The 49,346-nt window shown below is 66.9% G+C and carries 41 protein-coding genes; 18 read left to right on the top strand and 23 right to left on the bottom strand.

Features of this window, described 5'->3' with window-relative positions; genetic code table 11:
* Positions 1–99 precede the first annotated feature (99 nt).
* A complete protein-coding gene (locus IAE58_RS07395; protein WP_199934238.1) occupies positions 100–3,093 on the bottom strand; it encodes a TonB-dependent receptor in 2,994 nt (997 codons plus the stop codon).
* 389 nt (positions 3,094–3,482) lie between these two features.
* Between IAE58_RS07395 and IAE58_RS07390 the strand changes: the two genes are divergently transcribed.
* Both IAE58_RS07390 and IAE58_RS07385 read left to right on the top strand, forming a co-directional pair.
* The gene (locus tag IAE58_RS07390; protein WP_199934237.1) at positions 3,483–4,109 is read left to right on the top strand and encodes a response regulator transcription factor; all 627 of its coding nucleotides are present in this window, start codon (positions 3,483–3,485) and stop codon (positions 4,107–4,109) included.
* On the top strand, positions 4,106–6,445 hold the full coding sequence (locus tag IAE58_RS07385; protein WP_199934236.1) for an ATP-binding protein: 2,340 nt from the start codon (positions 4,106–4,108) through the stop codon (positions 6,443–6,445). The genes IAE58_RS07390 and IAE58_RS07385 overlap by 4 nt, the downstream gene beginning before the upstream one ends.
* 1 nt (position 6,446) lies before the next feature.
* Here the strand turns inward: IAE58_RS07385 and IAE58_RS07380 are convergent, their stop codons facing one another.
* From IAE58_RS07380 to IAE58_RS07335, 10 genes are all read right to left on the bottom strand, one after another.
* On the bottom strand, positions 6,447–7,202 hold the full coding sequence (locus IAE58_RS07380) for a SapC family protein (protein WP_108753082.1): 756 nt from the start codon (positions 7,200–7,202) through the stop codon (positions 6,447–6,449).
* 110 nt (positions 7,203–7,312) lie between these two features.
* Entirely contained in the window at positions 7,313–7,585 is a 273-nt protein-coding gene (locus IAE58_RS07375; protein WP_079221882.1) for a hypothetical protein, read from the bottom strand.
* A 200-nt stretch (positions 7,586–7,785) separates the two neighbouring features.
* Positions 7,786–9,822 (bottom strand): elongation factor G, encoded by a 2,037-nt coding sequence (gene fusA, locus IAE58_RS07370; RefSeq protein ID WP_199934235.1) that lies wholly within the window; start codon positions 9,820–9,822, stop codon positions 7,786–7,788.
* 473 nt (positions 9,823–10,295) lie between these two features.
* The gene (locus IAE58_RS07365) at positions 10,296–11,042 is read right to left on the bottom strand and encodes a hypothetical protein (protein ID WP_199934234.1); all 747 of its coding nucleotides are present in this window, start codon (positions 11,040–11,042) and stop codon (positions 10,296–10,298) included.
* Positions 11,043–11,166: 124 nt separating this feature from the next.
* Entirely contained in the window at positions 11,167–11,667 is a 501-nt protein-coding gene (locus tag IAE58_RS07360) for an energy transducer TonB (RefSeq protein WP_199934233.1), read from the bottom strand.
* Positions 11,668–11,768: 101 nt separating this feature from the next.
* Positions 11,769–12,530: a heme ABC transporter ATP-binding protein gene (locus IAE58_RS07355; protein ID WP_199934232.1), complete on the bottom strand. Its 762-nt coding sequence runs from the start codon at positions 12,528–12,530 to the stop codon at positions 11,769–11,771.
* Positions 12,527–13,570, bottom strand: coding sequence for an iron ABC transporter permease (locus IAE58_RS07350; protein ID WP_108756165.1), 1,044 nt, complete (start codon positions 13,568–13,570; stop codon positions 12,527–12,529). Before IAE58_RS07350 ends, IAE58_RS07355 begins: the two co-directional genes overlap by 4 nt.
* Complete coding sequence (locus tag IAE58_RS07345; RefSeq protein WP_199934231.1) at positions 13,567–14,622, bottom strand: ABC transporter substrate-binding protein; 1,056 nt, start codon at positions 14,620–14,622, stop codon at positions 13,567–13,569. The genes IAE58_RS07350 and IAE58_RS07345 overlap by 4 nt, the downstream gene beginning before the upstream one ends.
* A 53-nt stretch (positions 14,623–14,675) precedes the next feature.
* Positions 14,676–16,055: a YncE family protein gene (locus tag IAE58_RS07340; protein ID WP_199934230.1), complete on the bottom strand. Its 1,380-nt coding sequence runs from the start codon at positions 16,053–16,055 to the stop codon at positions 14,676–14,678.
* Between the two features lie 122 nt (positions 16,056–16,177).
* Positions 16,178–17,188 carry an alpha/beta hydrolase-fold protein gene (locus IAE58_RS07335; protein WP_199934229.1) on the bottom strand — a complete coding sequence of 337 codons (1,011 nt, stop codon included), beginning with the start codon at positions 17,186–17,188 and terminating at the stop codon, positions 16,178–16,180.
* Between the two features lie 251 nt (positions 17,189–17,439).
* Between IAE58_RS07335 and IAE58_RS07330 the strand changes: the two genes are divergently transcribed.
* On the top strand, positions 17,440–17,898 hold the full coding sequence (locus IAE58_RS07330; RefSeq protein WP_199934228.1) for a hypothetical protein: 459 nt from the start codon (positions 17,440–17,442) through the stop codon (positions 17,896–17,898).
* 50 nt (positions 17,899–17,948) lie between these two features.
* Here the strand turns inward: IAE58_RS07330 and IAE58_RS07325 are convergent, their stop codons facing one another.
* The 4 genes from IAE58_RS07325 to IAE58_RS07310 form a co-directional block, all read right to left on the bottom strand.
* On the bottom strand, positions 17,949–19,226 hold the full coding sequence (locus IAE58_RS07325) for a replication-associated recombination protein A (RefSeq protein ID WP_233614756.1): 1,278 nt from the start codon (positions 19,224–19,226) through the stop codon (positions 17,949–17,951).
* 146 nt (positions 19,227–19,372) lie between these two features.
* Complete coding sequence (gene lolA / locus IAE58_RS07320; RefSeq protein ID WP_199933050.1) at positions 19,373–20,011, bottom strand: outer membrane lipoprotein chaperone LolA; 639 nt, start codon at positions 20,009–20,011, stop codon at positions 19,373–19,375.
* A gap of 111 nt (positions 20,012–20,122) precedes the next feature.
* Entirely contained in the window at positions 20,123–22,054 is a 1,932-nt protein-coding gene (locus tag IAE58_RS07315) for a DUF3857 domain-containing protein (RefSeq protein WP_199933049.1), read from the bottom strand.
* Between the two features lie 36 nt (positions 22,055–22,090).
* Complete coding sequence (locus IAE58_RS07310) at positions 22,091–24,451, bottom strand: DNA translocase FtsK (RefSeq protein WP_108749608.1); 2,361 nt, start codon at positions 24,449–24,451, stop codon at positions 22,091–22,093.
* 232 nt (positions 24,452–24,683) lie between these two features.
* On the opposite strand from IAE58_RS07310, the gene trxB reads away from it, so the two are divergent.
* Entirely contained in the window at positions 24,684–25,655 is a 972-nt protein-coding gene (trxB, locus tag IAE58_RS07305) for a thioredoxin-disulfide reductase (protein WP_079221869.1), read from the top strand.
* 94 nt (positions 25,656–25,749) lie between these two features.
* On the opposite strand, the gene IAE58_RS07300 is transcribed toward trxB, so the two are convergent.
* Positions 25,750–27,282: an N-acetylmuramoyl-L-alanine amidase gene (locus tag IAE58_RS07300; RefSeq protein WP_199933048.1), complete on the bottom strand. Its 1,533-nt coding sequence runs from the start codon at positions 27,280–27,282 to the stop codon at positions 25,750–25,752.
* Positions 27,283–27,473: 191 nt separating this feature from the next.
* Here IAE58_RS07300 and IAE58_RS07295 point away from each other — a divergent pair, with 191 nt between their 5' ends.
* From IAE58_RS07295 to IAE58_RS07280, 4 genes are all read left to right on the top strand, one after another.
* Entirely contained in the window at positions 27,474–28,598 is a 1,125-nt protein-coding gene (locus IAE58_RS07295) for a GNAT family N-acetyltransferase (RefSeq protein WP_199933047.1), read from the top strand.
* Positions 28,599–28,701: 103 nt separating this feature from the next.
* Positions 28,702–29,442: a leucyl/phenylalanyl-tRNA--protein transferase gene (gene aat / locus IAE58_RS07290; protein ID WP_199933046.1), complete on the top strand. Its 741-nt coding sequence runs from the start codon at positions 28,702–28,704 to the stop codon at positions 29,440–29,442.
* 86 nt (positions 29,443–29,528) lie between these two features.
* On the top strand, positions 29,529–29,747 hold the full coding sequence (gene infA, locus IAE58_RS07285; protein ID WP_005409596.1) for a translation initiation factor IF-1: 219 nt from the start codon (positions 29,529–29,531) through the stop codon (positions 29,745–29,747).
* 202 nt (positions 29,748–29,949) lie between these two features.
* Positions 29,950–30,339 (top strand): hypothetical protein, encoded by a 390-nt coding sequence (locus IAE58_RS07280; protein WP_199933045.1) that lies wholly within the window; start codon positions 29,950–29,952, stop codon positions 30,337–30,339.
* A gap of 75 nt (positions 30,340–30,414) precedes the next feature.
* Here IAE58_RS07280 and clpA read toward each other — a convergent pair whose 3' ends face one another.
* A complete protein-coding gene (gene clpA / locus IAE58_RS07275) occupies positions 30,415–32,697 on the bottom strand; it encodes an ATP-dependent Clp protease ATP-binding subunit ClpA (RefSeq protein WP_199933044.1) in 2,283 nt (760 codons plus the stop codon).
* 412 nt (positions 32,698–33,109) lie between these two features.
* Entirely contained in the window at positions 33,110–33,436 is a 327-nt protein-coding gene (clpS, locus tag IAE58_RS07270; protein ID WP_108749599.1) for an ATP-dependent Clp protease adapter ClpS, read from the bottom strand.
* 111 nt (positions 33,437–33,547) lie between these two features.
* Here clpS and IAE58_RS07265 point away from each other — a divergent pair, with 111 nt between their 5' ends.
* From IAE58_RS07265 to IAE58_RS07235, 7 genes are all read left to right on the top strand, one after another.
* On the top strand, positions 33,548–34,042 hold the full coding sequence (locus IAE58_RS07265) for a hypothetical protein (protein WP_108753064.1): 495 nt from the start codon (positions 33,548–33,550) through the stop codon (positions 34,040–34,042).
* A 19-nt stretch (positions 34,043–34,061) separates the two neighbouring features.
* On the top strand, positions 34,062–34,505 hold the full coding sequence (locus IAE58_RS07260; RefSeq protein ID WP_199933051.1) for an NUDIX hydrolase: 444 nt from the start codon (positions 34,062–34,064) through the stop codon (positions 34,503–34,505).
* Entirely contained in the window at positions 34,502–35,644 is a 1,143-nt protein-coding gene (mnmA, locus tag IAE58_RS07255; protein WP_108761970.1) for a tRNA 2-thiouridine(34) synthase MnmA, read from the top strand. Before IAE58_RS07260 ends, mnmA begins: the two co-directional genes overlap by 4 nt.
* A complete protein-coding gene (gene hflD, locus IAE58_RS07250; protein WP_199933043.1) occupies positions 35,641–36,255 on the top strand; it encodes a high frequency lysogenization protein HflD in 615 nt (204 codons plus the stop codon). Before mnmA ends, hflD begins: the two co-directional genes overlap by 4 nt.
* A gap of 181 nt (positions 36,256–36,436) precedes the next feature.
* The gene (locus IAE58_RS07245; RefSeq protein WP_199933042.1) at positions 36,437–37,627 is read left to right on the top strand and encodes a methyl-accepting chemotaxis protein; all 1,191 of its coding nucleotides are present in this window, start codon (positions 36,437–36,439) and stop codon (positions 37,625–37,627) included.
* 5 nt (positions 37,628–37,632) lie between these two features.
* A complete protein-coding gene (locus IAE58_RS07240) occupies positions 37,633–37,938 on the top strand; it encodes a hypothetical protein (RefSeq protein WP_233614753.1) in 306 nt (101 codons plus the stop codon).
* 67 nt (positions 37,939–38,005) lie between these two features.
* Positions 38,006–38,533, top strand: coding sequence for a hypothetical protein (locus tag IAE58_RS07235; protein ID WP_199933041.1), 528 nt, complete (start codon positions 38,006–38,008; stop codon positions 38,531–38,533).
* Positions 38,534–38,592: 59 nt separating this feature from the next.
* Here IAE58_RS07235 and IAE58_RS07230 read toward each other — a convergent pair whose 3' ends face one another.
* Positions 38,593–41,331: an EAL domain-containing protein gene (locus IAE58_RS07230; RefSeq protein WP_199933040.1), complete on the bottom strand. Its 2,739-nt coding sequence runs from the start codon at positions 41,329–41,331 to the stop codon at positions 38,593–38,595.
* Between the two features lie 133 nt (positions 41,332–41,464).
* Between IAE58_RS07230 and IAE58_RS07225 the strand changes: the two genes are divergently transcribed.
* On the top strand, positions 41,465–43,567 hold the full coding sequence (locus IAE58_RS07225; RefSeq protein WP_199933039.1) for a PAS domain S-box protein: 2,103 nt from the start codon (positions 41,465–41,467) through the stop codon (positions 43,565–43,567).
* 3 nt (positions 43,568–43,570) lie between these two features.
* Positions 43,571–45,346 (top strand): EAL domain-containing protein, encoded by a 1,776-nt coding sequence (locus IAE58_RS07220; protein WP_108753056.1) that lies wholly within the window; start codon positions 43,571–43,573, stop codon positions 45,344–45,346.
* A 75-nt stretch (positions 45,347–45,421) separates the two neighbouring features.
* Here IAE58_RS07220 and IAE58_RS07215 read toward each other — a convergent pair whose 3' ends face one another.
* The 4 genes from IAE58_RS07215 to flgA all read right to left on the bottom strand — a co-directional run bounded on the left by IAE58_RS07215 (position 45,422) and on the right by flgA (position 48,104).
* The gene (locus IAE58_RS07215; RefSeq protein ID WP_108749586.1) at positions 45,422–46,639 is read right to left on the bottom strand and encodes an ATP-binding protein; all 1,218 of its coding nucleotides are present in this window, start codon (positions 46,637–46,639) and stop codon (positions 45,422–45,424) included.
* A 92-nt stretch (positions 46,640–46,731) separates the two neighbouring features.
* Positions 46,732–47,070, bottom strand: a complete 339-nt coding sequence (locus IAE58_RS07210; RefSeq protein WP_108749585.1) for a flagellar protein FlgN — start codon at positions 47,068–47,070, stop codon at positions 46,732–46,734.
* Positions 47,067–47,372 (bottom strand): flagellar biosynthesis anti-sigma factor FlgM, encoded by a 306-nt coding sequence (flgM, locus tag IAE58_RS07205; RefSeq protein ID WP_199933038.1) that lies wholly within the window; start codon positions 47,370–47,372, stop codon positions 47,067–47,069. The genes IAE58_RS07210 and flgM overlap by 4 nt, the downstream gene beginning before the upstream one ends.
* A gap of 75 nt (positions 47,373–47,447) precedes the next feature.
* On the bottom strand, positions 47,448–48,104 hold the full coding sequence (gene flgA / locus IAE58_RS07200; protein ID WP_199933037.1) for a flagellar basal body P-ring formation chaperone FlgA: 657 nt from the start codon (positions 48,102–48,104) through the stop codon (positions 47,448–47,450).
* Positions 48,105–48,320: 216 nt separating this feature from the next.
* Between flgA and IAE58_RS07195 the strand changes: the two genes are divergently transcribed.
* Positions 48,321–49,265: a chemotaxis protein gene (locus tag IAE58_RS07195; RefSeq protein ID WP_025879111.1), complete on the top strand. Its 945-nt coding sequence runs from the start codon at positions 48,321–48,323 to the stop codon at positions 49,263–49,265.
* Positions 49,266–49,346: the final 81 nt, after the last annotated feature.

Genomic DNA, 49,346 nt, shown 5'->3' with positions numbered 1-49,346 from the left:
CGGCGTGGGGGGGCGCCCCCCCGCCCGCCCCCCCCCCCCCCCCCCCCCCCCCCGGCCACCCGGGCAGGGGCTCCCTCCCCGGCCCACCCTGCCCCCGGGTCAGTAGTCGTAGCTCACGCTGACCCGCAGCGATCGCGGCGCCTGTCGTACCGTCGCCGCGCCATACAGCGGGTCCGGCTGTCCGGGGTCCAGCTCCGAATACGGCGATTTCCACAGCGCCGTCTGGCTGTTGAACACGTTGAAAACGTCCAGATTGAAGCCCAGCCGGCCATCTGCAGCCGCAGGACGGTAGGAAACGCCCAGATCCAGCTGCTTCAGCCACGGCAGGCGGCCCTGGCTGCCGGGAGGTGCCGGCTGGCCGTTGTAGAAGTGGTAGGCAATGCCGTAGCCAGACGGATCTTCGAAATTCGGCCCGTAGGAACCCAGCGCACTGAACGGCGTGCCCGAAAGCGCCTTGATGTTGGCCGACACCAGCCATTCCGGCGTGATCTGGTAGTAGCCGTGCAGCTTGATCTGGTGGGTGTGGTCGTTGCTCTGCGGGCCGTTGGTGTGCTCCATCAATTGCGCGTAATCCCAGGCCTGCGTGGTGGACACCGCGGTCTGGCCGATGCCCGACAGCAACTGGCCTTCGGTGGTGCCATAGCTGCGCGACCAGGTGTAATCGGCGCGGGCGTACCAGCGGCCATCAAACGGGTGCTCCAGCGACAGGTTCACCGCGTAGTAGTTGCGCTTGAAACGCGGGAAGCCCATTTCCGCATTGCTGAGCGGCACATATACGTAATTGCCGCTGGTATCGACCAGGTTGAACGTGTTCGCCCGGCCCGGATTGATCAGCCAGCAGCTGACCGGGTTGCTGTCCTTGGTCACGTTGTAACCCAGGCTGCTGGCCTTGCCCAGCACGGCGTCGATATCGCAGTAATCATCCACCCCGCTGCGCAGCACGCGGTACGTGGCCTTGGCGCCGTACACCCAGTTCTGGCCCAGTGCCTTGCTGAAGCCAAGGATGAACTCGTCCTGGTAGGACGGCTCGATACCCGAGGTGGCCACCGTCTTTGCATCCGGCAGCAGGCCGTAGTTGTTGTTGGACGACACCGCGCCAGAGAACGCGGTCAGATCGGTCGGGTAGCCGTTGCTGTCGATGCCTCCGTATGTGTAATAGGTGGACGTTGCCAGGGTGGCGCCGGCGGCATTGAAGGCTGGGTTCAGTGGTAGCGCCAGGTAGTAGCGGCCCACGTTGCCGAACACCTTGAAGCGCCCGTCCCCACCCACGTCCCAGCTGAAGCCCAGGCGTGGCGCCCACTGCCCGCTGGTCTGCTTGATGTACGCGTCGCCATCGCGGTTGAAGTTGGTGAACTGGTCCAGGCGCAGGCCCAGGTTCAACAGCAGGCGATCGGTCACCTGCCAGTTGTCTTCGATGTACTGCGCCCGCTGCGAGGCGCGCACCGAGGCCAGCGCGCTGTAGATGTACTGGCGCACGTAGTAGCCATCTTCGCCATTGCGGATGCCGCCGGTGGCCGGCACGCCCAGGCCCGTGTTGATCGGCACGTTCGGGTTGGACTGGCCGTAGATCCAGTAGTAGCCGTCGGCCGATGCCACTGAGCCACGATTCAGTGCGCGCGCGTTCTGGTTGTCGATACCGACGGTGATGCTGTGGTTGCCCCAGACATAGTTCGCATCCAGCCGCAGGTTGTTGCTGCGGTTGCCACGGTCCGGGTTCACCAGCAGCGACGTGGTCTGCGCATTGGTGATGGGCGTGCCGCCGGTGATGGCCGGGTTCTGCAGCGATGCGCTGCTGATGTAGGTCAGGCTGCCGTCGTAGGCGGGATTGCCGATGTAGTCATCGGTGTTCATTTCGCCGTACTGCGCGCTCACCGTCAACCGGTCGGTCAGGTAGCCGGTGTACTTGGCTGTCCACAGGTCGCCGCCGGTCTTGGTGGTGTCTTCCTTGCCGCGCTGCTCGCCCCGGCTCAGCGTGTCGTAGTCGTAGGCGAAGATGTCGCCGCGGAACACGTTGCGGCTGGACGCACCGGTCAGTTCCAGCAGGTGGTTGTCGGTGATGTTCCAGTCCAGCTTGGCGTACCAGCGCGGCCGGCTGTATTCGTACTTTGAATAGGAATTGGTGGCCTCGACGTTCTTCACGTCGGTGCCCTCGCGGCGCTCCAGTTCGTAGGAGCCGAAGAAAAACAGCCGGTCTTCGATCAGCGGGCCGCCGGCATACACGCTCTGCGTGGTCACCCACTCGCGGTCCTTGCTCTCGGGCGCGTACAGCGCGCCGTCGCCCGGGTAGCGCACATCGCCCTTGTCCGATCGCGCAGAGGCCGGCTCCCACGTCACCTGGCCACCGAAGTGCCAATCATTGGTGCCGCGCTTGCCGACGGCGTTGATCACGCCGCCATCGGAGCGGCCGTACTTGGCGCTGTAGCCGCCGGTGTAGATTTCCTGCTGGTCGATGCTGCCGTACGGCAGGGTCAGGCCGCCCAAGCCGCGCAAGGGATCGGTCGTGTTGAAGCCGTTGATGTAGTACGCGTTTTCTGCGGCCGACGAGCCGCCAAAGCTCACCAGCTGTGCGCCGGTCGGGCCGGCATAGCTGCCGTTGCCGCTGTTGCCGATTACCCCGGGCGCCAGCTGGGCGATGGCCTCGGCCGAACGCCCCAGCGGCAGCCGCTGCAGCTGCTCGGCGGTGATGACGGTGCGCGAATCCACGCTGCTGACATCGATCGACGCGGCGGCACGATCGGCGCTGACCTGCACGCCGTCCAGGCGGGTGACGCCGGCAAAGGACACTTCCGTGCTGGCGCCCACGGTCAGCGCCACGTCCTGGCGGGATTCCAGTACCTTGCCCTCGGCATCGCGCGCTTCCACCGAATAACGGCCCAGCGGCAGCTGGCCGACACTGAAGCGCCCGCGTGCATCGACCGCCACTTCGCGGCTGAGGCCGGTGTCACTGCGAACGAAGATGCGCTGCGTGGAAGGCGGCGCCTGGCCGGCAATCGCGCCGGTGGTGGACTGCGCATGCAGCGCGGGAGACGCGGTGGCAAGCGCCACCGCCAACGCCAGCAGACGCGGGCGCAGTGAAGAACGAGCTGTCGTCATCGTGTTTCGGTACGGGTAGTGGGGGAAGCGCTGCCTACGCGCCGCAAGCGACGCGCCAGACATTGCACATTCATTAACCCCGCTCGCGCCTCAATGCAGAAATGCCCAGTGGTTATCTGCTATTGGCCGATGGCGATAGGCAGGTCTCTGCCCTACCCTCGCATGCGCCCGCTCGTTCCGTCGTGACGCGTCACGATAATGTGCCGGGCGCGCAGCACCTTCATGGCCGAAACCCCAACGCAACGTATACGCCTCCGCAGCGCTTAGGTTAAAAGCGACGCGCTGCAACAAATAGGAATAATCGTAAAATTCGAACGAATTCGAGGCTGGCGTGACGTGCAGCGCCAGAATGGGCGCCACGCCCCAGCGGCGCCGATCACCTCCCGCGCATGAACGGATTCCCTGCACCGCGCCGCCTGCGTCTGGCACTGCTGGACGACCACGATGTCGTCCGTCGCGGCACCGCGCTCTACCTGGGTACCAATTTCCGCTTCCAGATCGTGGCCAGCCACTCCGCAAGCGCCTGCTTTGCACAGACGCTGCAGCAGGAGCGGGTCGACGTGGGCATCATCGACCTCAGTCTGGCGCCCGGCGATCTGAGCGGAACGGCACTGGTGGAACATCTGCGCGAGCACGCACCACGCACCCCGTTGCTCGCCTTCGCCGGACAGGCCTCTGCCGCGGCGATCAGTCACCTGCTGGCGGCTGGCATCAATGGTTATGTCGGCAAATCGGAACCCCTGAGCGAACTGGCCGACGCGGTGGTGCGTGTGTCGCAGGGGCTCTATCGCATCCCCGCCGCATGCCGGCGACTGCCGGGGCAGGATGAGCTGAGTCGCAACGAGCGCGAAGTGATGCGCCTGCTGCTGGCGGGCTACACCGTTTCGCAGATCGCGCAGTACCGGCACCGCAGCGTCAAGACCATCAGCACCCAGAAAGTCGCAGCGCTGCGCAAGCTGGGGCTGCGCAACGACGCGGAGATCTTTGCCATGCGCCGCGAACTGGAGGCCTTATGAGCTGTACGCCCACACCCTGGCGCAGTGTTGCGATGGCGGCCGCACTGTCCCTGCTGCCCTGCGCTTCCGCCGGCGATACGCAGTTGTGGCAATGGGGCGATGACCGCCAGGTGCGCGTGGCCACCTACCCCACCCTACGCCCCTTCCCTGACGCCCCGGGCAGTCGTCCGGTGCTGCCTACCATCGCCCACGGCTACGCCGAGCTGGTGGCGCGCCACTCGGGGCTGACCTTCGTCGACACGCCCTACGACAGCCTGCGCGAGGCCCTGCTGGCCCTTTGCAGCCGCGAGGCCGACCTGATCCTGGTGCAGGGCAGCGCGCTTGATCACGCCACCTCCTGCGCATTGCAGACCGGTCGGCGCAGCTTCCCCGGCGCAATGACGGCCCTGGCCGGGCGCAACGGAACGCGCCTGCCGCGCGATGCCGACGGGCTGGATGCGGTGGTGCTGGCCGCCGTGCAGGGTGGCGCCTACCCCGGCTGGCTGGCACAGCACGCCTGCGATGTCCGCGTGCTGGCGGTCCCGAATGTCTACGCCGCGCTGGCCGCGGTGGAGGCCGGTGCGGCTGACGCGGCCATCGGCATGGAAGCCTCGCTGCGCCCGATCCTGCGCCGGCATTTCAACGAGGGCCTGAAACTGCAGCCGATCCGCTCGGGATTTCCGCAACAGCTGCATCTGCTGGCCCACGCTGACGAACGGGCGCTGCTGGATCGGGTGGAACAAGGCCTGGACAGGATCACCCTGGAAGAACACGCCGCGCTTGGCCATCGCTGGGCCATGCAGACGCTGCCCCGGTCGATTGCGGACGCACTGGCACAGGCGGGCGTGCGCGGTTCGGCGGTACTGCTGCCCGCGGTCGCACTGGTCGTGGGCGGGCTGTGGCTGCGTCGCCGGCTGGCCGGGCGTTGGCGCCAGCGCTCGCAGTCGCAGGCGCGTGCGGTGGGCATGCTCAGTCACGAAGTGCGCAATTCGGCGCACCTGGTAATGTCGGCACTGGATCTGCTGCGGCAGTTGCAGCTGCCCGCCAGTGCGCGCGACCTGGTGAGCGCGGCCAATCGCGCGACACTGGAACTTCGCGGGCGACTGAATCGCGCACTGGACTTCTCGCGCCTGGCAGCCGGCACGTTCCAGCCCAGCCCGCGGCCCTGCGACGCGGCCACTATCGCCAGCCAGGCACTGCAGGCCATTGCCCCTGAAGCCCAGCGCAAGGGATTGACCCTGCATCTGGATGTATCGCCACAGCCGCTGCCGTGGCTGGAACTGGACGCAGACTGCCTGCGGCAGTTGCTGGACAACCTGCTGGGCAATGCCATCAAGTTCACCGATGCCGGCGGCATCGAGCTGCGCGCGCAGTTGCTGGCTGACGCAGACGCCGCGCAGTTGCTGGTGGATGTGATCGACAGCGGCATCGGCATTGCGCCGGCGCAGATGGCGCTGCTGTTCCAGCCCTTCCAGCCCGGCGACGAGGGACAGGCGCGCGGTGGCAGTGGCTTGGGGCTGTCGATCTGCCGCGAGCTGGCAGCATCGATGGGCGGTACGCTGGACGCGCACAGTGTGCAGGGCCGCGGCAGTCGATTCAGCCTGCGCCTCCCGGTCACGGTCATCCCGTTGCCGGATGCCCAGGCACCGGCCGCGCCAACGGCCGCGGCCACGCCGCTGCTGGCAGGCCTGGATATGCTGCTGGTGGAAGACCACACGCTGTCGCGCCGGGTACTGGCCGCGCAGCTTCGCAAGCACGGCGCGACCGTGCATGAAGTGTCCAGCGCTGGCGCGGCCCTGTTGCGCCAGGCGACCGCGCAGCACGCGGTCATCCTGCTGGACATCGAGCTGGGGCACAGCAACGGCTACGCGCTGGCGCCGCAGCTACGCCAGGCCAGTACGGCCAAAAACGGCACGCCGCGAATCCTGGCGCTGTCGGCCCACACCGGGCCCACGCACCGGCAGCGCTGCCTGCAGGCTGGCTTCGATGGCGTACTCAGCAAGCCGCTGCAGCTGGATGCGTTGCTGCAGGCGCTGGGCCGTGGCGATGCAACGGCCGAACCGGCGGCGCATGACAGGAGCGCGCTGACGGCAGAGATTGCCGAGGATCTGCGGCGCGAACATGTGGCAGCAGAAAGTGCGGTGCGTGCTGGCGATGGCGTGGCACTGGCGCACCATGCGCACCGGTTGCATGGTGCGTTACAGATGCAGGGCCTGCACGAACTGGCGGCGAAGGCCGCAACACTGGCCCAGCACGGGCGCGAACGAACGCCCAATTGGGGTGCTGCATTGCAGCTGGTCGATCAACTACGCGGCGTACACGACCCCAGCGTTACCGGGGCCGTGCCGCCGCTCTGAATCAGGCGGCGCTGCGCGCAATCTGGCGACGGGTCAGATCGTTGAAGCGGCCCAGCGACATCAGGTGCTGGTGAATCAGTGCCAGCCAGCCGTTGCGGTGCCATTCGACCACGGTCGCGTCGGGCAGTGCGATGAACTTCTCGACATCCACCACGAAGAAGCCATTGAGGTTGAATTCGCGGCCATCGGGCAGGCGCACGTTGGCATTGCGCTCCACCAGCAGGTTGTTGTCCACCAGCGCCTTGGAGAAGGCCTGGGTCTGGTCGTGTTCGCGGGTGAATTGACCGCAGAATTCCAGCGCCTGCTGCACCAGCTCGGTGGCTTTGCCATCGGCAAACAGCGGCTGGCCTTCCTCGCCACCGCGGGCGATGCGGGCGCTGTCTTCGTCGATGCCCAGCAGGAAGTCGTTGCCTTCGCCGGTGTCGATGAAGATGAAGGGGTGGCGGCGCAGGTAGGCCGGAATGTAGGTCTCATCGGCCCACAGCCCATCAGTGATGAACAGGTTGTCGGTGGTGATGCCCACCGCTGCCATCGGCACCGCGCTGGGGCCGGCGAACAGGATCGGGAAGTGGTGCAGCGCCAGCGAGAATTCGCCCAGCACCAGCGGGATGGAGTTGCTGCTGGCAGCAAATTCGAGCTTGCCCGGCAGGATGCGCACGTCGGCATGCTTGTCGGCCTGCAGCGGCACCGGACGGGTGTAGAACAGGGGCGCGCTGCTCGGTGCAGCTTCGGTGGTGGTGTCGCTGGTAGTGGTCATCGTAAAACCATGTCGATCATGCGCGCCTGCCATCCCGGGCGCGCCAGCGGGAACAACCTGAACCCCGCATTATCAACAAGCTGGGTGGCCACGGCCACCCCGACCACGAATTATTTCAACTGCAGCGGGTAGCGCTGCCACAGCACGTGGACCAGGAAGCCAGCCAGTTCGGTGTCGCGGGCACTGACGGCCGCGCGGATCTTGTCCAGCAGCACCATGTCGCTGCACGAGCGCACATCGGCGTGGTTGGCCTGCCCTGCCCTGCGTGCGCGGTAGCGCGCCGCCCGCTGTGCATCGCTCATGGCATACCCGAACTTGGGCGGCCGACCGCGCTTGCGCGGCAGGGTCAACTCCAGGGTTCCGGGGTCATTGTCATCACGCATGGTGGGTGCGATCGGCGGTAATTCAACAGGGGGTGCGCAATTTATCGTGAGGCATCACTTTAATCCAGCTTTTTCTGCACCTTTGTTGCGTTGCAGCAGGTAGGACACCGCATCCACGCATGGCGTGGATGAGACGCCCATCGCCCCTTCCGCCCCCAACAAAAAGGGGAGCCCGCGAACGGACTCCCCTGCCTTGCCGGCTATGCGGCGCGCACCGGCTCATACCCGTGCAGGTGCGCTTCGCTGCTGGCCCGCCCCTGGCTGAGCGAGCGCAGCGCGGTGGTGTACCCCACCAGGTTGGCCAGCGGTGCAAACCCACTCACCTCGGCACGACCGTCCTGGTCGTCGATGCGGGCGATGCGGCCGTGGCGGCGATTCAGATCGCCCACCACGTCGCCCACCGATGCCGACGGCGAATGCACCGTCACTTCCATCACCGGCTCCAGCACCTGGGTGCCGCTGCCAGCCAGTGCCGCCCGCACCGCTTCCAGCCCGGCGCGATGGAAGGCCAGTTCCGAGGAGTCCTTGGCATGGGTTTCGCCATCGACCAGGGTCACCTCGATACCCACCACAGGGTAACCCTGCGGGCCATCGGACAGCGCCGCACGTACACCCTTTTCCACCGCGGCGATGAAGCCGCGCGGCACCACGCCACCGACGATGCGGTCGTTGAAGACCACCTCGCCATCCTCGCGCGGCGTAACGTCCAGCACCACGTGGGCGAACTGACCCTGCCCGCCGGTCTGCTTGGACACCCGGCCCACCACACCGGAAACGGCCTTGATTGGCGTTTCCTGGTAGGCCACGCGCGGCGATCCCACGCCCACGTCCACCTTCCATTCGCTGCGCAGGCGCTCGACCATCACTTCCAGGTGCAGCTCGCCCATGCCCCAGACCAGGGTTTCACCACTGTCGCGATCCGTTTCCACACGGAACGACGGGTCTTCCTGGGCCAGGCTGGCCAGGCCCTGCGCGATGCGGATCAGGTCCGCCGCCCGCGCCGGGCTCAACCGCCACGCCAGTACCGGTGCCTGCGCCTGGATGTTTTCCAGTTGCAGCGGGCGTGCCCGGCTGCTCAGCGTTTCACCGCTGACCGCATCCTTCCAGCCCAGCACCGCCACGATGTCGCCGGCCACGGCCTGTTCGATGTCGTGGGTCTGGTCGGCCTGTACCCGCACCAGGCGGCTGACACGCCGCCCCTGCGGGTGCTGCGAGCTGGCCACGGCATCGCCCACCTTCAAGGTGCCCGAGTACAGCCGCACGAAGCTGAGCGCGCCGTGCTGCTGGTGGGTGATCTTGAACAGCAGGCCCGCCAGCGGACCGTCCGGGTCCGGCGGCAGCACGACGTCACCGTGCTCGCTCACGGCCGTGACCGCGGGGCGATCCACTGGCGAAGGCAGGTAGTCGACCACCGCATCCAGCAGCGTCTCGATGCCCTTGTCCTTGAACGCGGCACCGGCCAGCACCGGCACCCCTGCGCCGGCCAGGGTGGCCCGGCGCAGCGCAGCGCGCAGCAGCTCTGCATCGATGGCGCGACCGTCCAGCCACGCATCGGCCAGCGCGTCGTCGTGGTCGGCCACTGCTTCGATCAACGTCTGGCGATGTGCCTGCCATTGCATGCGCGCGGCATCGTCCCACGCCGAAACGGTGGTGGTGCCATCGTCATGCCACTGCAGCACGCGCTCATCAACCAGGTCCACCCAGCCGTTGAACGCGCTTTCGCTGCCCAGCGGTACGCCCAGCGCCCACGGCCGCGCCTGCAGCTTGTCCTGCATCTGCTCAAGCACCCGCCCGAAGTCGGCACCCACGCGGTCCATCTTGTTGACGAAGGCAATGGACGGCACGCCATGCCGGCGCGCCTGGCGCCACACGGTTTCCGACTGCGGTTGCACGCCGTCCACGGCCGAGAACACGGCAACGGCACCGTCGAGCACGCGCAGCGAACGCTCCACTTCAATGGCGAAGTCGATATGGCCGGGGGTGTCGATCAGCGTGAGCCGGTGCGGCGGCAGATCGCGCGGCGCCCACTGCGCCTGCACGGCGGCGGCGCCGATGGTGATGCCACGCTCGCGCTCGATCGCCGAAAAGTCGGTGGTCGCATTGCCGTCGTGCACTTCGCCGACGCGATGGATCTCGCCGCTTTTCCACAGCAGGCGCTCGGTCAGCGTGGTCTTGCCAGCATCGATGTGGGCAATGATGCCCAGGTTGCGGCGACGGGAAAGGGTCCGGGTGTTCATGAGATAGGTTCCTGCAAAGCCAACTTCAGGGGCCGCACACCCTGGTTGGCGACAGGGCGTGCGGCTAGCGGTCGGTCTCGGCGATCTGGTGCATGGCACGTTCTCCTTGGGTACTGGGTAGCGTCGACTGGGTAGCGTCGACTGGGTAGCGTCGACTGGGTAGAGTCGACTGTTAGTCGACTTGCGAGAAAGCAGAAACGAAAAGAGCGCCCCGAAGGGCGCTCTGTGGATGGTCCAACGATGGCCGCATCAACGGCTTCGTGGCACTCCAGGCAGACACGCCCGTTCCGCGCTTGCGCGGGTCAGGGTGAAAAACTTCAGGAGCGGCATCCGGTTCATGGTGCGCATTCTAGACCTGCCAATCTGGCGCGCAAGGGGCTATTGCACGCATTCATGGAACAATGAGGCGTGGTGGGGCGCGCGGGGTCAGATCCCTTGGCCACGCCAAGGGCTCTGACCCCAGCAACGGCCGGTCACTCGCAGCCGTTGATCCGCCGCGCATCACCCACGGTCGCCGCGTTGTCGCCGGTCACCGACACCCAGCCCTTCAGCGAGTACGCCGGATCGACTTCGCCGCGGCGCGGGGTGGTGTGGAAGGTGACTTCGGTCCAGCTGCCAACAGCGCCCAGTTCGCTCAGGCGTGCATCCTGGTCTGCGTCAGTGCTGAAGCTATCGCCGGGCTTGGAGCGCTTGGCCGTATTCACCGTAGCGGTCTTCACCGCGCGCACCCGCAAGGCGCCATTCGGCATGCGCTGGCTGATCACATCGTAGCGCTCGGTGCCGTAGGCCCACGGGCGCTCGGCCTGGCGGCGCACTTCGCTGCCATCGTCGGCCACGGCAATCGAGCCGTCCACCATCTCGGCAATGGCCGCATAGCTGGTGTAGCCGGCCATCATGGCCTGTGCGCCGATCATCTGTCGCTGCTCCAGCGGCAGTTCGCTGGCAGCAGGCTTCATGCCCGGCAGCTTCAGATACGCAGACTTCCTGCACAGCACCAGCACCTGCTGGTCGGCCCACGCCATCATCATCTCACCGCCCACGTAGTAGTGCGTGGTGAACAGATCAGGCGTGGCGCCCTTGCCCTTGGCGCTGCGCGTCTCGATCGAGGTGGCCTGGTCGGCCGCCGTGCTCAACGACACCGAGGTCGTGGCTGCATTGGCTGCGCACGCCGAAGCAAACAGCGAAGCGACAAGTGCGGTACGTGCGAAGAGAGCTTTCATGGGGGGTCATTCCGTTGAAGAAAAACGAACCGCCAAGGATACGTCGCGGCGCAAACGGAAGCTTTGCTGCTTGGGGTCAGAGCCTTTCGCTGGGCGAAAGGATGTGACCCCAGCCATCCAGTACTCAGTCCGGAGGATCGAAGTCGAAACGATGTTCAACGAATCCGCCTTCATCGATTCCGTCACGCTGTGCGGGTACGTAGCACCAATTCCACACAGTCTCTGCGGCAGCCGCATCCTGCGCCGGGTCACCACTGGACTGGGCAACCTCGACGGATCGAAGCGTGCCCGCAGCGTCGACCTGCATGCGGACAACGGCGGTACCACCGGAAAGCCGGTCAGGCGGATACTTAAGCGGATTCAAGAACACCGAAAAGAATGAGATGGAAGGCTCAGACGATCGGGTCGCCTTGAAACTGCAGTCATCACGCCGATAGAAGCGCCTCTCGCGTGCCTGCACAATCCGCTTCAACGATGCCACGGCTTTCTCCACACAGGTGTCCGCGTGCAGCGCAAGACGACTTCGGCAGACCGTGTCAGCTGCGCGCTCAGGGGCGGAGTGCTGCACGCACCCTGCGGACGCCAGCATGCAGACCGTAGTGGCGGTCACGCGAAGCAGCTTCATGGTGGCAGGCCGGTGGGAAACGGGCTGCACAGGATTCCATCGGCCCAACGCGCAGGTCCATGCAACTTGTCCGAATTTCGACCCTGGGGCCGAGCTTGGGGTCAGGTCACTACTACCAGCGGCACGCCACGCTTTGGGTGCTGCAGCACCACCACGTCCTGCTGATATACGCGCTGCAGGTTGGCCTCGGTCAGCACCTGCGAGGGCGTGCCATCGGCGGCCACCCTGCCCTGTTCCAGCAGCACGATGCGGTCGGCGTAACCGGCCGCGAGATTCAGATCGTGCAGCACCACGATCACGCACGCTCCAGCTTCGGCGCAGGCGCGCACGCTGCGCAGGGTACGTTCCTGGTGGCGCAGGTCGAGGGCTGCGGTGGGCTCGTCCAGCAGCAACAACGGCGTGTCCTGCGCCAGCACGCGGGCAAAGGTGGTGCGCGCCGATTCGCCGCCGGACAACTGCTGCACTTCGCGCAGGCGCAGTGCCTGCAGCTCGGCCGCATCAATGGAGGCTTCCACGCGCGCATCGTCCACGGCCGGATCGGGCGGATGCGGCAGGCGCCCCATCGCCACCACTTCTTCCACGCTGAAGGCGAAGCGCACGCCGTGTTCCTGCGGCATCACCGCGCGCTCGCGCGCCAGCGGCCCGGCCTTGTACGCGTGAAGCGCACGGCCGTTCAGCGCCACGTCGCCGACATCGGCGCGCAGATCGCCTGCAGCCACCGCCAGCAAGGTGGATTTGCCCGCCCCATTGGGCCCCAACAGGGCAGTGACCGTGCCTGGCGCGAACTCCAGGGTGATGCCGTGCAGGATCTCGCGCTGCTGGCGGCGCACCACCACATCGCGCAGGCTCAGCAGGGCGCTCATGCAGCCACCTTGCGGCGCTGCTGCAGTACCAGCCACAGGAAGAACGGCGCGCCGAGCGCGGCCGAGAACAGCCCCAGCGGAATCTCCGCCGGCGGGTCCAGCGTACGCGCGGCGGTGTCGGCCACCACGATCAGCAGCGCGCCCAGCACGCCCGATACCGGCAGCAGCCAGCGATGCCCCGGGCCCACCAGCAGGCGCGCCACGTGCGGCACCACCAGGCCAACGAAACTGATCGAGCCGGCAAATGCCACCGCCGCGCCCACCAGCAATGCACTGAAGGCCACCAGACGGCGGCGCGTGCGCGCCACGTCCAGGCCCAGATGCTGCGCCTGGCGCTCACCCAAGGCCAGCATGTCCAGCGGTGTGGCCAGGCGCAGCAGCGCGAACACACCAATGGCAAACAGCGGCAGCACCGCTGCCACGTCCGACCAGTTGGCGCGTGCCAGCGAACCCATCTGCCAGAACACCAGCGACTGCAGCTCGCTTTCGCTGGCGATATAGGTCAGGAATCCGATCAGCGCCGAACAGAACGCGGCCATCGCAATGCCCACCAGCAGCAGCGTGGCATTGCCCGTGCCCTTGCCAGGGCGTGCCAGCGCATAGGTCAGGCCGATGGCCGCAGCGCCACCTCCGAAGGCCGCCACCGGCACCAGCCAGCCGGCGGCACCGGCCGCGCCCAGCACGATGGCCGCCACCGCACCCAGCGCCGCGCCCTGGCTGACGCCGACGATGCCAGGGTCCGCCAGCGGGTTGCCGAACAACCCCTGCAGACTGGCACCGGCCATGGCCAGCGCAGCGCCCACCATCGCCCCCAGCAGAGCGCGCGGAATGCGCAGCTGCCACACCACCGCCAGATCGCGGCTGCTGACAGCCTGCGGATCGACCAGGCCCAACTTCACCCCCAGCGCCTGCAGTACCTCCAGCGGCGGCAGCCGCAGCGGGCCCACGGCGAACGACGCCAGCACTGCCCCCAGCAGTGCCAGCAACGCGACCAGCAACATCACCCGCCCGCGACGGCGGCGCCGATCCGCAGGGCTCATGCCGGCGGCAGCGCCGCAAAGGCCTTGGCCAGCGCCAGCGCGCCCGCACCCGAGCCCACGCTGGTGTACTTCAGCTGCACATCCGGCAGCACCCAGACCCGGTTGGCGGCGCCGGCCGGGGTCTGCTTCAGGGTCGGATAGGCCTTCCACAGGCCATCAGCACCGCCGAACTGCTGCAGGTCGTGCTCGGTCACCAGAATCACCTCCGGTGCCGCGGCCACCACACCCTCGTTGCTCAACTGCGAATAGTTCTTCACCCCGGCCTCGGTGCCGATGTTCACGCCGCCGGCCAACGCGATCAGCTGCGCCGAGGCGCTGTCGGCACCTGCCACCGTGGGCAGGCCGCCCGCGCCAGTGGCCGATACGTGAATCACGCGCGGCGCATGGGACAGGCCCTTGCCGATCCCGGCGGCCTCATCCAGCTGGCGCTGCACCTGGGTGGCCAGGGTCTGCCCGGCATCGGCAAGACCGATCGCCGCCGCGATCTTGCGCACCTTGTCCGGTGCCGGCTGCAGATCGTCCACCACCACGGCCGGCTCGCCCACTTCACGCAGCTTTTTCGAAAGCTCGGTGTGGCGCCGCAGGCTGTTGCCCAGGAACAGCGAGCCCTGCAGGCTCAGTACGCCTTCCACGCCGGTGGTGCGGTTGAACAGGAACTGATGCGGCGCGGCCAGGCCGGCCTGGGTGGTGGTGTTGGTGGGCGCGGCAAACACCTGCTTGCCAGCGCCCAGTGCCTCCAGCACCGCAATCACGTCATCACCGCCGGCAATGATCCGACTGGCATCCTTCACTTCCACCTGCGCGCCGTCATCACTGGCCACCGTGGTCGGCAGTGCGGCCTTCTGGTCCAGCAGGGTCGGCACATCCACGCCGGCCACGCGCTGCCAGCCTGCCGGCAGTTCCTGCGCAGCGCCTGCCGAAGCAGCGGCAGACCCGGCGGCCGGCGCAGCGGCATCGCTCGCGCTGGGCGGCGTACTGCCACCGCAGGCGGCCAGCGCCAGCGAAACGGCCAACGGGAGCGCACACAGGCGCAGATGGGAAGCGAAGTTCATGCGAATTCTCCTTGCTGGCCGGGCGAAGGCACTGCCCTCGCCCGGCGCGGGGGTTACGGCTGGCGCAGGCTGATGCGGGTGATGCGGTCACCCTTGGGGTCTTCGGCGCCACGCGACTTGTTCACGGCAAACACATTGCCCTTGCCGTCGGCGCGCACGTGGTTGGGCAGCGTACCGCCATCCAGGTTGCCGACGATCTTGCCATCACGGTTGACCGCGGTAACCGTACCGGCACCACGATTGGTGACGTAGGCCAGGCCGCTCTTGTCATCGAACGCGACGTTCAGCGCACCGGCGCCGACCGGCACGTCGTGCACCACCTTGCCGCTGGCCACATCGACGATCAGCAGGTTGTCGGTGCCCTGCGACGCGACGTACAGGCGGTTCTGCTGCGCATCGAAGGCCACGCCCGAAGCGCTGATGGAATTGCCCAGGTCGATCACCTTGTCCACCTTGCCACTGGCCACGTCGATCACCGCCGCTTCCGGGGTGCCGATGCTGACGGTGAACAGCTTGCCGGCCTTTTCATCCAGCACCAGGCTCATCGGGGTGAACTTGCCCTCGTCCACGCCCGATTCCAGCGTGATCGATTCCAGCGGCTTCAGGGTCTTGGCGTCGAACACCGACAGGTGGTCTTCGCCCGTTGCCGAAGCGAACACCTTGCCGTGGGTGCCATCGACCACCACGTCGCGCGCATGCGGCACGGCATCGACCGGGAACTGGTGGACCAGCGACAGATCCTTCTGGCGGTAGACGGCCACGGTGTTCTGGCGGGTGTTGGTGACCCACACGTTGCCGTTGGTGTCATCCACGCCCACCCCGTACACCGCATAGACCGCGCCATTGGTGCTGCCCGGCACCTGAGCCGGGGTGATCGCCTTGGTCACCTTCAGGCTCTTGGGGTCCAGCTTCAGCAGCTGCGACTGGGTAACCGGCGGGCGGCCCACGGCCGAGGTAACGAACACCGCGTTGCTGGCGGCGCTGTAGGCCGACTGGTACAGGCCCGGCACCAGCTTGTTGGACTGGGTGGCGAACTGCTGCTGGCCCGACAGCGGCAGCTGCGGCGAGATGCGCAGCTTCAGCACGGTGGCGGCCGCCGGCTGGCTGGCGCGCACCACCACCGGGTGGGTGCCCGGCGCCGCATCGGCCGGGATGGCCAGCTGGGTCTTGAAGTTGCCATCGGCATCAACCACCACCGGCTGGCTGTTCAGCACGGTATCGCCGCGCACCAGGCTGATCTGCTGGCCGGGCACGAAGCCGCGGCCGGTGACATCGGCGGTGCTGCCCGGCACCACGTTTTCGCCACGCGAGACCACCTGGCCCTTGAAGGTCGCGTTGGCCGGCTGGTCGAACACCGGCTGCGCCGATGCAGTAACGGCCAGCAACAGGCCGGCGGCCAGGGAAGTGAGACGGAAGGAAGAACGGGACGACATGGAAGGCTCCTTGCACACGTAGGCCGCGCCGCGTGGCGCGGGATTCATCGGTTGCCTGGGCCGCTGCACATCGACAGCCAAGCCTGGGTAGTGGGGTCGCACGGGTTGGCCGTGCGCGGTTGTCATTCGGTGGCGTTCGCCTCGGCCGGCACCTTGCCGTCCGCTTCGCTGCGATCGGCCACGCCGTAGAGTTCATGCAGAGCGGCATGGAACGAGGCCGGCAGCATCGGGCCATGGCCCAGCCCCGGGAACTCGCGGTACTGCACCTGCAGCGCCGGCACCTTGGCCAGGCGCGTGGACAGCTGCAGGGCCGCATCCGGGGTGGCACCGCCAATGCGGCGCAGGTGCGCGACCACGCGCGGGTTGTTCATATCACGCTTGCCGCGGTCACCCACGCGCTCGGCACCGCCCAGCATCAACCAGACCTTGGCCGGCTGGCCGTGCACGTTCTGCACGAACTGCTGTTCCGGATCGCCCAGCGCAGCGCCCTGCGCCCACCACAGCGACGGGCTGGCGGCCAGGAAGTACTGGAAGGCCGCCGGGCGGGTGTACAGCGTGTTTAGCACGAACAGCCCGCCCAGCGAGTGGCCCCACAGCGCCTGTTGCTGCGGGTCGATCTTCGCGCGGCGCTCGACTTCCGGCTTGATGCGGCGTTCGATCACATCCAGGAACGCGGCGGCGCCGCCACCGGTGGCCTGGGTGGTGCCGGCCTCGTCGTCGGCCCGATCGATCCAGGCGGTGTAATCGCGGGTGCGCGACGGCGAATCGATGCGCAGCTCGTTGTCATAACCGATCATCACCAGCACCGGCGGCGCCTTGCTGGCGGCCAGCTCGGCCAGCAGCGGCTGGTCCAGCACCATCGCTACCGCATTGCCGTCCAGGGCGTACAGCACCGGCGCGGGGGTCTTGTCCGCCTTGGCCGGAATCGCCACGTTCACCCGCCAGCGGCGCTGCTGGTCGGGGCTGTCGATCACGAAACGTTCGAAGCGGTAGCTGGACGCAGGTTCGTCCAACACGGTGCGGCCCATCAGCTGCTGCGGGTTGCGCTGCTGTGCATGGGCGTAGGGAGCGACCATCAGGACCCCCATCATCAGGGCGGCCAGACAGCCGACGGAGCGTACGGAAAACATCATGGGTGACGGATGCGGCGGGCCTGGCCGCCTCTTCATCAAGGGACCGCAGTCTATCCTAGATGCGAATGCTTATCACGTAGATCAAACGTCACGCTGTGTATCACGCGCGCGTGTGGCCACCCTGTGTGCATACTGCCGGCATGCGCGCTAGCTCAACCACTTTACTGCCTGTTCTGCGATGGCTCGCCCCTGCCGTTGCCTGCGCCGCTGCATTGGGCGCGGTCGGCTGCTCCCCCAGCCAGCGCGCTGGCGTGGACTTCAGCGATGTCGACATCACCCCCTGCCCCGACCAGGCTGCCCTGGAACGGGAGCTGGCCGGCGTTACCGCGCGACTGCGCGTGGCCCTGCCCGGGCGCTACGCCGGCCGCCGCATTTCCTGTAACCCACTGAAGGTGGTGGTACTGCTGAAGGGCGACACCCGTTACCGGACGCGCAGCATGCAATGGCCGCGCGGCGAGGTGACGGTCGAGTTCGTTTCAGGCAGTCGTTACGCGACTGAAGACCTGAACGCCGCTGTCGCCAGCGGTTTGCTGGCCGCGCGGTTCCCCGGCGCGCACGGCATCGGTACCGATGCGGTGAACGGGCGGATTCTGGTGGACGCGGCGGATGACGCGGCGTATGCGCGCTTCCAGGCCGCGGCGGCTGAACTGGAGAAGGAGCTGGGCGTGCCGATCACCATCAAGCGAGGCAAGGGCGATTGGCGTTTGTAGAGTCGAGCTTGCTCGACTGCTTTCAATCCGGCAGTCGAGCAAGCTCGACTCTACAGACGCTTTGCGGCCCTGGCTGCTTCGCGCTCAGCGCGCAACCGGTCCAGCTTTTCCTTCAGCTTGATTTCCAGCCCGCGCGGCACCGGGTTGTAGTACACCCGTTCGCCCATCGCATCGGGGAAGCCGGTCTGGTCCAGGGCGATGCCGCCCTCGGCATCGTGGTCATACTGGTACTCGGCGCCGTAACCCAGCTCCTTCATCAGCTTGGTCGGTGCATTGCGCAGGTGCAGCGGCACTTCTTCGGTGCCGCTCTCGCGCACATCGGCCTTGGCCTGGTTGAAGGCCGCATAGCCGGCGTTCGATTTGGCGGTGCTGGCCAGGTACAGCACCAGCTGCGCGAAGGCGAGCTCGCCTTCCGGGCTGCCCAGCCGCTCGTAGATGTCCCAGGCTTCCAGCGCCATGCTCTGTGCGCGCGGGTCGGCCAGGCCGATATCTTCGATGGCCATGCGGGTCAGGCGGCGCGCCAGGTAGGACGGATCGCAGCCGCCATCGAGCATGCGGGTCAACCAGTACAGCGCGGCATCGGGGTTGGAACTGCGTACCGACTTGTGCAGCGCCGAGATCTGGTCGTAGAACTGCTCGCCGCCTTTGTCGAAGCGGCGGGTGCGGTCGGCCAGCACCTGGGTCAGGGTCTGCGGGGTGATGCGCCCCCCCTCCCCGCCCGCCAGCTCGGCGGCGATTTCCAGCAGGGTCAGCGCACGGCGCACGTCACCGTCGGCGGCGGTAGCGATTTCCAGCAGCAGCTCGGGGGCGACCTCGATGCGCTCCTCGCCCAGGCCGCGCTCGCGGTCCCCGAGTGCTCGTTCCAGCGCCTCGACAATATCCGTGGGCGACACTGCCTCCAGCACGTGCACGCGGCAGCGCGACAGCAGCGCGGAGTTCAGTTCGAACGAGGGATTTTCGGTGGTGGCGCCGACGAACAGGATGGTTCCGCGCTCGATGTGCGGCAGGAAGGCATCCTGCTGCGCCTTGTTGAAGCGATGCACTTCGTCCACGAACAGCACGGTGCGTCGGCCTTCGGCAAAACGCTGCGCGGCCTCGGCCAGCACCTGACGCACTTCGGGCAGGCCAGAAAGCACGGCAGAGATGGCGCGGAATTCGGCGTCGGAGTATTCGGCCAGCAGCAACGACAGTGTGGTCTTGCCGCAGCCGGGCGGGCCCCACAGGATCATCGAATGCACGCGACCGGATTCGACCGCGCGGCGCAGCGCGCTTTCCGGCGCCAGCAGGCGCTTCTGCCCGACCATTTCGTCGAGGGTGCGCGGGCGCATGCGCTCGGCCAGCGGGCGCAGATGATCCCGATCAACGCTCAGCAGATCGGGGCCGGGGAAGGAAGTGGAACGATGTCTTGGCACCGGGGTATTGTACCGCGAGAGCGTGCCAACCAAGGTTGGCACCTACCAGAGCGGTTGCGGCCTCAATCGCCGATGACGTCGGTGCCCTTCGGCGGGGTGAAGCTGAAGGTGCCGGCGGCAAAGCCGGGGTTGCGCTTCCAGCCGCTGAAGGTGATCACGGTGCGCTGGCCGACGGCATCGGTGATTTCCATCTTCGCCAGGCCCTGCGCGTTGAAGCCCAGTGCGGCGTACTGGAAGCTGGCTTCGGTATCGCGCTTGGGCGACAGCGACAGCCACTGCAGGCCGTCACGCTTGGCCGCTTCTTCGCTCAGGTCGTACTGCTGTTCCAGCAGGGCCGGGTTGATCAGTGCGGTCAGCGGGCTGTTCTGCTCTTCCTTGCCCTGCTCGCGCACGGTGGCCTGCTCCAGGTCCGGCTCGTACATCCAGACCTTCTTGCCGTCGGCCACGATCAGCTGTTCGTGCGGGCGCACATATTCCCAGCGGAACAGGCGCGGCGCCGACAGCGCAACCCGGCCACTGGTCGATTCCTTCACCTTGCCGCGGCTGTCGAACACCTGCTGGCTGAACTGCCCATCCAGGCCCTTCAGGCCGCTGGTGAAGGTTTTCAGGTCATCGCGGGCGCCGGCCCAGGCGCTGCCGGCGGCGGCGCAGGCCACGGCCAGGGTGGTGGTGGCAAGGAAACGACGGAAGCGGATGTTCATGCGGGAATCCTGTGGGCGCGTGCGCCAGGAAAGTTGGGTGCCAGTGTGCCCGGACAAAGATGAATGAGCGATCAGGGCGACATTATGCCGCCCCGCGCGTGCATCGGCGATTCAGTTGCCGCCGGTTGGCAATCTGCCGTACAGCACCTGACCACGGAAGCCACGGCGCACTTCCCGGTACAGCGCCCGGAACGCGGCATAGTCCCGCGGCTGGCACAGCGCCTGCGGGCCACGCACCGCGTTCTGCTGCAGGCGGTGGTGCACGGTCACTTCCTGGCCGTTGCGGCTCCAGTCCACCCGGTAGTCGCCGGCCGCATTGGTGAAGCGCTGGCTGGCCGGAATGGCGATGATCGGCGCGTTGTCCGGGAACTGCAGGCGGTAGGTTTCCTCGCGCAGGCTGGCATTGCAGTAGAACGGGGTCTGGTTGTCCGGCGCTGAAGCGCTTGCGTACAGCCCGCGCACCGACTCACCCCCGGGCGGATCGGGCACGGCCATGCCGCCGGCCACGGCGAAGTCGACGTAGTCCTCAGCCTGGAACGCCATGCGGTAGCCGAACGGCCGGGTCAGATCGACCGGTACGCCCAGCAGCTGCAACTGCCCGCGGCCATCGAAACCGGACGCGGCCATGATCGATTCTTCCGCCCGTGCGCGGTTCTGCGCATTGAGCTGGGCGAACTGCGCGCGCATGCCGATCTCGGCGTTGTCGCCCAGCTGCGGCACGGTTTCGCCACGCAGGTTGCCCTGCGCATCGAAGGTGAAGCGCACGTCCATCACCGTGGCATTGCGCTGCGGGTCGTTGGCCGGGGTGCGCGCCACGCTGGCGTTACGCGTGTGCAGTACCGGCGCGCCCAGATCACCATCGGGCAACTGGCCAAAACGCGCCCAGGCGCTGGTCGAATCCAGGTACAGATCGAACTCGGGCACGTAGGTGATGGCGTGATTGAAGCGGCCCAGTACGGGAATCTTGGGCAGCGTGGGCCCGCCACCGGCGCCGATCAGCACCGGCGAGCTGGCAATGCCCTTGGCCGCCAGCAACGCTTCCAGAATCGCCACATGGTCCTTGCAGTCGCCATAGTGGTTGTCCAGGATGCTCTGCGCGCTGTTCGGCTCCAGCCCACCGTTGCCCAGGTAGACCGCCACGTAGCGGATGTTCTGCGCCACCCAGCGGTACAGCGCATCGGCCTGCGCCTTGCGGTCGCTGATGCCGGCGGTCACTTCATCGGCCAGCGCCTGGATCTGCGGGGTCACCTGTGCCGCCTCCCCCGCCTTCAGCTGGTACGCACGGCCCATCTGCGCCCAGTCCTTGTAGGTGCTGGCCATGATGTTCGGGCCAAACTCCCACACCGCCGCCGACCAGTTCTGCGCCTGCATCGGTTCGCGCCGCTGGTAGCGCCAGCGCCACTGCGCCTGGCCGCTCTTCACCTGGGGGCGGTCGCTGCCCTGCACGCCACGGCTGTCGACGTACATGGGCAGGTTGGCCGGCGCGCTCAGGGTCACTTCGGCATCGTCGTACTGGGTGAACACATTGAAGGTTTCCCACAGCCCGAAGTAGCCCGGGAAATACGGGGTCAGCTGGGTGCGCCGCACCTGGTAGAACAACCGCGTGCCTGGCGCCAGGTTGGGGAAGACGATCACCCGCACCTTGCGGTCGGCGTACATGGCGGCCGCGGCGCTGGAATAGCTTTCCTGGGTATAGATGCGGTCGGCCGGCACGTCGCGGCGCTGGCCGTCGGCGGTGAGCGTGTAGGCGCTCACCACCTCCAGCGTTTCCATCTTCTCGCTGTAGCTCAGCCGCACCTGGCTGAATTGCTCCACCGCCGCCTTGGTCTTGAGCAGGATTTCGTAGGTTTCGGTCTGGATGTTGCCGGCGTCGGCGCGCACCTGGTAATCGGCGCGATAGCGCACGAAGCTGAAGTTGTTGCTGGCCTCGGCATCGCTGCTGGTGGACGGCGGCGCCGGCTGCGGCACGCCGGCGTCAGCCAGCGCGGGGCCAACCGCCAGCGCGCAGGCCAGCGCCAGCACGCGGGGAAGAAGTCGATGCATGCGTCGGTTCCTTGGACGTGGTGGCGGTGGCGGGGCTTACTTCGGCGGCGGCGGTGCCAGCACCGTGCGGTCGCCGTTGTGTTCGGGCGCGCTGACCACACCGGCCGCTTCCATGGCCTCGATCAGGCGTGCCGCGCGGTTGTAGCCGATCTTCAGGCGCCGCTGAACACCGGAAATGGAGGCGCGGCGGGTTTCGGTCACAACGCGCAGAGCCTCGTCGTACAGCGGGTCGGATTCGTCGCCGGCCGCGCTGGTTTCCGGCAGGCCGGTGGCACCCACCACCACGCCATCGCCCAGGGTCTGCACTTCGTCCAGCACGCCGTCGATGTAGTCGGCCGGGCCCATCGCCTTCAGGTGCTCGACCACGCGGTGCACTTCGTCGTCGGACACGAACGCACCGTGCACGCGCTCGGGCATGGCGGTGCCCGGCGGCAGGTACAGCATGTCGCCGTGGCCCAGCAGGGTTTCGGCACCGGACTGGTCCAGGATGGTGCGCGAATCGATCTTCGAGCTGACCTGGAAGGCAATGCGGGTGGGGATGTTGGCCTTGATCAGGCCGGTGATCACGTCCACCGAAGGGCGCTGGGTAGCCAGGATCAGGTGGATGCCGGCCGCACGCGCCTTCTGTGCCAGGCGGGCGATCAGCTCTTCCACCTTCTTGCCGACGATCATCATCATGTCGGCGAATTCGTCGATGAAGATGACGATGAACGGCAGGGTTTCCAGTGGGCGCGGCGCCTCGCCCAGTTCCGGGTTGGGCTTGAACAGCGGGTCCATCAGCGGCTGGCCGGCGTCCTCGGCGTCCTTCACCTTCTTGTTGAAGCCAGCCAGGTTGCGCACGCCCACCGCGCTCATCAGCTTGTAGCGGCGCTCCATTTCGGCCACGCACCAGCGCAGGCCGTTGGCGGCCTCCTTCATGTCGGTGACCACCGGCGCCAGCAGGTGCGGAATGCCCTGGTAGACGCTCAGTTCCAGCATCTTCGGGTCGATCATCAGCATGCGCAGGTCTTTCGGCGAGCCCTTGTACAGCAGGCTGAGCACCATGGCGTTGACCGCCACCGACTTGCCCGAGCCGGTGGTACCGGCCACCAGCAGGTGCGGCATGCGCGCCAGGTCGGCCACGGTGGGCCGGCCGGCGATGTCCTTGCCCAGCGCCAGGGTCAGCACGCTGGCGGCCTTGTCGTATTCCTTCGAGCGCAGCAGCTCGGACAGGAAGATCATTTCGCGGGTGACGTTGGGGATTTCCAGGCCGATCACCGACTTGCCCGGAATCACGTCGACCACACGCACCGACTTCACCGACAGGCCGCGGGCGATGTCCTTGTCCAGCGAGCTGATCTGACTGACCTTGATGCCCGGCGCCGGCTCGATCTCGAAGCGGGTGATGACCGGGCCCGGATAGGCGCCGACCACCTGCGCATCGATGCGGAAGTCCTTCAGCTTGAACTCGATCTGCCGCGACAGGGTTTCCAGCGTTTCCTCGTCGTAGCCCTTGGGCTGCGGCTTGGGGTCATCCAGCAGCGCCAGCGGCGGCAGGTCCGAGCCGTCGCCGTTGACGCCACGGAACATCGGAATCTGGTTGTCGCGCTTGGCCCGGTCGCTCTTCTCGATCACCGGCTCCGGGCGCGGCTCGATCTTCACCGGCTCGCGCTTGGCGCGCACTTCGGCATCGGCCTTGCGCACTTCCTGGCGCTCCTCACGCAGGGCGCGGGTCTGCTTCCATTCGGTAGCCTGCTCCTTCTTGCGCTCCAGCAGCGGCGCCAGCGACATCACGCCGCGGCCGATCTTTTCCATCACCGCAAACCACGACAGGCCGGTGGCCAGGGTGATCGAGGCCAGCAGCAGCACCAGTACGAACAGATTGGCGCCCAGCGCGCCGAAGCCCACGGTGAGCGAATTGCCCACCAGCTTGCCGAGGATGCCGCCGGCGCTGGACACATCACCACTGAACAGGCGCACGTGCAGGAAGCCGGTGCCGGCAATCAGGAAGCCGACCAGGCCCACCAGGCGCAAGGCCGGGTCCAGGTCGTTGTCGCCCTTGGCTTCGCGCTTGAGCCCGAACATCGCGATCCACGACAGGGCGCCCAGCACCACCGGCAGCAGGAAGGCGATGTAGCCGAACAGCTGCAGCAGCACATCGGCGATCCAGGCGCCGGCACGGCCGCCCATGTTGTGCACCGGCGCGACCACGCTGCCGGTGTGCGACCAACCGGGATCACTGGCTGAATAGGTAAAGAGACTGGCGGCCAGGTACAGCAGCGCCGGAGCGATCGCGATCAGCCCCAGGTCGCGCCACAGGCGCTGGCGCCGTGGATTGTCGGTCGTTGCCGCGGCCGCCGTGCGACGCGACGCCTTGCTGTCGTCGGACTTGGAGCGTTCGGGCACCTGCTTCGCCACCTTAGACCATACCTTTGGAATGCGCTGTTAGTGGTTGATAATAAACGACACGGCGTCAGTTTTCAGTCACCGCAGCCGAACGGGCGCCAGAACGGCGTCAATCCGCCCGTGGGCGACCGCGTTCTGTTCATCGGCTTGAATCGCCCTGCCCCAGCCGCCACTCTATGACCAGCCAAGGTTGCCGCGCAAACCGCAGCCGCGCCTTGTCCCATCTACCTTTTCGCGAGTCTACATGAGCACCAGCCTGCCCTCCCGCCATCAGCGCCTCGTCATCCTCGGTTCCGGCCCGGCCGGTTGGACCGCCGCGGTCTATGCCGCCCGCGCCAACCTGAAGCCGGTGGTCATCACCGGCCTGCAGCAGGGTGGCCAGCTGATGACCACCACCGAAGTGGACAACTGGCCGGGCGACGCCCACGGCTTGATGGGCCCGGACTTGATGGCGCGCATGCAGGCCCACGCCGAGCGCTTCGAGACCGAGGTCATCTTCGACCATATCCATACGGCCGACCTGTCGCAGCGCCCGTTCAAGCTGATCGGTGACAGCCACGAGTACACCTGCGACGCGCTGATCATCTCCACTGGCGCCACCGCCAAGTACCTGGGCATTCCGACCGAGGAAACCTTCAAGGGCCGCGGCGTGTCCGCCTGCGCCACCTGCGACGGCTTCTTCTACCGCGACCAGGACGTGGTGGTGGTCGGCGGCGGCAACACAGCCGTGGAAGAGGCCCTGTACCTGTCCAACATCGCCCGCAAGGTCTACCTGGTGCACCGCCGCGACACCCTGAAGGCGGAAAAGATCATGCAGGACAAGCTGTTCGCCAAGGTCGCCGCCGGCAAGATCGAAACCGTCTGGCACCACCAGGTGGAAGAAGTGCTGGGCAACGACGCCGGCGTGACCGGCGTGCGCGTGAAGTCGACCCTGGACGGCAGCACCCGCGACATCGACGCCCACGGCTTCTTCGTGGCCATCGGCCACCACCCGAACACCCAGCTGTTCGACGGCCAGCTGGCCATGAACAACGGCTACCTGGAAATCCGCTCGGGCCTGGGCGGCAACGCCACCCAGACCTCGGTGGAAGGCGTGTTCGCCGCCGGCGACGTGGCCGATCAGCACTACCGCCAGGCGATCACCTCGGCCGGCTTCGGCTGCATGGCCGCGCTGGACGCCGAACGCTACCTGGACGCACAGGGCAAGGCCAGCTGACCACGATTTTGTAGAGTCGAGCCATGCTCGACTGGACCATGCTCGACTGAACCATGCAAGACAAAGGCCGGCGCGAAAGCGCCGGCCTTTTCGTTTACTGCCCCAAGCCAGCAACGTTTCGGGCCAAGGCGCTCACGTCAGGACTGCCCACGGCAACGCAACGAACGGTGTGAGGTACCGGCTGGGTCTTGACCCCGTCGGCATCCACCACATGCGTTTCCCAACCAAGCGTTCCCACGCTGTTGCGACCACAGCTGAGTCTCATCCGGCTGGGCTGGTCTGGCGAATCGATCACCACGGTTCTTCCGTTGCAGCCCCAGCCCGGAGGACACAGGGTATTGCTCGTGACCAAACTGATCGGGAACTGCGGATGACCTGCGAACGCGACATCCACCTCGCGCGATTCCCCAGATGGGATGTCGACATCTACAATGGATTGCCCAGCGAGAGGCTCACAAGCCTTACCCTGTGCCCACAGGCGATAGCCCTTCTCGACGCCTTTCATCGAGGCCGTGCGGAAGACTGGATCCAGTAGAGCAGCCACATCTTCCGGATTGGAGTGATAGGCGGTTTCGACGATCACCGAGGGCATCCTGCCAATGCGATTCTCGCCATGCCCTTCTGGGACAGACTCAGCTCGCACGGGAAAGCTTTCGTATCCGGGCTGGGCATGGATGAGTTCCCTCATGCCGCACAAGATGCTGTCGCCCAACGCCTTGTCCTCGGGCTTGGCACGGTGGTGATAGACCTCGGCCCCGCGGACACTGGAGGCATCGCTTCCGTTTGTGTGCAGACTCAGCATCACATCCACACCAAGATGATTTGCATAATTGGGGCGAGCGCGAATGTCCTCCTTCACTTCACGATTGCTATCGGGGCTGTTTGGCAGCTCATTCCAGATATCGGCACGTTCAGGAAGGATCGCCTTGAGGTGGTATCTGGAAGACATATGTTCCCAAGGATGGGTCGACTCCGGATGCGGCTCACTAGAACGACTGCGGGCACGATGCACAACCAGGCTACTCCGCTGCTCCAGCAGGCTCTGCAACTCGTCACCGTATCCCGGGCTCAACACATCCTCCTGCAGACCAAGCGGGGCTGGGCGCTGAAACTCCCACGTCCTGCTGGGGTGCAATGCAATGTATCCGTGACTTGCGGAGACCAAGGCCTGTGCATGGGTTGATCGAGATTTCGGCGCGCGGGGTGCAGGATGATCTTCTGGAAAATGAGCCTCCATTGGCCTCCCTTGAAAGAGGAATTGCACATCCAGTATTTCCAGGCCCGCCTGGTCCGCGTAGCGCCGAAGATCACCGGCCAATGGTATGAGGAAGAGCTCGCCATAGTTCTGGTCAGCACCTGGAAGGTAGCCGGGCCCAAAATCGACGATCATCCGGCGCTTTCGCGAGTCGACCACCACACTCACAGTTACTTGCCGCAACCTGCCCTGGTCTTGCAAGTGACGCGCCAACTGGGAACCCACTTCCCGCTGCAGAAATGCGGCGACTTCTGCGTAAACGCCAGCATCTACGGTCTCCGCAGGCTGCAGATCGGATACAACATCCGATGCGGTTGACGAGAAGGCCAAGCCGCACGCGACCACAGCAACCGCAAGCTTCAATCCATTCATTGTTGATCTCTCCATGTGCCGGGATAAGCGCCACCCATGCAGCGCCCCGCCACACTGCCGATCCAGGCGCCAGTGATTCGGCACGCGGCGCACACGCATGGAAATTTCAAACTTTTCTCATCCCCTGCCGGAACAAACCAATCTGGTTCCGCCATCACCGTTCGTGATCCACCTGCCCTATCCTTGCTTCCATGCCTTCCCCTCGCCTCCTCGACTCCCTGCAGGCCATTCCCGCCACCGACTGGGATGCTTTGCACGACGGCCGCAATCCGTTCGTCACCCACGCCTTCCTGGCCGGGCTTGAAGAACATGGCTGTCTGCGCGAGGACTGGGGCTGGCAGCCGCAGCACTTCACGCTGTGGGACAGCGACACGCTGGTCGGCGCCATCCCGGGCTACCTGAAGACCAATTCGCACGGCGAGTTCGTGTTCGACCATGCGTGGGCCAATGCCTACGCCCGCCATGGCCGCGACTACTACCCGAAATGGCTGGGCGCGGTGCCGTACTCGCCCGTCAGCGGCCCGCGCCTGCTGGCCCGTCACGATTCGCTGCGCAGCGACCTGCTGGAGGCGCTTCGCGCGCATCTGGCGTCACTGCAGGTCTCGTCGGTACACGTCAATTTCCACACCGCCCGGGATGAGGCCGCCTTCAGCGACGACTGGCTGCTGCGCGAAGACATCCAGTTCCAATGGCAGAACCCGGGCGACTGGACCACCTTCGAGCAGTTTCTGGGCGCGATGAACCACAAGCATCGCAAGAACATCCGCCAGGAACGGGCCAAGGTCACCCGCCAGGGCATCAGCTTCCGCGTGGTACATGGCGACGAAGCCAGTCGCGCGGATCTGCAGGCGACGTACCGCTTCTATCTGCAGACCTTCCTGGAATATGGCAACGCGCCGGCGCTGACCGAGGCCTTCCTGCGCCACCTGGCCATCTCGCTGGGTCGCGGGCTGGTGCTGTTCCTGGCCGAGCAGGGCGGCGAGCCGATTGCCGGCGCGCTGTGCCTGCGTGGCGGGGACACGCTGTATGGACGCTACTGGGGTGGCGCTACCCTGCCCGGCCTGCATTTCGAGGCCTGCTACTACCAGGGCATCGAGTACTGCCTGCGCGAGGGGCTGAGCCGTTTCGAGCCCGGCGCGCAAGGCGAGCACAAGCTGGCGCGGGGGTTCCTGCCTACGGTGGTGCGCAGCCGACACTGGGTGGCCGATGCGGAGTTTGCTGAGGCTCTGCAGGACTGGTGCAGACAGGAGCGCCGCGATGTGCGGCGGTACCAGCAGGCGCTGCAGGCGCACAGCCCGTTCCGCACAGACCCGTAGAGTCGAGCTTGCTCGACTGAAACGTGCCAACCAAGGTTGGCATCTCAAAGTGCCGCCGGGCATGGCCCGGCGCTACCGGTGCGGGGGCCGTTACACTTCGGGCATGACCCGCCAGCTGCCATGGCGCCTGGCCGATGCGCCGGACGCGCCGTTCCCGCCCGCTGAAACTGCACTGCGCCAGCCCGACGGGCTGCTGGCGGTGGGCGGCGATCTGCACCCGCTGCGGCTGCTCAACGCCTACGCCGGTGGCATCTTCCCGTGGTTCAGTGAGGGAGAGCCGATCCTGTGGTGGTCGCCCGATCCGCGCATGGCGTTTCGCACCGATGGCGTGCACCTGTCCAGCCGCTTCCGTCGCCAGCTGCGCGCAAGCCACTGGGAGGTGACTGCGGACACGGCATTCACCCAGGTCATGCGTGCCTGCGCCGGGGCTCCCCGGGCCGGGCAGGATGGCACCTGGATCAGCCCCGCCATGGTGGACGCCTACAGCCATCTGCACGACCTGGGCTTTGCCCACTCCTTCGAGGTCTGGGACCGGCAGGATCTGGTCGGCGGCATCTATGGTGTCGCCATTGGCCAGATGTTCTTTGGCGAAAGCATGTTCAGCGGCGCCAGTGGCGGCTCCAAGGTCGCGCTGGCGGCACTGGCGGCTACACTGAAGGATTGGGGCTGGCCGCTGATCGATGCCCAGGTTGAGAACCCGCACCTGCTGCGGATGGGCGCGATCCACCTGCCGCGCGAAGCGTTCCTGCAGCAGGTGCGCCATGCCGTGCAGCAGCCAGGGCGCGAGAGCCCCTGGACTCAGGCGCTGGGGCGCCTGCCTGCGCGCGCCCTGGCCGGGGGTTAACACAAACTTTGCAAGCTGGCGCAAGTGCGCGTAAAATACTGCGCCTTAGGCCCAGCGTGGCCGTTTTCTGAACCGCACAGGACTACATGTCGAAAGACGATTCCATCGAGTTCGAGGGCACCGTCAGCGAGACGCTGCCGAACACCACTTTCCGCGTTCGTCTGGAAAATGGGCACGAAATCATCGCCCACATCTCCGGCCGCATGCGCAAGAACTACATCCGCATCCTCACCGGTGACCGGGTCAAGGTTGAAATGACCCCGTACGACCTGACCAAGGGTCGTATCACCTACCGCATGAAGTAAGCGGTCGGCGCTCTGCGCCACCCCGACAAGGCCAGCCCCGGTTGCTGGCCTTTTGTCATGCCCGCAATCCGGCCCTGCCGGAGGTCACCGTGACCGAACTCACCGTGACATCGGTCAGCCGTGCTTGAGGCAGATTCGCATTCGCACCGGCGGAGGCATCGTGGCAGCCGATCCAGTCCGGATCGCCAACCCCTGCCCCGCCATGAACACGCTCTCCCTGCACGCCCTGTTCGCCGCCATCGTGCTGTCTGCCAGCGCCCTGCTGGCCGTTCCGGCCCGCGCGGCTGACACCCCCGCCGCCGCAGGTGACTGCCTGCAGCTGGCCAGCGACCAGCAGTTGGTGCGCGCCGGCGCGTCGCGCAATGTTCTGCTGCGCAACGGCCAGGATCACTACCTGGTGCACTTCCAGGACGACTGTTCCAAGGCCGCCTATTCGCGCAAGCTCAGCTTCGTGACCGACGGCCAGCAGGGCCAGATCTGCAGCGCCGGCCAGACCGAGCTGCGCACCGACAATGGCCGCTGCACCGTGGATCGGGTCGAGGCCATCGACGAGGCCACATTCAAGCAGAAGGTGCGCCAGCGCAGCCGCTGAGCGCACACACAACAAGGGCGGGCGAAGCCGCCCTTGTCTCTATCCAGCAACCACCGGGAATCCCCGGCAGCGCCCTTATTCCACCGTTGCCGGCAGCAGGCGCTCGGGTTCGGCGTGGGTTTCGACCACCAGCTCGTCGTCGCGCACGTCAATGCTGACCTTGCCGCCGTTCACCAGCTTGCCGAACAGCAGTTCGTCGGCCAGCGGACGCTTGATCTTGTCCTGGATGACACGGGCCATTGGCCGTGCGCCCATCAGCGGATCGAAACCATGGTGGGCCAGCCAGTCGCGCGCGGTCGGGGTGGCCGACAGGCTGACGTGCTTTTCCTGCAGCAGCATTTCCAGCTCGATCAGGAACTTGTCCACCACGCGCAGGATGTGCTCGAAGCCCAGCGGCTGGAACTGCACCACCGCATCAAGGCGGTTGCGGAATTCCGGCGTGAAGCTGCGGCGGATGGTCTCCATCGCGTCGGTGGCATGGTCCTGCTTGGTGAAGCCGATCGAACGCCGCGAGGCCTGCGCCGCGCCGGCATTGGTGGTCATCACCAGCACCACGTTCTTGAAGTTGGCTTCGCGGCCGTTGGTGTCGGTCAGCACGCCGCGGTCCATCACCTGCAACAGGATGTTGAAGATGTCCGGGTGGGCCTTCTCGATTTCGTCCAGCAGCAGCACGCAGTGCGGGGTCTTGACGATCTTTTCGGTCAGCAGGCCGCCCTGGTCGAAGCCGACGTAGCCCGGGGGCGCGCCGATCAGGCGGCTGATCGAATGCGGCTCCATGTATTCGGACATGTCGAAGCGCACCAGCTCGATGCCCAGCTGCAGCGCCAGCTGCTTGGTCACCTCGGTCTTGCCCACACCGGTCGGGCCGGCGAACAGGAAGTTGCCGATCGGCTTTTCCGGATTGCCCAGACCCGAGCGGGCCAGCTTGATGGCCGAGGCCAGGGTGCCGATGGCCGGGTCCTGGCCGAAGATCACCATCTTCAGGTTGCGCTCCAGGTGCTGCAGCACATCCTTGTCGGTCGCGCTGACCTGCTTGGCCGGAATGCGCGCCATCTTGGCCACGATCGATTCGACCTCTTCGACGTCGATCAGCTCCTTGCGCTGGCCTTCGGGCATCAGCCGCTGGCGGGCGCCGGCTTCATCGATCACGTCGATGGCCTTGTCCGGCAGCAGGCGGTCGCCGATGTGCTTGACCGACAGGTCCACGGCAGCCTGCAGCGCTTCGTCCGAGTAGGTCACCCCGTGGTGGGCCTCGTACTTGGCCTTCAGGCCCTGCAGGATCTCGTAGGTTTCACCCACGGTCGGCTCGACGATGTCGATCTTCTGGAAGCGACGGGCCAGCGCCCGGTCCTTTTCGAAGATGCCGCGGTATTCCTGGAAGGTGGTCGAGCCGATGCAGCGCAGCTCGCCCGAAGCCAGGGCCGGCTTGATCAGGTTGGAGGCATCCATGGTGCCGCCCGAGGCCGAACCGGCACCGATGATGGTGTGGATCTCGTCGATGAACAGCACGGCGTTGGGCACCTTCTTCAGGGCCGTCAGCACGCCCTTCAGGCGCTTTTCGAAGTCGCCACGGTACTTGGTGCCGGCCACCAGCGCGCCCAAGTCGAGCGAGTAGATGATGGCATCGGCCAGCACGTCGGGCACCGAGCCTTCCACGATGCGGCGGGCCAGGCCCTCGGCGATCGCGGTCTTGCCTACGCCGGCCTCGCCCACGTACAGCGGGTTGTTCTTGCGGCGGCGGCACAGGACCTGGATGGTGCGCTCGATCTCGTCGGCACGGCCGACCAGCGGGTCGATGCGGCCGGCGCGGGCCTGGTCGTTCAGATTGCTGGCAAATTCGGTCAGCGCGTCGCCCTTGGGCTCGCCCTCCCCGCCCTCCATGCGGCCCTCGCTTTCCGGGGAGGACGGCTGTTCGCCCTCCTCGCCCAGCTTGGCGATGCCATGGGACAGGTAATTGACCACGTCCAGCCGGGTGACATCCTGCTGGTTGAGGTAATAGACCGCGTGGGAGTCCTTTTCGCCGAAGATCGCCACCAGCACGTTGGCGCCGGTCACTTCCTTCTTGCCCGAGGACTGCACGTGGTACACGGCCCGCTGCAGCACGCGCTGGAAGCCCAGGGTGGGCTGGGTATCGCGGCCATCATCTTCGGCCAGGCGGGACACCGAGGCCTCGATGGCCTGTTCCAGCTCCTGGCGCAGGCGCTCGGCGTCGGCGCCACAGGCCTTCAGGACCGCCTGGGCGGAGGGGTTGTCGAGCAGTGCCAACAGCAGGTGTTCGACCGTCATGAACTCATGCCGGGCCTCACGGGCGCGCTTGTAGCACTGGCCGATGGTGTGTTCGAGGTCTTTGCTGAACATGGATTACTCCGGCGGCAGTTGGAGACAATATGCGGCCTGACTACGCGATTTCCATCACCCTAGCGGATTGCAGCGTTCAGATGGCGTTAGCAGTGCGAACCGCTTGATCATCATTCACTCCACGGGCAGCCCACGGGGGCCTGAGCGCACCCTACCCGAGGCGCGGGCGATTGTGACGTGAATGGACCATCCCCATGGCTTTGAAGGAGAGCACGCAGGCTGTGGCGCGGAGCGGCCAGCGGAGGGGCGACCAAGGCGTGGTGCTGCGATCGGGGCTGCCATTGGGGCGCGCGAGCAAGGCCGTCGTAGAGTCGAGCTTGCTCGACTGCTGTTGGTCAGAGCAGTCGAGCAAGCTCGACCCTACGGGGGCGCTGCGGCAGTCGAGCAAGCTCGACTCTACGGGGCAGTCGGCTCAGGCCTTTTCCATCGTGCACAGCAGCGGGTGCTGGTTCATGCGCGAGTACTCGTTGACCTGGGCCACCTTGGTCTCGGCCACTTCGCGGGTGAACACCCCGCAGACGCCGCGGCCGCGGGTATGGACGTGCAGCATCACCTGGGTGGCCTTGTCCAGGTCCATGGTGAAGAACTGCTGCAGCACATCCACCACGAAATCCATCGGGGTGTAGTCGTCGTTGAGCAGCATGACCTGGTAGAACGGCGGCGGCGCCACTTCCGGGCGCGCGGGCTCCACGGCAAGGCCGTGCTCGTGGTGGGAATCGGGGGAAGACTCGCGGGGCATCCGCCTATTATAAGCGCTGGCGGCCAGCCGCGTCGGCCTGCCGCAGAATGGACGGCTCGCACCGGCACCGTCACAATTACCGCCTTCCCCATCGTGTTTCACAGGAATTTCATGAAAAGGATCCTTCTGCCCGCCCTGCTGATCGCCCTGGCCACCCCGGCCATGGCCGCCGCGGCCAACGCCGCCGGCAACAGCGCGGCCAAGGCCGATGCCGCCATCGGGCGCCACCTGGACAAGTTGGGCTATACCTACGAAGTTGACGAGGACGGCGATTACCAGATGGTGTTCGACGTGGAAGGCGACCGGACCCAGATCGTGTACGTGCGCTCGGCCGTGGAAGATTTCGGCACCCACAACATCCGCGAGATCTGGTCGCCGGGCTACACCGGCAAGAGCAAGCAGTTCCCGGCCGAGGTGGCCAACCGTCTGCTGGAAGATTCGCAGGACGCCAAGATGGGCGGCTGGGTGAAGCAGGACATGACCGCGATGTTCGTGGTCAAGATCGATGCCGATGCCAGCACGGAACAGCTGAGCGATGCCATCGACGCGGCGATCCGTACCGCCGATGCGATGGAACTGGAACTGACCAAGAAGGACGACCTCTGAATTGAATACCCCGCAGGACATGCGCTGGGCACCCCACGCCACTGTCGCCACCGTGGTGGTCGACGGCGGCCGCGTGCTGCTGGTGGAAGAAACCATCGAGGGCCGCGCCGTGCTGAACCAGCCGGCGGGCCACCTGGAGCCGGGCGAGAGCCTGGCCAAGGCAGCGCTGCGTGAAACCCGGGAAGAAACCGGCTGGACCGTGGCGCTGACCGATTTCATCGGCTGCTACCAGTGGACCGCCGGCGACGGCACCGTGTTCCTGCGGTTCTGCTATGCCGCGCGCCCGGTCAGCCATGACCCGGCGCAACCGCTGGATACCGGCATCGACCGCGCCCTGTGGATGACCCCCGATGAGCTGCAGGCCGCCGGCGAGCGCCTGCGCAGCCCGCTGGTCTGGCGCGTGCTGGCCGACTATCTGGCCGGCCAGCGCCACCCGCTGCATCTGGTGCAGGAGGTCGCATGAGCAGCCCACGGGTGATGGTGGGGGTATCGGGCGGCGTGGATTCGTCGGTGGCCGCCTGGCGCCTGGTGCAGCAGGGCGAGGCCGTGGCCGGTCTGTTCATGCAGAACTGGGCCGACGATGGCAGTGGCGACTGCCGTGCCGAGGACGACCGCCGCGACGCCGTGGCGGTGTGCGGCCTGCTGGGCATTCCGTTCCACTTCCGCGATTTTTCCAGCGAGTACTGGCAGGGCGTGTTCGAGCACTTCCTGGCCGAGTACGCGGCCGGCCGCACCCCCAACCCGGACGTGCTGTGCAACCGCGAAGTGAAGTTCAAGCACTTCCTGGATGCTGCCCGCGAGCTGGGCGCCGAGCGCATCGCCACCGGCCACTACGCCCGCGTGGCCCAGCGCGGCCAGCAATGGCTGCTGCTGCGCGGTGCCGACCGCAGCAAGGACCAGAGCTACTTCCTGCACCAGCTGGGGCAGGCGCAGCTGGCCGCGACCCTGTTTCCGATTGGCGATCTGGAAAAGAGCGATCTGCGGCGCATCGCCCGCGACGTCGCCCTGCCCACCCATGCCAAGAAGGATTCCACCGGCATCTGCTTCATTGGCGAGCGCGATTTCCGCGAATTCCTGGGCCGCTACCTGCCCGCGCGCCCCGGCCAGATCCTGGACCCGGCCGATGGCAGCGTGATTGCCGAGCACCCCGGCGTGTTCTATTTCACCCTCGGCCAGCGCGAAGGCCTGAACATCGGCGGCGTGCGTGGCCGCCCGGCGGCGCCCTGGTACGTGGTGGGCAAGGATGTGGCCAGCAACGTGCTGTACGTGGACCAGGACCGGGAAAGCCCGTGGATGCTGTCCAACCGCCTGCGCTCGGAAACCGCGCACTGGATTGCCGGCGCGCCGCCGGCCCGGCGCTTCGAATGCACGGCACAGACCCGCTACCGCCAGCCCGATGAACCATGCACGGTCGAGGTGCTGGACGATGGCAGCGTGCTGGTCACCTTCGCCCGGCCGCAGCGCGCCGTCACCCCCGGCCAGTCGCTGGTGCTGTATGACGGCGAGGTCTGCCTGGGCGGTGCGGTGATCGCCGCCACCGATGCGCCGCTGGAACAGCGCCTGCGCACCACCCCTTCTCCTTTCGAGGTAATTGCTGCATGAGTTTCACTGTCGACGACCGCGTACTGGCCCTGGCCGGCATTGCCCAGGCCCTGCAGCAGGTCCGCCGTATCGCCGATACCGGCCATTCCGACGCCTCTGCCGTGCGTACCGCGGTGGACAGTGTGTTCCGCATCGATGCCGGCTCGCCGCAGGAGGTCTTTGGTGACCGCCATGCGCTGAAGAGTGGCCTGCGCCTGCTGCACAACTACTTCCGCAACCAGGGCCAGGACCCGGTGCTGCCCAAGCTGGCCCTGTCGGTGCTGCAGCTGGAGCGCCGCTTCGTGCAGGACGGGGCCACCGTGAACAAGGTGGCTTCGGGCATCGAGCGTGCCCAGCAGCAGGCCGCCGAGCTGGGCGACAGCGGGCACCCGGACGTGCTGGCCAACCTGGGCGGCCTGTATGCCGACACCATCAGCCACCTGAAGCCGCGGGTGATGGTGCAGGGCAACCCGCATTACCTGGCCCAGGCCGGGGTGGTGGCCGAGATCCGCGCCCTGCTGCTGGCCGCCGTGCGCGCCGCGGTGCTGTGGCGGCAGGTGGGTGGCAGCTACTGGGACTTCCTGATCGGCCGCAAGGCCATGATCGAGGCGGTGGACCGTCTGCTGGCCTGAGGGCCGGGGGTCAGAGGCCGGGGTCGTCTGCCCCGGGGTCGGATCCCTTTTCCCCGGAAAAGGGCTCTGACCCCACCACCCAGAATGGCGCCAGAAATCCGGCGCACTCAGAAAGCACATCGACGTTAAAGAGAAAGGGGGTACGGCCGATACATCCTCCGTGCACCTCCCGAGAACGTCCATGTACTCACGCATTTTCATCCGTCTGGCCGCCCCCCTGGCTCTGACCCTGCTGCTCCCTTTCGCCATCGGTTTCGAATGGCCGGCCGCCCTGCGCTGGGCGATCCTGACCACGATGACGCTGAGCTGGCTCGGCTTCGCGTGGTGGACCACCCGTGCCCAGGCCCATCGTTCCCCGGAACATGCCCGTGTCCTGCGTGAGCAGGACCAGCTGCTGACCGAACTGCGCAGCTTCGTCGGCAACGAGATCGACGGCTCGCGTGGCGAAGTCGAACGCGCCCGTGACCTGATCCGCCAGGCCGTGTCCAGCCTGGGTGGCAGCTTCGATGCCATGAACCGCAAGTCCCGCCAGCAGAGCCAGGCCCTGTCGCGCATCGTCGACCGCGCTGGCGATGAAGGCAGTGCCGGCCTCGACGTGGCCCGCTTCGCCCAGCACGCCAGCAACCGCATGGAACAGCTGGTGGAAGCGCTGGAACAGGTGAGCGGCCAGAGCACCACCACCGTGCAGCACATCGACCAGATGGCGCAGCACCTGGACGGCATCTTCGCCCTGCTGGAAGACGTCAAGTCGATTGCCGACCAGACCAACCTGCTGGCACTGAACGCGGCCATCGAAGCAGCCCGTGCCGGTGAAGCCGGTCGTGGCTTCGCCGTGGTGGCCGACGAAGTGCGCAACCTGTCCGAGCGCTCGACCACCTTCAACGAACAGATCCGCAAGCTGGCGCACAGTTCCAAGGACGCCATTGCCAAGGTGCGCGAGACAGTCTCGCACATGGCCTCGCGCGATATGGACCGGTCCCGCGAAGCGCGCCAGGAAGCGGCAACCATGCTCGACAACGTGGCGCAGATCAATGCGTCGCTGGGCGATGGCATGCGCGAAGTCTCCGAATGCGCCCGTTCGATCGACGGCAGCGTGGCCGAGGCCGTGCGCGCCCTGCAGTTCGAAGACATCGCCACCCAGGCACTGGGCGGCGTGCACACCCACCTGGATCGCCTGACCGCGATCAACCGTGAGGCGGTGGCCCTGCAGGAGCTGCTGCACCGCAATGGCGGCGTGTTCGACGAAGAGATCGCCACCGCACTGCAGCGCACCGGCAACCGCCTGCGCGACCTGCGCAGCGAATGGGAACGTCCGCCGCACAAGCCGGTTGCCCAGCAGAACATGGGCGCCGGTACGGTCGAGCTGTTCTGACCCTGATGTCCGCTGCCTTTTCCGGCAGCGCCGAAGGCCCCGGTAGTTCCGGGGCCTTTGCCTGTACGCTAGCTCTGGACCACGCCGACCCGCGCAGCATGACCCTGATCCGCGCCCTGCCCCCAATCGATGCCAGCCAACGCCCGCGCAACCCCAGTGTGCGCGAGCAGTTGCAGCAGCTGGAGGACGTGGCGCGCGAGGAGATCCAGGAGCTGCAGCGCCTGGCCGATGCCCGCCCCGCCCCGCCGGCCCAGACCGACGCCCTGATGAGCCTGGCCTGGGATCTCGGCCTGGGCGGCGACGCGTTGTAGATCCACGCCATGCGTGGATGGGCCCCTGCCCATGGCATGATGCCCCGGTCCCGTTCATGGAAGACCGATGGCCATTGCCCTGATCGCATTGATGCTGATCGAATTGCTGCTTCTCTTCGCGTGGGCGCCGCTCTTCTTCCGCACTGGCATCATGCTGTTCAACCAGCGCATTGCCGCTGCACCCGACGATCTGAAGCGACTTTCGCTGGGCGGGCTGGAATACGATCTTCCGACCGAACGATGGGCGCGCCTGGCATTCCGCGCCCTGCCCGACGGCAGCGTTGCATTTCGTGAAAGCTTCGTACCGGGATTCGGTGGCCGCTACTTTCCCTTGCTGCACGGCCAGATCGTGGTGGACACGCGGCGCCGCGAAGTACGGGTGCTCGGCCGCTGCAGCTGGTTTGCGACGGTCCTGACCGTACTGCTGGTGCCGATCGTGCTGCTGCGCCCGGTGGCGTGGCCGATATTGGCGGTGCCGCTGTTGTTCTATATCGGTTACCGCATCCAGCGCCGGCGCTATGCCAATGTAGTGGAGGCGGTGCGCGCACGGGTGCGCAACGAGTTCCCCTGGCAGTTCAAGGACCCGCCCCGGTAGATCCACGCCATGCGTGGATGGGTGACTGCGAGCGCACGCGTGCGGCGGCGGGGGCGCCGTCAGCGGGCCAGGGCGACTGCGCTGCCGGCGTGCTGCTGGCGCAGCCACTGGGCCAGGTCGCGCGGGCTGAGCGGGCGCGAGTACAGGTAGCCCTGGATCTCGTCGCAGCCCTGGCGGCGCAGCATGTCTTCTTCCTGGTGCGTTTCCACGCCTTCGGCCACCACCTTCATGCCCAGCGCGTGGCCCAGGTGGACGATGGCCTGGGTCACTTCGGCCGTGCCCGAGTCGTGCAGCATGCCCTGCACGAAGCTGCGGTCGATCTTCAGCCGCCCCACCGGGAAACGATTCAGATAGTTCAGGTTGGAGAAGCCTGTACCGAAATCATCCACCGCCAGCGGTACGCCATGCCGTTCCAGCACATCGAAACAGTGGCGCAGGATGTCGGTGTCACGGATCAGCGCCGACTCGGTCAGTTCCAGTTCCAGCCGCTGCGGCGGCCAGCCGTGGGCGTGGCAGATCTCGATCACGCGCTCGGCAAAGCCGCGGTCGCGCAACTGCACGGCCGATACATTCACCGCCACGCGTTCGAAGCACAGACCCGCACGGTCCCACGCCGCGGCCTGGCGGCAGGCCTCGTTCAGCACCCAATCGCCGATGCGGACGATTTCGCCGCACTTTTCCGCGATGGGAATGAACTCGGCCGGGCTGCAGTAGCCGATGCCGGGGCGGTGCCAGCGCAGCAGCGCTTCGATTGCCGGCGGTTCGCCGTTGTGTGCGTGCAGCAGCGGCTGGTAGGCCAGGCTGAACTCTTCGCGCTCGATCGCGCCGTGCAGGCCGTGTTCGATCTCCAGGCGGCGCTGGATGCGGGCCAGCGCGTCCTGGCTGTAGTACTGGTAGGTGTTGCGCCCGGCTTCCTTGGCCGCGTACATGGCCGCGTCGGCGGCGCGCAGCAGCGAATCGAAGTCGGTCTGTGATTCACCCAGCATGGCGATGCCGACGCTGGCACCGACCTTCAGGGTGGTGTCGCCACGGCGCAGCGGCTCGGCCAGCGAGCCGATCAGCTTGCGTGCCACATGGCCGGCGTCTTCCGGCTCGGCCAGGTCACGCAGCACTACGATGAATTCGTCACCGCTGAAGCGGCCGAACAGATCGTTGTTGCGCAGGTTCTGGTGCAGGCGGGTGGCAGCGGCCTTCAGCAGCGCATCGCCGGTGGCGTGGCCGAAGCTGTCGTTGATGTTCTTGAAGCCGTCCAGGTCGATGAACAGCATGGCCAGCGAGGTGCCTCGGTCCCGCGCCTCTTCGATGGCCTCGGCGGTCTGTTCGCCCAGCAGCACCCGGTTGGGCAGGCCGGTCAGCAGGTCGTAGTGGGCCAGCAGTTCAATGCGCTCACTGGCCTCGCGTTCGCGGGTGATGTCACGGAACAGAACCACGTAGCGGGCCGGCAGGCCGTCGCGGCGATCCAGTTCGATCAGCACCTGCACCCACACGCGCAGGCCGGACTGCCGGTAGAAGCACAGGTCCAGCTGCTCGGGCAGCCCACCATTGGAGATGCGGCCGAGCGCGGCCTCGAATGCGTTGCGCGAGTCCTCGGTGTACAGCGCCAGCGCCTGGTCCAGGGTGATCGGCTCCTTGCGCAGGCCGTGGATGCGGTAGCACTCCTCGGTCCATTGCATGTGCCGGGTGGACACTTCGATTTCGCAGCCGCCAATCCGTCCCAGCGCCGACACGCGATTGAGCAGCTCGGTGCGCCAGCGGATCAGCGCGTCGGTCTGGTGTTGTTCGGTGATGTTCTGCACCTGGCCGAGCAGGCGCTTGGGCTGTCCATCCATGTCCAGCAACGGCTGCATCCACAGGCGCAGGTGCTGCGAGGGCTCGCTGCCACGGGTCAGTTCCAGGTCCAGGTTGGCGGCGCGGCCGTCGCGCCACAGGCGCCGCCAGGCGGCACGCAGCGCGCCGCGCGAGCGCGGATGCAATTGCTTCAGCCAGCGCCGCTGGCCGGGCACGCTGCCCTGCTTCAGCGCCAGCAGCGAGCGCAGCTCGGGCGACCACCAGAAACGGTGGTTCTGCGGGTCGAACGACCAGCTGCCCATGCTGGCGATGCGCTGGGCCTCGCTCAGGTGCAGCTGCTGTTCCTGCAGCAGCGCTTCCAGCTGCTTCTGCTGTTCGATATCGGTATGCGTGCCGACCATGCGTAGCGGCTGGCCGTCGGCGGTACGCGCCACCACGCGGCCGCGATCCAGCACCCAGCGCCAGTGGCCATCGCCTTGGCGGAAGCGGAACTGCGCGCTGTACTGCTCGCTGTGCCCGCGCAGGTGCTCGTCCAGCACCGCGCGCACATCGGCGATATCGTCCGGGTGGACCCGGCCCAGCATTTCGGTGGCGCTTTCGTCGCCCAGCGCGGGCGTGCGCAGCACGCGGTCGGTGGGAATGTCCCAGTCCCACAGGCTGTGACCAGCACTTTCCAGGGCCAGCGCCCAGCGCCCGCCGCCGGTCAGCGGTACCGGCTCAGGCACGCTGAGGGTGAAGGCCAGCAGGTTTCCACTGCCATCGTGCACGGCGCGCAGGTGGCCATCGTAGTGCCCCTGCGGCCCGCCCGGCAGCGAGCACGGCACGATGCCGCCGTCGGCCGCCAGCAGGCGCAGGTCTTCCAGCATGGGGGCATAGGCCGCCAGCGTGGCCGGCAGCCCATGTTCGCGCGCGGCCGGATTGGCCGCCAGCGGGCGGCCACTGCGGTCGACGATGACCAGTGCCGACGCGAGCGGATGCTGCAGCAGGCTGGCGATGATCCCTTGGTCCACGCGATCTAGCTCCGGAAAGACGCGCCCGACAGCGGGGCATGCAGTCCTTAACGGCTCGCCGCGGGGATAATTGAGTGGCCATCGCACACCCGCGCGGTAAGATGGCTGGCGCCCCTCCCTACTGCCCCTGTCCATGCCCGCAGACCCGACCGGCACCGACCCAGATTCCGCCCTGCGGATGGCGCAGTCGTTGCGGCGCGACCGTCGCCGGGTGGTGCTGAGCTATCTGATGATGGCGCTGGCCTGGATCATTGCCTCCGATGGCGCGGTGAACGGGTTCGTGCTGGACCCCCAGCAGGCCGCCTTCTGGCAGAGCGTGAAGGGCGCGTTCTTCGTATTCGCCAGCGCCGGCCTGCTCTACCTGCTGCTGCGGCCGCTGGCCGAGCACGTGCTGGCCACCCATGCGCGGCTGCAGACGTCCGAGACCCGCCTGCGGCAGATGTTCGAGGGCAACCCCGGGCCGATCCTGGTGTACGACCTGGACAGCCTGACCATCCTGGATGCCAACCCCGCGGCATGCCTGGCCTTCGGCTGGGAACGCGAGGAACTGCTGGCCCGCACCATCGAGATCCTGTGGCCGCCCGGCCAGGACCAGGCGCTGCAGACCAAGCTGGAAGCGATCCGCGAAGCGCCCGAGCAGCTGTGCATCCTGCGCGCGCAGCTGCAGCTGCGCGACGGCAGCCTGCGGCAGATGGAGCTTCGTTCCAATGCCATCGACTATGACGGCCACAACGCCCGCCTGCTGATCGCCATCGATCGCACCGCCGAAGACCTGGCGCAGCTGCGCCGCGACCAGGCGCTGGCGCGGGTGGAGGAAGCCCACGAGCTGGCGCGTATCGGCGCCTGGGAACTGGACCCGGCCAGTGGCCTGGGCCGCTATTCCAACCAGGTCTACCACCTGCTGGGGCGGCGCCCGCCCGAGGCCCGGCGCTGGCACCGCTTCGACGAACTGCTGGTGCCGGCCGACCCGGCCACTGCCGCGCAGACCGAACAGCTGCTGGCCGACCTGTGTGCCGGCGAACCGGTCCAGGTGGACGTGCTGCTGCCGCTGCTGGCCATGGATGGGCGCGCCCTGATGGTGCACCTGCGTGCGACCAGCGGCCGCGATGAAGCCGGCCGCGAACGCGTGCTGGGCACGCTGCAGGACGTGACCGAGCGCGAGCAGTCGCGGCGCCTGCTGCGTGAGCGCGAAGAACAGTTCCGCGAACTGGTGCGGGTGCTGCCCGACGGCGTGGTGATCCTTTCCGAAGAACATGTGCTGTACGCCAACGCCTGGGCCGCCGCCCTGTTCGGCTACGGCAGCCATGCCCTGCTGGGCGAACCGCTGTCGGCGCTGGTGAACGGTGCCGATCTGCAGCGGGTGCGCGCCCAGTTGCGGGCCGGGCAGCCGCAGCACAGCCCGGGCCACAACAGCGTGGCGATCATGCAGCGCGCCGACGGCCGCCACTTCCATGCCGGCCTGGCCGTGGGTGAGGTGCGTTACGGTGGCCGCGACTGCAAGCTGTTGATCGTGCGCGACCTGAGCGAAGCCGAACGCACCCGCAGCGCGCTGGAAAACAGCAACCGCGAACTGCAGGCCATGGCCGGGCGCCTGTTCTCGCTGCAGGAAGACGAGCGCCGGGCGATCTCGCGTGACCTGCATGATGATATTGGCCAGGCGATCACCGCCATGAAACTGTCGGCCTACGCCGCGCAGGACGAACAGGACCCCGCGCGCCGCGGCGAGGACCTGGCGCAGATCGTCAGCCTGGCCGACACCACCGTGGCCAAGCTGCGCGACATCTCCACCCTGCTGCGCCCGCCACAACTGGATGCGCTGGGCCTGGAAGCTGCGCTGAGCTGGCAGGCGCGGGTGCTGTTCCGCTCGTCGCCGGTGGAGCTGCTGGCCGACATCGACGCCCTGCCCACCCGCCCGGACAACAGCATCGAACAGGCCTGCTTCCGCATTGCGCAGGAAAGCCTGACCAACGCCCTGCGCCACGCGCGCGCCAGCCAGGTGCAGCTGCAGCTGCGCGACCTGGGCCAACGCGGATTGCACCTGCAGATCCGCGATGATGGCGAGGGCTTCGACCCCGATGGCCCGCGCGGCCTGGGCCTGATCGTGATGCGCGAGCGCGCGCAGAGCGTAGGCGGTCATGTACATATCGCTTCGGCGCACGGCGCCGGCACCCTGGTCGACGTCCACCTTCCTTACCAGGCCGCCATGACGGCGGCCGTCGAGTCTCCGGAACACTGAACCATGTGGAACCCCAACCTGCCCCCGGTCAGCATTGACGACGCCCCCGACCGGCTGGGCGCCGGCAACCCCGAGCTGCAGGCCATGGTGGCCGAGGCGGCCTCTGGCGGTACCCCGCTGATGCTGATGCACGTGGACATCGACCACTTCGCTTCGGTGAACGAGAACATGAGCGCCGAAGTGGGTGACCAGGCGCTGGTGCTGGTGGCCCAGCGCCTGCAGTCGTACCTGCGCGGGCGTGGCAAGCTGTGGCGGCACGGCAGCGATGAATTCCTGATTGCCGTACCGCGCACCGCCGACCTGCCGCTGCCGGAAGACTTCGCCGAAGCGATCCGCCAGCAGATGGAGCTGCCGCTCTCTGTGCTGCCGTACACCCTGTTCATGACCGGCAAGCTGGGCGTGAGCCTGTGCCCGGAACATGCCAGCAGTGCATCGCGGCTGCTGGACCACGCCGAAGATGCGCTCTACCAGGCGGCCCGCGAAGGCGGCAATGCGGTGCGCATCCACGCGGTGGACACCCCGCCCAGCGCGCACAGTGAAAGCATCATTGCCCGGCAGATCGTCGATGCCATTCCCAATGGCGAGCTGAAGCTGCGCTACCAGCCGCTGGTGAGCGCGCGCGACGGCCACGTGGTGGGCATGGAAGCGCTGCTGCGCTGGCAGTCGCCCACCCTGGGCATGCTGGTACCGGAACGCTTCATGCGCACCGCCGAGCGGCTGGGCATCATCGTGCAGATCGGCACGTGGGTGCTGGAAGGCGCACTGAAGCAGGCTCGCCTGTGGCGCGACCAGGGCTTTGACGATTTCACCATTGCAGTGAACGTGTCCACCCTGCAGCTGCTGCGCCCGAACTTCTTCGCCGAGGTGATGTCGCTGATGCAGGCCGCCGGCGTTCCGGCGCACATGCTGACGCTGGAGATCAATGAAAGCGCGCTGACCAACAACGTCAATTTCGTGCACGAAACCCTGGCCAACCTGCGCAATGAAGGCATCAGCCTGAGCCTGGACAACTTCGGCACCGGCGATTCCAGCCTGAGCGCACTGGTGCGCTACCCGGTGGACAAGCTGAAGATCGACCGCAGCTTCATCAAGAGCGCCCCGGCCGGTAACCGCGAGGCGGCCATCGCCCGCGCCATCATCGCCATGGGCCACCAGCTGGGCATGACGGTCATTGCCAACGGCGTGGAATCACAGGCCCAGCTGGGCTTCCTGCGCCGCAACGACTGTGATGTGTTCCAGGGCTATCTGTTCGGCGAGCCGATGTCGGCCGATGCCGCCGGCATGACCCTGCGCCGCCGCTACCTGCGCCCGGAAGCCTTTGCCGAAACGCGCCCCGACCGCACCCTGCTGCTGCTGGATGACGAGGAAAACGTGCTGCGTTCGCTGGTGCGCCTGTTCCGCCGTGACGGCTACCGCATCCTGGCCGCCGGCAACGTGCGCGACGCTTTCGATCTGCTGGCGATCAACGACGTGCAGGTGATCCTGTCCGACCAGCGCATGAGCGACATGAGCGGCACCGAATTCCTGGGCCGGGTGAAGATGCTGTACCCGGACACGATCCGGCTGGTGCTGTCCGGCTATACCGATCTGAACACGGTGACCGATGCGATCAACCGCGGTGCGATCTATCGCTTCCTGACCAAACCGTGGAACGATGACGAGCTGCGCAAGCACATCCACCAGGCGTTCCGCACGTATGAAGAGCAGCGCCGCAGCAATGCGGGCCCGGCGCTGGCCGAGCCACTGGAGGGTGGCGAGGATCGTTCGCCGTTGCGGTGACCGATCTGTAGAGTCGAGCCATGCTCGACTGCGGCAAAAAGCAGTCGAGCATGGCTCGACTCTACAGAAGCGCGGTCAGCGCGGCTGCTTGATCGGCAGCACCACCCGGAAGCGCGAGCCGACGCCGGGGGTGCTGTCCAGATCGATGCGGCCGTGGTGCTTGTTGATGATGCTGTAGGAAATCGACAGGCCCAGCCCGGTGCCACTGCCCACCGGCTTGGTGGTGAAGAACGGATCGAAGATGCGCTGGCGCAGTTCCGGCGAAATGCCGCCGCCGGTATCTTCGAACTCCACCCATACGGTCTCGCCATCCACGCCGGTACGCACGGTGATGGTGCCGCGCTCGGCAATGGCATGGCCTGCGTTGAGCAGCAGGTTCATGTACACCTGGTTCAGTTCCGAAGGCAGGCATTCCACCAGCGGCAGTTGGCCGAACTGGCGTTCCAGGGTGACCTTGTACTTGAGCTCGTTCCAGATGATGTTGATGGTCGATTCAAGGCCGGCATGCAGGTCCACCAGCTTCCACGACTCGTCGCGGCCGGAATACGAGAAGTCCTTCAGGTCGCGCACGATGCGGGTCACCCGCTCGATGCCTTCGCGTGATTCGGCCATCAGCTGCGGCAGGTCGCGGCTGATGAAATCGATGTCCAGGCGGTCACGGATATCGTCGATTTCCGGAATCAATGCCTTCGGATCGGGCGCGCGCAGGGCGCGTTCGTAGGCTTCGATCACCGTGAACAGACTGCGCAGGTATTCCTGCAAGCTGCCCAGGTTGGAGTGCACGTAACCGATGGGATTGTTGATCTCGTGTGCCACGCCGGCGGCCAGCTGGCCGATGGAGGCCATCTTTTCCGACTGCAGCAGCTTTTCCTGGGTGCCGTTCAGACGCAGATAGGCCTGGCGCAGTTCGGCATGGCGCTGCTGCAGCTCGCGCTCATAGTCTTCCTGCCCTTCAATGCGCTGGAACAGCGCCAGGTAATGGCTCTGCCCGCCTTCGCCATGGTGGTACAGATGGGCGATGACCACGCCCTCGCCCAGCGGCAGGCTGCCACTCCACGCGCCCTGCTGCCGGGCCTGTTCAAGGGCGTCGGGGGGCAGCAGCTCGCGCAGGCGCTGGGCCGGTGCCGCTGCACTGTCGGCGTTGCCCAGCAGGTGCTGGGCGGCCGGGTTGGCCAACGCCACCTGCCCGTCTGCGGTGAACAGCAACAGCCCTTCGCGCAGGCGTTCCAACAGGGCCTGCAGCACGGGCTGGGAAGGAAGGGGGGCGGTAACCAGGGCGTTGGCGGCGGACACGGCGACTCGGGGGCTTGCGAACAGACGCCCAATATACGCGCTCCCGCTGCGGGTCACAGCCCGCCCGGTGGCGGCCAGCGGCCGCCGGGGAATCAGGCGACGGCCAGCGGCCGGCGCGCGGTAACGGTGTGCGACTGGCCCTTGGCGTCGTAAGCCGAGGCGTCTTCGGTGCGGCCGAGCTGGCGCAGCGCCCAGTTGACCTCGCGGCGGCGGCGCGACAGCAGCACGCCGTTGGCGCGGTTGCGCTCGGCCAGTTCCTGCAGCTGTTCGCCCTGCCCGACCGGCGGCGTGCCTTCCAGCGCACGCAGCGCTTCCAGCTTGGCCCCGGTGGCGCGGATCAGCGCATGCACGTCGTGCTCGACCAAGGCCTGGCGTTCAACGTCCAGGGCTTCGGCAAGGCGCTGCAGCGGCTCGCTCATGGCCGCGCTCATCCCTGCAGCTGCTGGTCCAGCTCGAGCATGCGCGAAGCAATCGCGTCCGGATTGATCTTGTAGGTGCCGTTCTGCAGCGATTCACGCACCGCGGCCACGCGCTGGGCGTCGATGGCTGGGGCGGTGCTCAGGTCGCGTTCGATGGCCTGCAGGTTGGTGGCTTCGCCGGTCAGGCGCAGGCTGTCAGCTGCTTCCACCGGGCGGGCAGCCGAATCGCTGCTGACGCCGGGCTTGCTGGCCGGGCTCGTCACGCCGCGCAGGGCCTGCGGGATCTGCAGATTGCCGTCGATTTTCTGGCTCATGGGGTGTCCTGGAGTTGCCGTACACAAGGGATAACGGCCGCTGGGCCGTGATCTTTAGGGATTTTCCAAACTTTTTCAACGCGCCACGATTACGTCACCGGCCGCATCCACCACGCCCTGCACGATGCGGCGGGTGGACAGGTTTTCGACCGAAACGCGGTCGTTGTGCCCGGCATCGCCCAGGGCGCGGCCGGCAATACGTACTTCCACGGCGCCGGTGCGGGCGACCAGGGCCACATTGTCTCCGCGCTTGATGAGACGCTGCGCCAGAAGATCATTGCCCGACAGCAGGCTGCCGGCGGCCAGCGGGCGGCGCGCGATGCGCCCCACCGCCGCGGCCGGGTCGGCCAGCACGGCGCCGGCAATACGGGCGGCGTCACGCTGGGCAGTGCTGATATCGGCCGCGCTGATGGTTTCTCCAGTGGCGATGCCACGGGTCAGCACCAGCACGGTCTGGTTGTGCCGCACCTTCACCGGCACGAACAGGCGCCAGCCGCCCGCATCGGGGCAACTGACCTCGACGGTGGTGTTGGCCGTGGGCTGCACTGCCAGCGGCTTGCCACACTGCGGCAGGCGCAGTGCATCGGCCACGATGGCCTCGCCTTCGCTGCCGGCCGCCAGGGTCGACAGCGCTGCCGCACGGATGCTGGCCACCGGCTGCCACTGCGCCGCCTGCGCCCACGGCGCGGCCAGCGCAAGCGCGGCGGCTACAACTACTGTCATCCGGCGCATGGCGCCTCCTGCATTCGATGGGACCTGGCCCGGAGGGATGCAAGCGCTGTGCCAGCCCGCCCCTGTAGCGTCGAGCGTGCTCGATGTCCTGCACTTGTAGAGTCGAGCTTGCTCGACTGATGTGCCGCAAAGTCGAGCAAGCTCGACTCTACGACCGCGGGGTGCCGGCATCACATGACCCTCAAGTTCGGCGGGCACCACGCCGATACAGCAGCCATGTCCCATGACCTGCTCAACCGGATCGACCAGCGGACCCGACTGGCCGGCCACAATCGCCTGGCGCTGCTGCTGTTCCGTCTCGGCGGACGTCAGCTTTTTGGCGTCAATGTCTTCAAGGTGCAGGAAGTGCTGCGCCGGCCCGAGCTGTTCCAGGTGCCTGGCTTGCCCGGCCAGTTCGCCGGCGTGGCCGACGTGCGCGGCCGCTCGGTGCCGGTGCTCGACCTGGGCCTGGCCATCGGCCACCCCGAGCGTGAGCCGGATGCGGACACCGCACCGGGCTACCTGGTGGTGACCGAGTTCAACCGCTCGATCCAGGGCTTCCTGGTCAGCGGGGTGGAACGCATCGTGAACATCGCGGTGGAGGACATCCACCCGCCACCGGAGCTGGGCGCCGAATCGAGCTACCTGACCGCGGTGACCCGCTTCCAGGGCGAGCTGATCCAGGTGATCGACGTGGAAAGCGTGCTGGCCGACATTGCCCAGGTGCGCGGCGAAGCCGTGCTGGACCCGGCCATGGCCATGCCTGCCGACGCGCCGCAGCTGCAGGTGCTGGTGGTGGACGACTCGCGGGTGGCCCGCCAGCAGATCCGCAGCGTGCTGGACCAGCTGGGCGTGGGCGCTACCCTGCTGTCCGACGGCAAGCAGGCGCTGGACCATCTGCTGCAGATCCACGCCTCGGGCGAAAACCCGGCCGAACGCTACGCCATGGTCATTTCCGATATCGAAATGCCGGCCATGGACGGCTATACGCTGACGACAGAAATCCGGCGCCACGCCGGGCTGTCCGGGCTGTATGTGCTGCTGCACACCTCCCTGTCGGGCGTATTCAACAATGCGATGGTCGAACGCGTGGGCGCCAATGCCTTCGTGGCCAAGTATTCGCCGCACGAACTGGCGGACTTCGTGCTGGACCGCCTGCGCAAGGTGGCCATGGCGGCTTAGGGCCGCCCCACGCGTCTCCGCCGGGCATGGCCCGGCGCTACCAGACACCTGCTCCGACCCAAGGTAGCGCCGGGCCATGCC

Source organism: Stenotrophomonas sp. S49, assembly GCF_016624905.1.
Classification (GTDB): Bacteria; Pseudomonadota; Gammaproteobacteria; order Xanthomonadales; family Xanthomonadaceae; genus Stenotrophomonas.
This window is presented reverse-complemented; position numbering and strand designations above follow the sequence as displayed.

What these genes read in the sequence shown, in the direction of transcription:
- IAE58_RS07395 (WP_199934238.1), bottom strand. Translation starts at nt 3,093, where the DNA reads ATGACGACAGCTCGTTCTTCACTGCGCCCGCGTCTGCTGGCGTTGGCG.
- IAE58_RS07390 (WP_199934237.1), top strand. Translation starts at nt 3,483, where the DNA reads ATGAACGGATTCCCTGCACCGCGCCGCCTGCGTCTGGCACTGCTGGAC.
- IAE58_RS07385 (WP_199934236.1), top strand. Translation starts at nt 4,106, where the DNA reads ATGAGCTGTACGCCCACACCCTGGCGCAGTGTTGCGATGGCGGCCGCA.
- IAE58_RS07380 (WP_108753082.1), bottom strand. Translation starts at nt 7,202, where the DNA reads ATGACCACTACCAGCGACACCACCACCGAAGCTGCACCGAGCAGCGCG.
- IAE58_RS07375 (WP_079221882.1), bottom strand. Translation starts at nt 7,585, where the DNA reads ATGCGTGATGACAATGACCCCGGAACCCTGGAGTTGACCCTGCCGCGC.
- fusA (WP_199934235.1), bottom strand. Translation starts at nt 9,822, where the DNA reads ATGAACACCCGGACCCTTTCCCGTCGCCGCAACCTGGGCATCATTGCC.
- IAE58_RS07365 (WP_199934234.1), bottom strand. Translation starts at nt 11,042, where the DNA reads ATGAAAGCTCTCTTCGCACGTACCGCACTTGTCGCTTCGCTGTTTGCT.
- IAE58_RS07360 (WP_199934233.1), bottom strand. Translation starts at nt 11,667, where the DNA reads ATGAAGCTGCTTCGCGTGACCGCCACTACGGTCTGCATGCTGGCGTCC.
- IAE58_RS07355 (WP_199934232.1), bottom strand. Translation starts at nt 12,530, where the DNA reads ATGAGCGCCCTGCTGAGCCTGCGCGATGTGGTGGTGCGCCGCCAGCAG.
- IAE58_RS07350 (WP_108756165.1), bottom strand. Translation starts at nt 13,570, where the DNA reads ATGAGCCCTGCGGATCGGCGCCGCCGTCGCGGGCGGGTGATGTTGCTG.
- IAE58_RS07345 (WP_199934231.1), bottom strand. Translation starts at nt 14,622, where the DNA reads ATGAACTTCGCTTCCCATCTGCGCCTGTGTGCGCTCCCGTTGGCCGTT.
- IAE58_RS07340 (WP_199934230.1), bottom strand. Translation starts at nt 16,055, where the DNA reads ATGTCGTCCCGTTCTTCCTTCCGTCTCACTTCCCTGGCCGCCGGCCTG.
- IAE58_RS07335 (WP_199934229.1), bottom strand. Translation starts at nt 17,188, where the DNA reads ATGATGTTTTCCGTACGCTCCGTCGGCTGTCTGGCCGCCCTGATGATG.
- IAE58_RS07325 (WP_233614756.1), bottom strand. Translation starts at nt 19,226, where the DNA reads ATGCGCCCGCGCACCCTCGACGAAATGGTCGGGCAGAAGCGCCTGCTG.
- lolA (WP_199933050.1), bottom strand. Translation starts at nt 20,011, where the DNA reads ATGAACATCCGCTTCCGTCGTTTCCTTGCCACCACCACCCTGGCCGTG.
- IAE58_RS07315 (WP_199933049.1), bottom strand. Translation starts at nt 22,054, where the DNA reads ATGCATCGACTTCTTCCCCGCGTGCTGGCGCTGGCCTGCGCGCTGGCG.
- trxB (WP_079221869.1), top strand. Translation starts at nt 24,684, where the DNA reads ATGAGCACCAGCCTGCCCTCCCGCCATCAGCGCCTCGTCATCCTCGGT.
- IAE58_RS07300 (WP_199933048.1), bottom strand. Translation starts at nt 27,282, where the DNA reads ATGAATGGATTGAAGCTTGCGGTTGCTGTGGTCGCGTGCGGCTTGGCC.
- IAE58_RS07295 (WP_199933047.1), top strand. Translation starts at nt 27,474, where the DNA reads ATGCCTTCCCCTCGCCTCCTCGACTCCCTGCAGGCCATTCCCGCCACC.
- aat (WP_199933046.1), top strand. Translation starts at nt 28,702, where the DNA reads ATGACCCGCCAGCTGCCATGGCGCCTGGCCGATGCGCCGGACGCGCCG.
- infA (WP_005409596.1), top strand. Translation starts at nt 29,529, where the DNA reads ATGTCGAAAGACGATTCCATCGAGTTCGAGGGCACCGTCAGCGAGACG.
- IAE58_RS07280 (WP_199933045.1), top strand. Translation starts at nt 29,950, where the DNA reads ATGAACACGCTCTCCCTGCACGCCCTGTTCGCCGCCATCGTGCTGTCT.
- clpA (WP_199933044.1), bottom strand. Translation starts at nt 32,697, where the DNA reads ATGTTCAGCAAAGACCTCGAACACACCATCGGCCAGTGCTACAAGCGC.
- clpS (WP_108749599.1), bottom strand. Translation starts at nt 33,436, where the DNA reads ATGCCCCGCGAGTCTTCCCCCGATTCCCACCACGAGCACGGCCTTGCC.
- IAE58_RS07265 (WP_108753064.1), top strand. Translation starts at nt 33,548, where the DNA reads ATGAAAAGGATCCTTCTGCCCGCCCTGCTGATCGCCCTGGCCACCCCG.
- IAE58_RS07260 (WP_199933051.1), top strand. Translation starts at nt 34,062, where the DNA reads ATGCGCTGGGCACCCCACGCCACTGTCGCCACCGTGGTGGTCGACGGC.
- mnmA (WP_108761970.1), top strand. Translation starts at nt 34,502, where the DNA reads ATGAGCAGCCCACGGGTGATGGTGGGGGTATCGGGCGGCGTGGATTCG.
- hflD (WP_199933043.1), top strand. Translation starts at nt 35,641, where the DNA reads ATGAGTTTCACTGTCGACGACCGCGTACTGGCCCTGGCCGGCATTGCC.
- IAE58_RS07245 (WP_199933042.1), top strand. Translation starts at nt 36,437, where the DNA reads ATGTACTCACGCATTTTCATCCGTCTGGCCGCCCCCCTGGCTCTGACC.
- IAE58_RS07240 (WP_233614753.1), top strand. Translation starts at nt 37,633, where the DNA reads ATGTCCGCTGCCTTTTCCGGCAGCGCCGAAGGCCCCGGTAGTTCCGGG.
- IAE58_RS07235 (WP_199933041.1), top strand. Translation starts at nt 38,006, where the DNA reads ATGGCCATTGCCCTGATCGCATTGATGCTGATCGAATTGCTGCTTCTC.
- IAE58_RS07225 (WP_199933039.1), top strand. Translation starts at nt 41,465, where the DNA reads ATGCCCGCAGACCCGACCGGCACCGACCCAGATTCCGCCCTGCGGATG.
- IAE58_RS07220 (WP_108753056.1), top strand. Translation starts at nt 43,571, where the DNA reads ATGTGGAACCCCAACCTGCCCCCGGTCAGCATTGACGACGCCCCCGAC.
- IAE58_RS07210 (WP_108749585.1), bottom strand. Translation starts at nt 47,070, where the DNA reads ATGAGCGCGGCCATGAGCGAGCCGCTGCAGCGCCTTGCCGAAGCCCTG.
- flgM (WP_199933038.1), bottom strand. Translation starts at nt 47,372, where the DNA reads ATGAGCCAGAAAATCGACGGCAATCTGCAGATCCCGCAGGCCCTGCGC.
- flgA (WP_199933037.1), bottom strand. Translation starts at nt 48,104, where the DNA reads ATGCGCCGGATGACAGTAGTTGTAGCCGCCGCGCTTGCGCTGGCCGCG.
- IAE58_RS07195 (WP_025879111.1), top strand. Translation starts at nt 48,321, where the DNA reads ATGTCCCATGACCTGCTCAACCGGATCGACCAGCGGACCCGACTGGCC.